Origin of the sequence: Bradyrhizobium tropiciagri (assembly GCF_001189845.1) — a bacterium.
GTDB classification, from domain to species: domain Bacteria; phylum Pseudomonadota; class Alphaproteobacteria; order Rhizobiales; family Xanthobacteraceae; genus Bradyrhizobium; species Bradyrhizobium tropiciagri.
This window is the reverse complement of sequence record NZ_LFLZ01000026.1, coordinates 55659-111514: the sequence shown is the minus strand read 5'-3', so window position 1 is coordinate 111514 and position 55856 is coordinate 55659. Positions and strand designations below refer to the sequence as shown.

General features: G+C 64.7%; 52 protein-coding genes, 1 tRNA gene and 5 pseudogenes (2 of these 58 cut by a window edge). 36 read left to right on the top strand and 22 right to left on the bottom strand.

Features of this window, described 5'->3' with window-relative positions; genetic code table 11:
• The 5 genes from AKN84_RS21595 to AKN84_RS21575 form a co-directional block, all read left to right on the top strand.
• Positions 1-476 carry the 3' portion of a hypothetical protein gene (locus tag AKN84_RS21595; protein ID WP_050422636.1) on the top strand. 121 nt of this gene lie to the left of the window's left edge, so only the last 476 of its 597 coding nucleotides appear in the window; its start codon lies off the left edge, out of view; the stop codon is at positions 474-476.
• Between the two features lie 72 nt (positions 477-548).
• Complete coding sequence (locus AKN84_RS21590) at positions 549-902, top strand: hypothetical protein (protein WP_128971048.1); 354 nt, start codon at positions 549-551, stop codon at positions 900-902.
• Positions 903-1054: 152 nt separating this feature from the next.
• On the top strand, positions 1055-2449 hold the full coding sequence (locus AKN84_RS21585) for a patatin-like phospholipase family protein (protein WP_244485362.1): 1395 nt from the start codon (positions 1055-1057) through the stop codon (positions 2447-2449).
• A 118-nt stretch (positions 2450-2567) separates the two neighbouring features.
• Positions 2568-4055: an Asp-tRNA(Asn)/Glu-tRNA(Gln) amidotransferase subunit GatB gene (gene gatB / locus AKN84_RS21580; protein ID WP_050422634.1), complete on the top strand. Its 1488-nt coding sequence runs from the start codon at positions 2568-2570 to the stop codon at positions 4053-4055.
• Between the two features lie 1463 nt (positions 4056-5518).
• Positions 5519-5785, top strand: a complete 267-nt coding sequence (locus AKN84_RS21575) for a hypothetical protein (RefSeq protein WP_050422633.1) — start codon at positions 5519-5521, stop codon at positions 5783-5785.
• Between the two features lie 104 nt (positions 5786-5889).
• On the opposite strand, the gene AKN84_RS21570 is transcribed toward AKN84_RS21575, so the two are convergent.
• The 4 genes from AKN84_RS21570 to AKN84_RS21555 all read right to left on the bottom strand — a co-directional run bounded on the left by AKN84_RS21570 (position 5890) and on the right by AKN84_RS21555 (position 9229).
• The gene (locus AKN84_RS21570; protein WP_050422632.1) at positions 5890-6654 is read right to left on the bottom strand and encodes a sulfite exporter TauE/SafE family protein; all 765 of its coding nucleotides are present in this window, start codon (positions 6652-6654) and stop codon (positions 5890-5892) included.
• Between the two features lie 73 nt (positions 6655-6727).
• Positions 6728-7438: a helix-turn-helix transcriptional regulator gene (locus tag AKN84_RS21565; protein WP_128971047.1), complete on the bottom strand. Its 711-nt coding sequence runs from the start codon at positions 7436-7438 to the stop codon at positions 6728-6730.
• 25 nt (positions 7439-7463) lie between these two features.
• Positions 7464-8726 carry an MFS transporter gene (locus AKN84_RS21560; protein ID WP_244485360.1) on the bottom strand — a complete coding sequence of 421 codons (1263 nt, stop codon included), beginning with the start codon at positions 8724-8726 and terminating at the stop codon, positions 7464-7466.
• Positions 8723-9229: a PaaI family thioesterase gene (locus AKN84_RS21555; RefSeq protein ID WP_050422630.1), complete on the bottom strand. Its 507-nt coding sequence runs from the start codon at positions 9227-9229 to the stop codon at positions 8723-8725. The genes AKN84_RS21560 and AKN84_RS21555 overlap by 4 nt, the downstream gene beginning before the upstream one ends.
• Before the next feature lie 206 nt (positions 9230-9435).
• Between AKN84_RS21555 and gcvA the strand changes: the two genes are divergently transcribed.
• On the top strand, positions 9436-10338 hold the full coding sequence (gcvA, locus tag AKN84_RS21550; protein ID WP_050422629.1) for a transcriptional regulator GcvA: 903 nt from the start codon (positions 9436-9438) through the stop codon (positions 10336-10338).
• A gap of 14 nt (positions 10339-10352) precedes the next feature.
• Here the strand turns inward: gcvA and AKN84_RS21545 are convergent, their stop codons facing one another.
• The gene (locus tag AKN84_RS21545) at positions 10353-11126 is read right to left on the bottom strand and encodes an AraC family transcriptional regulator (RefSeq protein ID WP_244485358.1); all 774 of its coding nucleotides are present in this window, start codon (positions 11124-11126) and stop codon (positions 10353-10355) included.
• A gap of 111 nt (positions 11127-11237) precedes the next feature.
• On the opposite strand from AKN84_RS21545, the gene AKN84_RS21540 reads away from it, so the two are divergent.
• From AKN84_RS21540 to AKN84_RS21535, 3 genes are all read left to right on the top strand, one after another.
• The gene (locus tag AKN84_RS21540; RefSeq protein ID WP_050422627.1) at positions 11238-12146 is read left to right on the top strand and encodes a DMT family transporter; all 909 of its coding nucleotides are present in this window, start codon (positions 11238-11240) and stop codon (positions 12144-12146) included.
• 106 nt (positions 12147-12252) lie between these two features.
• The gene (locus AKN84_RS45810; RefSeq protein ID WP_244485356.1) at positions 12253-12492 is read left to right on the top strand and encodes a hypothetical protein; all 240 of its coding nucleotides are present in this window, start codon (positions 12253-12255) and stop codon (positions 12490-12492) included.
• A gap of 137 nt (positions 12493-12629) precedes the next feature.
• Positions 12630-12854, top strand: coding sequence for a hypothetical protein (locus tag AKN84_RS21535; protein WP_050422626.1), 225 nt, complete (start codon positions 12630-12632; stop codon positions 12852-12854).
• A 49-nt stretch (positions 12855-12903) separates the two neighbouring features.
• On the opposite strand, the gene AKN84_RS21530 is transcribed toward AKN84_RS21535, so the two are convergent.
• The 5 genes from AKN84_RS21530 to AKN84_RS21510 all read right to left on the bottom strand — a co-directional run bounded on the left by AKN84_RS21530 (position 12904) and on the right by AKN84_RS21510 (position 17724).
• On the bottom strand, positions 12904-13185 hold the full coding sequence (locus AKN84_RS21530) for a hypothetical protein (protein ID WP_050422625.1): 282 nt from the start codon (positions 13183-13185) through the stop codon (positions 12904-12906).
• Positions 13186-13340: 155 nt separating this feature from the next.
• On the bottom strand, positions 13341-14021 hold the full coding sequence (locus tag AKN84_RS21525; RefSeq protein WP_050422624.1) for a hypothetical protein: 681 nt from the start codon (positions 14019-14021) through the stop codon (positions 13341-13343).
• 394 nt (positions 14022-14415) lie between these two features.
• Positions 14416-14700 (bottom strand): hypothetical protein, encoded by a 285-nt coding sequence (locus AKN84_RS21520; RefSeq protein ID WP_050422623.1) that lies wholly within the window; start codon positions 14698-14700, stop codon positions 14416-14418.
• 198 nt (positions 14701-14898) lie between these two features.
• Positions 14899-14991, bottom strand: a tRNA-Ser gene (locus tag AKN84_RS21515).
• 249 nt (positions 14992-15240) lie between these two features.
• Complete coding sequence (locus AKN84_RS21510) at positions 15241-17724, bottom strand: lytic transglycosylase domain-containing protein (protein WP_050422648.1); 2484 nt, start codon at positions 17722-17724, stop codon at positions 15241-15243.
• A gap of 382 nt (positions 17725-18106) precedes the next feature.
• Between AKN84_RS21510 and dapA the strand changes: the two genes are divergently transcribed.
• From dapA to AKN84_RS21490, 4 genes and pseudogenes are all read left to right on the top strand, one after another.
• On the top strand, positions 18107-18997 hold the full coding sequence (gene dapA / locus AKN84_RS21505; protein ID WP_050422622.1) for a 4-hydroxy-tetrahydrodipicolinate synthase: 891 nt from the start codon (positions 18107-18109) through the stop codon (positions 18995-18997).
• A 60-nt stretch (positions 18998-19057) separates the two neighbouring features.
• Positions 19058-19471, top strand: a complete 414-nt coding sequence (gene mscL / locus AKN84_RS21500) for a large conductance mechanosensitive channel protein MscL (RefSeq protein ID WP_050422621.1) — start codon at positions 19058-19060, stop codon at positions 19469-19471.
• 1 nt (position 19472) lies between these two features.
• Positions 19473-19946 carry an SsrA-binding protein SmpB gene (gene smpB, locus AKN84_RS21495; protein ID WP_050422619.1) on the top strand — a complete coding sequence of 158 codons (474 nt, stop codon included), beginning with the start codon at positions 19473-19475 and terminating at the stop codon, positions 19944-19946.
• 42 nt (positions 19947-19988) lie between these two features.
• A pseudogene (locus tag AKN84_RS21490) lies at positions 19989-20569 on the top strand (peroxiredoxin).
• A gap of 200 nt (positions 20570-20769) precedes the next feature.
• On the opposite strand, the gene AKN84_RS21485 reads toward AKN84_RS21490, so the two are convergent.
• Positions 20770-21429: a uracil-DNA glycosylase gene (locus AKN84_RS21485; protein ID WP_050422618.1), complete on the bottom strand. Its 660-nt coding sequence runs from the start codon at positions 21427-21429 to the stop codon at positions 20770-20772.
• Positions 21410-22051 (bottom strand): LabA-like NYN domain-containing protein, encoded by a 642-nt coding sequence (locus AKN84_RS21480; protein ID WP_050422617.1) that lies wholly within the window; start codon positions 22049-22051, stop codon positions 21410-21412. The genes AKN84_RS21485 and AKN84_RS21480 overlap by 20 nt, the downstream gene beginning before the upstream one ends.
• A gap of 360 nt (positions 22052-22411) precedes the next feature.
• On the opposite strand from AKN84_RS21480, the gene rpoZ reads away from it, so the two are divergent.
• From rpoZ to AKN84_RS21420, 12 genes and pseudogenes are all read left to right on the top strand, one after another.
• Positions 22412-22804 (top strand): DNA-directed RNA polymerase subunit omega, encoded by a 393-nt coding sequence (gene rpoZ / locus AKN84_RS21475; protein WP_016844003.1) that lies wholly within the window; start codon positions 22412-22414, stop codon positions 22802-22804.
• A 218-nt stretch (positions 22805-23022) separates the two neighbouring features.
• Positions 23023-25314, top strand: a complete 2292-nt coding sequence (locus AKN84_RS21470) for a RelA/SpoT family protein (protein WP_050422616.1) — start codon at positions 23023-23025, stop codon at positions 25312-25314.
• A gap of 102 nt (positions 25315-25416) precedes the next feature.
• Positions 25417-26190 carry a pyridoxine 5'-phosphate synthase gene (locus tag AKN84_RS21465; RefSeq protein ID WP_050422615.1) on the top strand — a complete coding sequence of 258 codons (774 nt, stop codon included), beginning with the start codon at positions 25417-25419 and terminating at the stop codon, positions 26188-26190.
• A complete protein-coding gene (gene acpS / locus AKN84_RS21460) occupies positions 26187-26603 on the top strand; it encodes a holo-ACP synthase (protein WP_050422614.1) in 417 nt (138 codons plus the stop codon). Before AKN84_RS21465 ends, acpS begins: the two co-directional genes overlap by 4 nt.
• A gap of 284 nt (positions 26604-26887) precedes the next feature.
• Positions 26888-27648: pseudogene (gene lepB / locus AKN84_RS21455) on the top strand (signal peptidase I).
• Complete coding sequence (gene rnc / locus AKN84_RS21450) at positions 27645-28466, top strand: ribonuclease III (protein ID WP_050422613.1); 822 nt, start codon at positions 27645-27647, stop codon at positions 28464-28466. Before lepB ends, rnc begins: the two are co-directional and overlap by 4 nt.
• The gene (gene era, locus AKN84_RS21445; protein WP_050422612.1) at positions 28459-29382 is read left to right on the top strand and encodes a GTPase Era; all 924 of its coding nucleotides are present in this window, start codon (positions 28459-28461) and stop codon (positions 29380-29382) included. The genes rnc and era overlap by 8 nt, the downstream gene beginning before the upstream one ends.
• A 14-nt stretch (positions 29383-29396) precedes the next feature.
• Positions 29397-29777: a cyclin family protein gene (locus AKN84_RS21440; protein ID WP_050422611.1), complete on the top strand. Its 381-nt coding sequence runs from the start codon at positions 29397-29399 to the stop codon at positions 29775-29777.
• 67 nt (positions 29778-29844) lie between these two features.
• Complete coding sequence (recO, locus tag AKN84_RS21435; RefSeq protein ID WP_050422610.1) at positions 29845-30594, top strand: DNA repair protein RecO; 750 nt, start codon at positions 29845-29847, stop codon at positions 30592-30594.
• 72 nt (positions 30595-30666) lie between these two features.
• Positions 30667-32922: a DNA topoisomerase IV subunit A gene (parC, locus tag AKN84_RS21430; protein ID WP_050422609.1), complete on the top strand. Its 2256-nt coding sequence runs from the start codon at positions 30667-30669 to the stop codon at positions 32920-32922.
• A gap of 122 nt (positions 32923-33044) precedes the next feature.
• Positions 33045-34022, top strand: coding sequence for a cation diffusion facilitator family transporter (locus AKN84_RS21425; RefSeq protein WP_050422608.1), 978 nt, complete (start codon positions 33045-33047; stop codon positions 34020-34022).
• 152 nt (positions 34023-34174) lie between these two features.
• Entirely contained in the window at positions 34175-34978 is an 804-nt protein-coding gene (locus AKN84_RS21420) for an N-acyl homoserine lactonase family protein (protein ID WP_050422647.1), read from the top strand.
• Here AKN84_RS21420 and AKN84_RS21415 read toward each other — a convergent pair.
• Positions 34969-35787: a helix-turn-helix domain-containing protein gene (locus tag AKN84_RS21415; RefSeq protein ID WP_050422607.1), complete on the bottom strand. Its 819-nt coding sequence runs from the start codon at positions 35785-35787 to the stop codon at positions 34969-34971. The two genes, AKN84_RS21420 and AKN84_RS21415, sit on opposite strands and share 10 nt — an antisense overlap.
• Before the next feature lie 79 nt (positions 35788-35866).
• Here AKN84_RS21415 and AKN84_RS21410 point away from each other — a divergent pair, with 79 nt between their 5' ends.
• The gene (locus AKN84_RS21410) at positions 35867-36745 is read left to right on the top strand and encodes a DMT family transporter (RefSeq protein ID WP_050422606.1); all 879 of its coding nucleotides are present in this window, start codon (positions 35867-35869) and stop codon (positions 36743-36745) included.
• On the opposite strand, the gene AKN84_RS21405 is transcribed toward AKN84_RS21410, so the two are convergent.
• Positions 36746-36937, bottom strand: a complete 192-nt coding sequence (locus tag AKN84_RS21405; RefSeq protein ID WP_050422646.1) for a hypothetical protein — start codon at positions 36935-36937, stop codon at positions 36746-36748. It abuts the gene before it with no gap.
• A gap of 176 nt (positions 36938-37113) precedes the next feature.
• On the opposite strand from AKN84_RS21405, the gene AKN84_RS21400 reads away from it, so the two are divergent.
• The gene (locus AKN84_RS21400; RefSeq protein WP_050422605.1) at positions 37114-38367 is read left to right on the top strand and encodes an adenylate/guanylate cyclase domain-containing protein; all 1254 of its coding nucleotides are present in this window, start codon (positions 37114-37116) and stop codon (positions 38365-38367) included.
• A gap of 115 nt (positions 38368-38482) precedes the next feature.
• On the opposite strand, the pseudogene AKN84_RS21395 reads toward AKN84_RS21400, so the two are convergent.
• From AKN84_RS21395 to AKN84_RS21380, 4 genes and pseudogenes are all read right to left on the bottom strand, one after another.
• Positions 38483-39723 (bottom strand): annotated as a pseudogene (locus tag AKN84_RS21395) (MFS transporter).
• Positions 39724-39857: 134 nt separating this feature from the next.
• Positions 39858-41606, bottom strand: a complete 1749-nt coding sequence (locus tag AKN84_RS21390) for a flotillin family protein (RefSeq protein ID WP_050422604.1) — start codon at positions 41604-41606, stop codon at positions 39858-39860.
• Between the two features lie 3 nt (positions 41607-41609).
• Positions 41610-42269, bottom strand: coding sequence for an OB-fold-containig protein (locus AKN84_RS21385; protein WP_050422603.1), 660 nt, complete (start codon positions 42267-42269; stop codon positions 41610-41612).
• A complete protein-coding gene (locus AKN84_RS21380; protein WP_050422602.1) occupies positions 42266-43396 on the bottom strand; it encodes a PspA/IM30 family protein in 1131 nt (376 codons plus the stop codon). The genes AKN84_RS21385 and AKN84_RS21380 overlap by 4 nt, the downstream gene beginning before the upstream one ends.
• Positions 43397-43517: 121 nt before the next feature.
• Between AKN84_RS21380 and AKN84_RS21375 the strand changes: the two genes are divergently transcribed.
• A complete protein-coding gene (locus AKN84_RS21375; RefSeq protein ID WP_050422601.1) occupies positions 43518-44891 on the top strand; it encodes an Nramp family divalent metal transporter in 1374 nt (457 codons plus the stop codon).
• 8 nt (positions 44892-44899) lie between these two features.
• Here AKN84_RS21375 and AKN84_RS21370 read toward each other — a convergent pair whose 3' ends face one another.
• Positions 44900-45676 (bottom strand): arginyltransferase, encoded by a 777-nt coding sequence (locus AKN84_RS21370; protein ID WP_050422600.1) that lies wholly within the window; start codon positions 45674-45676, stop codon positions 44900-44902.
• Between the two features lie 86 nt (positions 45677-45762).
• Positions 45763-46320: an RDD family protein gene (locus tag AKN84_RS21365; RefSeq protein WP_050422599.1), complete on the bottom strand. Its 558-nt coding sequence runs from the start codon at positions 46318-46320 to the stop codon at positions 45763-45765.
• Positions 46321-46487: 167 nt separating this feature from the next.
• On the opposite strand from AKN84_RS21365, the gene AKN84_RS21360 reads away from it, so the two are divergent.
• Positions 46488-47129 carry a DUF6151 family protein gene (locus AKN84_RS21360; RefSeq protein WP_050422598.1) on the top strand — a complete coding sequence of 214 codons (642 nt, stop codon included), beginning with the start codon at positions 46488-46490 and terminating at the stop codon, positions 47127-47129.
• Between the two features lies 1 nt (position 47130).
• Here AKN84_RS21360 and hemB read toward each other — a convergent pair whose 3' ends face one another.
• Positions 47131-48195, bottom strand: a complete 1065-nt coding sequence (hemB, locus tag AKN84_RS21355; protein WP_050422597.1) for a porphobilinogen synthase — start codon at positions 48193-48195, stop codon at positions 47131-47133.
• A 185-nt stretch (positions 48196-48380) separates the two neighbouring features.
• Here hemB and AKN84_RS21350 point away from each other — a divergent pair, with 185 nt between their 5' ends.
• The 6 genes and pseudogenes from AKN84_RS21350 to AKN84_RS21325 all read left to right on the top strand — a co-directional run bounded on the left by AKN84_RS21350 (position 48381) and on the right by AKN84_RS21325 (position 51722).
• Positions 48381-48842 (top strand): DUF6163 family protein, encoded by a 462-nt coding sequence (locus AKN84_RS21350; RefSeq protein ID WP_050422596.1) that lies wholly within the window; start codon positions 48381-48383, stop codon positions 48840-48842.
• Positions 48843-49507: 665 nt separating this feature from the next.
• Positions 49508-50026, top strand: a complete 519-nt coding sequence (ldtR, locus tag AKN84_RS21345) for a transcriptional regulator LdtR (protein WP_028333857.1) — start codon at positions 49508-49510, stop codon at positions 50024-50026.
• Positions 50027-50227: 201 nt separating this feature from the next.
• Positions 50228-50458: a hypothetical protein gene (locus AKN84_RS21340; RefSeq protein WP_050422594.1), complete on the top strand. Its 231-nt coding sequence runs from the start codon at positions 50228-50230 to the stop codon at positions 50456-50458.
• 20 nt (positions 50459-50478) lie between these two features.
• On the top strand, positions 50479-50700 hold the full coding sequence (locus AKN84_RS21335) for a hypothetical protein (protein ID WP_050422593.1): 222 nt from the start codon (positions 50479-50481) through the stop codon (positions 50698-50700).
• 370 nt (positions 50701-51070) lie between these two features.
• A pseudogene (locus tag AKN84_RS21330) lies at positions 51071-51277 on the top strand (tripartite tricarboxylate transporter permease); the annotation flags it as partial.
• A gap of 148 nt (positions 51278-51425) precedes the next feature.
• Positions 51426-51722 carry a hypothetical protein gene (locus tag AKN84_RS21325; protein ID WP_050422591.1) on the top strand — a complete coding sequence of 99 codons (297 nt, stop codon included), beginning with the start codon at positions 51426-51428 and terminating at the stop codon, positions 51720-51722.
• A 220-nt stretch (positions 51723-51942) separates the two neighbouring features.
• Here AKN84_RS21325 and AKN84_RS21320 read toward each other — a convergent pair whose 3' ends face one another.
• Positions 51943-54210 carry a TonB-dependent siderophore receptor gene (locus AKN84_RS21320; protein ID WP_050422590.1) on the bottom strand — a complete coding sequence of 756 codons (2268 nt, stop codon included), beginning with the start codon at positions 54208-54210 and terminating at the stop codon, positions 51943-51945.
• Positions 54211-54841: 631 nt separating this feature from the next.
• On the opposite strand from AKN84_RS21320, the pseudogene glyA reads away from it, so the two are divergent.
• Positions 54842-55856 (top strand): annotated as a pseudogene (glyA, locus tag AKN84_RS21315) (serine hydroxymethyltransferase) (it continues 286 nt past the right edge of the window).

Genomic DNA, 55856 nt, shown 5'->3' with positions numbered 1-55856 from the left:
CCGATCCGGACACTTTCCTTGTGCAGAACTATGGCACCACCTGGTACAGGAACGTCGCCGCTGGCGTGCCGAATTACATCTATTGCCGCGCCACCAATCTTTTCAACGCCGCGCAGACCGGCGCGCTGTATCTCTATTATGCGCCGGGCGGTGTGCTGAGCGATATCAGCACCTGGCGCAACAATCGAATTCCCACCGCTATTCCGGGGCAAGACCACCTCAAGCTCGATGCGCGCGAGCCGGGTGCGGTGGTGGTCGGCGACACCGCCTTCAAATGGACCCCGGACCAAGCCGGTCAGTATTGCCTGATCGCGCAGATCACGACGGCCGAGCATCCCGATCCGCTGCCGCCATCGTTCGGATCGACCGACGACTATGTGCGATGGCTGATCGGCAATCCCGCCGTCACTTGGCGCAATGTCACCGTAGTCGGCGGCGGCTGGCCGATCCAGTACGTGCAAGGCTTCACCTTTTAGAACCTCGATGGCCCGCGCATCTACGCCTTCATGGTCAGCGCGACCGGCCTGCCGGACATGAGCAGAGTGATCATGGCCAGCGCGACGCCGGGGCCGAGCCCGCCGATCTATGTGGAAGGGCAGGTCACACAGCCGCCGAACTTTTCGCTGACCTGCGTCTCGGCATTGCCTGCCAAATTCTCGACGACGCTGCGTGTCGACGTGCTGCTGTCGACCGGTTTGCCACAATCCGCGAATGTCGAAGTGACGCTGGATGCCTTCGTTGCCGTGGGCGCGCAGAACACCGGCTATCTCAGGTCGTTTGCCCGATCGGCCGCCGAATTGAACATCAACGCACCGGATTTGGACCCCGGACGCAACTTCGTCCGGGCCGGCCGCTACACGGTGCAGACCATGACACAGGAGGGGCTGCTGCCGGGGACCTGATCTGGTTGGTCGCCGGATCGCCAATTTGCTTGGCCGGCGGCACCCGGTCACCGTTTGTCGCATTAACCGTGTTTCGGCCGCCATGCCGCCGCCCAGATTGACCGTGATAGGCTGGTGGAACCGGACGGGGGCCAGTGGCAAAGAGAGTATTCGTGCGTGGGTCGGGCATAGGGGGATGGCTGTCAGCGCTGCTGGTGGCCGTGGTGGGAGCGAGCCTTGCCGGCTGCGCCTCCGTCTACAATCTGCCCGGCAATGTGCCGCTCGGTGCCGCGCTCGCCGACAACAGCAGCGCCCGCGACTATCCGACCTATGAAGATGACCTGTTGCTCGCGCTGTCGTTCTCCGGCGGCGGCACGCGCGCGGCGGCGTTTTCGTACGGCGTGCTCGAAGAGCTCGACCGGGTGCACTCCAATGCCGCCGGCAGCAAGACGCTGCTCGATCGCGTCGATTTCGTCTCCGGCGTCTCCGGCGGATCGGTTACCGCCGCTTATTTCGGATTGAAGCGGCGCGCGGCGCTCGCCGATTTCCGCGAACGCTTCCTGCTGCGCAATGCCGAGGAGGGACTGAAGACCAGGATCTCGCTCGGCAATATCGGGCGCGCGCTGGGCGGCGGCGTCAACGACAGCCAGTTCACCGATTGGCTCGACCAGAATCTGTTCGACGGCGCGCGGTTCGAGGCATTGCCCGACGACCGCCGGCCGCGGGTGTGGATCAACGCCTCCGACATCTACAACCGCACGCCGTTCGTGTTCGGCAAGGCCTCGTTCGACGCACTTTGCAGCGATATCCGCTCCTATCGCGTCGCCGAAGCGGTGGCGGCGTCGGCCGCGGTGCCGCTGGCATTTGCCCCGATCGTGCTGCAAACTATCCCGGCGGCTGCGCCGCGCCGCTGCCGATGGTACGATCGGGTGCGCAACGATCCGAACGCGCAACCTTTGCTGCGCTCCTACGCCGAGGCCCAGGCGCGCTACCGCGACGGCTCGATGCGCTACGTCAAGCTGCTCGATGGCGGGCTCGTCGACAATTACGGGCTGTCGGCGCTCAGCATCGGTCTGCTGGCCGCACAGCGTCCTTACGAGCCGCTCGACGAGCGACAGGCGGCCAAGCTGAAGCGCATCCTGTTCCTGGTGGTCGATGCCGGCCGCGGCGTCTCCGGTGATTTCGTGCAGACGCTCGAAGGACCGAACGGCGTCGAGCTGGTATCGGCGGCGGCCGACACCGCAATCGATTCCAGCGTGCGTTCGAGCTACGCGGCCTTCACCGCGCTCGCCGGCGACTGGTCGGGCAAGCTGAAGCGCTGGCGCTGCGGCCTGTCGGCGGCGGACCGGAGCCGGCTCGGCGTCGGCGCCGGCTGGAAGTGCGGTGACGTCGCGATCTATGTCGAGCGGCTCGGCTTCGACCGGCTGGGACCGGAACGCGCCGGTATCCTGAACGCCATCCCGACGCGGCTGTCGCTGCCGCCGGAGCAGGTCGACCAGCTGATTGCGGGCGGCGCGGACGCGCTGCGCTCGAGCAAGGCCTACCAGCAGTTCCGGCGCGGGCTCTGATCCGCGCCTCAATGCGTAGCTAGGGGCGGCAAGGGGACAGCACGGCGGCTTGACTGGCGCGGTCGGTTGCGCGAAGCCCAATCCATACATGATATCATCTATCCGGAAACCGAGATCCATGACCGTAGCTGCCGCCCCGCATAGACTGATCAAGAGCGCCACCGGCGATTGGGAGGTCGTGATCGGCATGGAGGTCCATGCCCAGGTCACCTCGAACTCAAAGCTGTTCTCCGGCGCGTCGACCGCGTTCGGCGGTGAGCCCAACTCCCACGTCTCGTTGGTCGATGCCGCGATGCCGGGCATGCTGCCTGTCATCAACGAGGAGTGCGTCCGCCAGGCGGTGCTCACCGGCCTCGGGCTGAATGCGAAGATCAACCTGCGCTCGGTGTTCGACCGCAAGAACTATTTCTATCCGGACTCGCCGCAGGGCTACCAGATCAGCCAGTACAAGTCGCCGATCGTGGGCGAGGGCGAGGTGTCGCTCGAGCTCGACGGCGGCCGTAGCGTCACGATCGGGATCGAGCGGCTGCATCTGGAACAGGACGCCGGCAAGCTGCTGCACGATCAGTCGCCGACGATGTCCTATGTCGACCTCAACCGCTGCGGCGTCGCGCTGATGGAGATCGTCTCCAAGCCCGACATCCGCGATGCCGAGCAGGCCAAGGCCTACGTCACCAAGCTGCGCTCGATCCTGCGCTACCTCGGCACCTGCGACGGTGACATGGAGAAGGGCAATCTGCGCGCCGACGTCAACGTCTCGGTGCGCCGCTACGGCGAGACCGCGTTCGGCACCCGCTGTGAAATCAAGAACATGAACTCGGTCAACTTCATCGGCCAGGCAATCGAGTACGAGGCGCGGCGTCAGATCGAGATCATTGAGGACGGCGGCACCATCGACCAGGAGACCCGGCTGTTCGATCCGAACAAGGGCGAGACCCGTTCGATGCGCTCCAAGGAAGAGGCGCACGACTACCGTTACTTCCCGGATCCCGATCTCCTGCCGCTCGAGTTCAGCCAGGCCTTCGTCGACGGCCTCAAGGCGCAGCTGCCGGAACTGCCCGATCAGAAGCGGTCCCGTTTTATTACGGGCTTTGGCCTGTCGCCCTATGATGCGAGCGTGCTGGTCGCCGAGCGCGAGAGCGCGGAGTTCTACGAGACGGTGCTTTCGGGTCTCGCCGACAAGGCGCGCGATGGCAAGCTCGCCGCCAACTGGGTGATCAACGAGCTGTTCGGCCGGCTGAACAAGGAGAGCGTTGCGATCGCTGCCTCGCCGGTGTCGGCACAGCAACTCGCCGCGATCGTCGATCTGATCGGCGAGGGAACGATTTCCGGTAAGATCGCCAAGGACTTGTTCGAGATCGTCTGGCAGGAGGGCGGTGATCCGCGCGCACTCGTCGAGACGCGCGGCATGAAGCAGGTCACCGACCTCGGCGCGATCGAGAAGGTGGTCGACGACATCATCGCGGCCAATCCCGACAAGGTCGAGCAGGCCAAGGCGAAGCCGCAACTGGTCGGCTGGTTCGTCGGTCAGGTGATGAAGTCGTCGGGCGGCAAGGCGAACCCGCAAGCGGTCAACGACCTCCTGAAGTCGAAGCTCGGCATCTGACGAACAGGACAATGATGTTGTCCTTGGCGCATGATCCAACCGGATCATGCTCCCGCGCGATCACCTTTGGTGTCGTCGCGCGCGCGTGAACGCGGCGTGATCCCAGCTCACAGCCTCCCTCGACGGTCGCACTGACGACCTCGGCGCCGAATCGGCGAAGCTGCGATTCGTTCGCGAAACCGGCTCGGATGACCGCAAACGAGGCAAAAGCGGTCTTTCCCACGAAAATTTTTTCGTTGCCAAAAATTACGACTCGGCGTCGGCAACGCGCCGCTTTTCGTCGTCGCTCGCGACTCAGCGCAACGACGATCGCGCTTCGACTGCTTCAATGCGAATTCAAGAAAAGACTACAATACAAGGCATTTCCTGCAACGTTGACAAATGCCGATGTCGGCCGCTGTTGCATTTCTTGCATCGTCGCGCGAATGCATCGTCGATTTGAAACGCGGCGCGCGCTGTGCGCACTGCCATCGCTGCGTCAACACTTCCTTAAGCGGGACACTGTTTTTTTCGGTCTGTTGGTGTATTCGGGAAGTAGTGCATATCGATTCCCGAGTGCACGCAGCGAAGTAAGAGCCATCTCACATACTGGAGGGCAACATGGCTAAGAAGGCAAAGAAGGCGAAGAAGGTTAAGAAGGCGAAGAGCGCAGTGAAGAAGACTGCGAAGAAGACCCGCAAGGTCGCCAAGAAGAAGTAAGCCTCTCGCCTTTGAGAGGATTGCCGGCGGCTTGACGCCGGCACGTCGCGAGAGCCAGCGGACGGACTGCTGAGAGGCACATCCCACCCAAGGCTCTGGCTGACGAAAGAGGGTGTCGGCGAGACATCAGGTCAAACGGCTGGATCGAATTTCGGAGAGGGCGACCTTCCCAAAACCGGTCCGGCAGAAGAAACAGAGATTTCTTCGTTCGGTGCGGAGCCCGCTTGGTTCCGCAATTTCACCGGCGAGAATGCCGAGCTGAAATCTGGTCCTGACGTGTTCGCCGACCCCCTCGTTCCGGCGGCCCGCGCAGTCCGCGCCCGGCGCCACTTTTCCCCATCCCAGTTCTGGATTGACGTTGGGCCTGACGGCCTCGCGTCGCTTTTGTGTGCGCGCGGTCCGTGGATCGTCCGCCGGACCCGGCGCCCCTCCGTGAATTTCGAGACTGATCGCCGGCGAGGGCCGGCCGGCAGGCGCGGCCATTGTCCGCGATGGTTATCGTTGTCCGAAATACCAGGGTAAACCGGCGTTCACGAATCGAAGGAAGTGCCTGCGGCACACGCACTTCTGCGATTTCGCGCAGCGCCCCCGGCCGCGCCGGTTTACATCCCGTTCATCGCGATACTTAAACCGCTCTTCAAATTTGATGGGCCATGATCTTCCCAACAAGCCGGCAAACGGCGAGCGAATAACAGGACGTTTGAACAGTGGACGGGGGCCGCGCTCGGGGGAGGGCGGCCAACAACAAAAGGGGAATGACGACAATGTTTCAGGGGGTCATCGATCGGGAAAGCGCTGTCCCAGTTGCTGCGACCGCAATCCAGGACGTGCTGTTCGAGCGCGGCATGTATTGGGCAAGCGGCCGCTCCGGCGTGGTCAACCTCGTCGCGGCGCACAAATGGTTCAACCTGGCGGCGCTCAAGGGACGTACCGACGCGATCGCGCACCGCCGCGAAGTCGCCGAGCAGATGTCCGACGTCGAGATCGCGGCTGCCCAGCGCGAAGCCCGCGCCTGGATGACGACGCATTAGGTTTCGTTTGGCGCGTTTTCCTTACGCGAACCGGTCACCGCTTCGCTCGAAAACGCTCCAGCTCAACAGCTATCGAGCCGGGAGCTTCGGCTCCCTCGCTCCATCTAGAGCCAGTATCGCGCGGCGTAGATTACGGTCATCACCGCTCCGGCCACAATGACGAACCGGCGGACCACGGGCGCGGGAAGAACCCGGATCAGGTAACCTCCTGCATAGCCGCCGGCCATGGCGCCGAGCAGCATCGCCAACGTCTCCGGCCAGCGCACCGCTCCCTCTACGATGAAGATCAGTGTGGCGGCGAGCGACACGCAGGTCGCGAGCAGGTTCTTCAATGCCTTGATCGCCCTGATGTCGTTGGGCTCGGTGACCGACAGCACCCCGGTCAGGATGACGCCGAGCCCGGCGCCGAAGAACCCTCCATAGACACACGCCAGTCCCACGGCGGCACTGCTCGCGCCGGCCGACGGCAAGGTCGCGGTCTTGTGCTGCCCGATGGTCAAGCGCTGGATCTGCGGCGCGAAGCCAAACAACAGCGTCGCGAAGCCGATCAGGGCCGGCACCGGCAGCACGAACAGCCGCTCGGGAAGCAGCAGCAGGACGCCGGCGCCGATTGCGCCGCCGAGCGTCGAGACGAGGACGAAGCTGATCGTACGCCGCGTCGGCGGCGGCAGCTTGCCGCGATCGGCGAGCGCTGCGATCAGATGCCCCGGCGAGATCGCCACAGCATTCGACGCGTTGGCGATGACGGCGGGCAGGCCAGCCGCGAGCATCGCCGCAAACGTGATCAGCGTCGCGCCGCCCGCCAGGGCGTTGATGATGCCTCCCGCGATACCGGCGGCGAGCAGCAGAAGACTTGTCTGGATATCCATGCGTCACCCAATTCGTGGGTGAGCAGGCTAGCGGGTGGAGCCGCGGCGCGTCTGGAACGCCTGTGACGTCGCCTCAGTCACGCCAATAGACGCCCGGCGTCGTGCCAAAGGTGCGGCGGAACAGCCGGGTGAGGTGGCTCTGGTCGGAGAAGCCCGCATCGACTGCGATCGGTTCGCCGGCGCGCAGCAATTGCCGCGCAAGGTTGAGCCGGGCGAGCAGGCGGAACGCATGCGGCGCGACGCCGAGCTCGCGCCTCGCCATGCGGCTGAACCCTTCGCGGCTTCGTCCCAAGCTTGCGGCAACTGCGCCGATCGGCTCGAGGCTCTCCGTCAGGGCGGCGCCGAGCCTCGACCGGTCGGTGCGTCCGGTCGAGGGAGACGGCGCACGCGACAGGATGTCGCCCGCGATCTTGAGGATGTGCTCGGGCGAGATCTCGTCGACGCGCTGCCAGCGAGCCCCGAAGCTGACGAGCTGGAGCGATGAGCAGGCACGGCTCGCCGGAACATAGGCGTTCAGGCAAACCGTCTGCTGGTCCGGCGTCGGCATCGGCGCATGCAGCATCCCTGCCGGGATCAGCGCGGCATGGCCGGCAGGCACGGTGATGGTCCCACCATCGATGCGAAAGCTGCGCGACCCCGACAGCACCAGCACGAGCTGGCTCTCGTCATGGAAGTGCGGCCGGAGGCCGAGCGAACCGGCACCGCGCCACCATGCCAGCTCGACGATGTCGTCACGGTCGGCTCGCCGATAAGTCCAGGCATTGGTCATGGCGAAGCGTAGCACTGACGGCGCCGACCGTCATGAAGCGTCATGGCCGCGCGACCGAGGCGATCGGCGAGGCCGTTCGCATCGTCGCGACAGCGATCAGGGCCGCGACGAGGTTGGCGGCTGCGCTGATCGCGACCGGGATGACGTAGCTGTGGCTGATGTCGAACGCGAAGCCGGCGGCGCTCGGTCCCAGCAGCGTCCCGAACGCGACGCTGGTGTAGAGGATGCCGATGATGCCGCCGACATTGCGGCCGCCGAAATGGTCGGTGACCACGGCGGGCAGGATCGCCACCCAGCCGCCATAGAACACGCCGAACAGCAGCGCGAAGACTGCGAGCGACCAGAAGCTGCCGGCGATCGCCCAGATCGCCAGCGAGACCGCCATGCCGAGATGCATCGCGACCAGGAACGCATCGCGACCGACGCGATCGGCGATGCCGCCGAGGAAGAACCGGCCGGCGGTGCTGCCGACGCCGATCATGCCGAGCAGCAGCACGGCAAGCGTCGGCGCCACCTGATGATCGACCGCAAACGGCACCAGATGCACGAAGGGCACGAACACCCCGAATGCGCTGATCAGGCAGGCCGCATAGAGTCCGGCGAAGCGGGCGGTCCGCACCGCGCCGCGGATCGAGACGCCCTGGCGGAGCGGCGCACTGGAGACTGCCTCCAACGGATCGCCGTCCGGTCCGGTGCCGTAGCGGCGCGGGTCGTCGGCGATCAGCAGTGATGCGCCGATCCCGGCGACGACGGCAACGACGCCGAGCACCACGTAGGCATCGCGCCAGCCGAGGCTCGTGATCAGCCAGGTCGCGAGCGGCGGCATCACCAGCGTCCCGACGCCGATTCCGCTGACTGCGAGGCCCGATGCAAAACCACGCCGCCTGACGAACCAGCGTTGCACGGCGCCGAGCGTCGGGACATAGGCGCAACCGACGCCGGCGCCGATCCCGATGCTGTAGGCGGCATAGACCTGAAGGATGGTCTGCGCCTGTCCCGCCAGCACCATGCCGAGACCGACCAGCGCCATTCCGACGCCAGCAAGCCTGCGCGCGCCCCAGCGATCGGCAAGCGGGCCGGAGACGATCCCGAGACCGAAATACAGGAAGCCCGCGAACGAAAACACCAGCGAGACCGAGCCGCGCGAGGCGCCGAACTCGCGCTGCAAGGACTCGACAAAGGACGAGAAGGTGTAGGCGCTCCCGAAACCGATGAAGGTCACGATGAACGCCGCAGCGACGACCACCCAGCCATAGAACGGCTTTGCTCTCTGATATCCGGCGTGCATGACGGCGTCCCTCATGTTCGTTCTCCCTGTGTCGCGCGGTCGCCGGCCTTGGCAGGCGGATAGAGCAGCATCTGCGTGCAGCGAAACAGCGCGATGGTCCTGCCGGTCGCCTCGCTCGTGATCTCCGCGTCCCACACCTGGGTGGTGCGGCCGGCATGAACGAGGCGCGCCTCGCAGCTCACGCCGCCTTCGCGCGCGGCGCCGATGAAATTCGTTTTCAACTCGCCGGTCGCGAAGCCAATGGCGCCGTCCGGCAAGGAGGCGAGACAGCCGAACCCGCATGCGGTGTCAGCCAGGGCGACGATGCTTGCGCCGTGCAACAGCCCGTGCGGCGAGAAGTGCTTCTCTGCGATCTCGAAGCGGCCGCTGATGTGGCCGCGTCGGGCTTCGAGCCATTGCAAGTCCAGCAGGCCGGGCAGGCTGCCGGCTTGCGATGCGTTGATGCGATCGACGATTTGGTTGGGATGCCCGTCCGCAGCGACCTCGTGCTGAGCGAGTCTATGTGTGGCCTCAATCATGTCTTGGTTCCATCAGTCCTGACTTCAGCAAGGAGCTGAAAGCCGCCCGCGGACGCCGGAAATAAAGATTAGATAATCTAATCTTATTGGTTCGGCTTTCTCTGCGTTGACGCGGCTTCCAGCATTAAGATAGGCTGATAGAGCGCCCGGATAACCGGATTGGCAAACCAGATTTGCTGCGCAATGAAGATTAGAAAATCTAAATCATGGAAAACCGGCTTCCGCCCTTGAACGCGCTCAAGGCGTTCGAATCCGCCGCCCGCCATCTCTCGGTGAAGCTCGCGGCCGAGGAGCTGTACGTGACGCCGGGCGCGGTCAGCCAGATGCTCAAGACGCTGGAGGCCCATCTCGGCGTCAAGCTGTTCGAGCGGGTGCCGCGCGGCATCTATCTCACCGACGCCGGACGCGACTATCTGCCGTCGATCCGCAATGCATTCCGCCAGATCGCGGAGGCGTCGCGCCGCGTCGCTGCATCTGTTGATGTCGGCACGCTGACGGTCAGCGTCACGCCGTTCTTTGCGTCGGCCTGGCTGGTGCCGCGCATGGCGTCGTTCCAGAACACGCATCCCGAGATCGATCTGCAGATCGTCACCAGCAACACGCTGGTCGATTTCTCGCGCAGCGGCATCGACGTCGCGGTGCGCCATGGCCTTGGCCGTTATCCGGGGCTGCGCAGCGACCGCGTCGTCACGGTCGAGATGGTGGCGGTCGCAGCGCCTTCGCTGGTCGCGCGTCTCGGGCGGCCGGCATCTCCCGGCGAACTCGCGGGCTGGCCGCAGGTGCATGATGCCGATCGCAAGGGATGGAGCCTGTGGTTTCAGGCCAACGGCATCGCGGAGGTTCGCGCGCCGCGCGGACCCTCGTTAGACGACAGCGGCCTGCTGCTGAAGGCCGTGCTGACCGGGCAGGGCGCAGGGCTGCTGCCGGCGGCGATGGTCGCCAACGAGATCGAGAACGGCGAGCTGATCCAGCTGCTCGAGACCGCGCATCTGGAGGAGTTCGCGTATTATCTCGTCTGCCCCGACAACAGGCAGGGGCTTCCGAAGATCGCGGCGTTCAGGGAGTGGATATTGGGACCGCTCGCCCAGTCAGTACCTGCGGAGCGCTAATCCGCCACGACTGCCTATCGGTAGAACGCGCTGGGCGTCGCGCCAAAATGCTTGCGAAACATCGCGGTGAAGGCGCTCTGGCTGGTATAGCCGGCATCGAGCGCGACATCGACCACCCGCGCGCCGCGCGCAAGCCGTTCGAGCGCGAACAGCAGGCGTGCCTGCTGGCGCCATTCGCCGAACGTCATGCCCGTCTCCCGGGCGAACAGCCGATGGATCGTCTTTGACGTCAGCTTCAGCCGGCGCGCCCACTGCTCGGCGGTCGAGGTGTTATCGGGGCGAGCCAGCAGCGCCGCGCAGATCCGTGCGAGCCGTTGGTCGCGCGGCATCGGCAGATGCAGCGGCAGCACGTCGATTTCGCGCAGCTGGTCGAGCAGCACGCGCATCAGGCGCTCGTCTGAGGTAGCGGGCTCATAGTCCAGCGGTACGCGCATCGCGGCGACGAACAATTCGCGCAGCAGCGGCGAGACCGTGAACACGCAGCTGGTCCGCGGCAGATTGGGCGCCGCGGCGGCATCGACGAACACGGTGCGGATCTTGACCGCGCCGCACATGCGCACCTCGTGTTCGAGATCGGCAACCAGCCACACCGCGCGATTGGGCGGCACCACCCAGGTGCCCTCGGCGCAACGCACGATCATCACGCCCTCGATCGCGTAGAGCAGCTGGCCGCGCGGATGCGCATGCAGGCCGGTCGACGCGCCGCTCGGATAGTCGATCTCCATCGCTGCCATCGGCCGCGCCGTGGCGTGATAGTCGAGGTGTCGTGTAATCAGTTCGTCCAACACGTCTTAATCTTGCATGTCCCAATTTCGCTAGGTGAGGTCATTCTAGCGTGAGACGGACGCCGACGCGACAGGTAGATGCTGGTGCCTTCTTCACCAACGCGCTGCCAGGTCATGCTCAAGCAGAAAGCCGCACTTCTCTATCCTTTCGTTGCCATCGTGCTGTGGGCCGGCAACGTCATCGTCTCCCGTCTCTCGGCGCACACGATCGGCCCGCAGGCGATCACCTTCTATCGCCTGCTGGTCGCAGTGCTCCTGATGTCGCCGTTCGTGGCGCGCGCCGCCTTGCGCAATCGCCGCGCGATCTGGCTGCATCTCGGGCCGCTCGCGATCCTCGGTTTCCTCGCGATGTGCCTGTTCCAGAGCCTGTCGTATCTGGCGGCCGAGACCACGACCGCAACCAACATGGCCGTCTTCACCGCGCTGACGCCGCTCTTGACCGTCGCGCTGAGTGCCGCGTTGCTCGGCGAGCAGCCGACGCTTGGCATGATCTGCGGCGCGCCTCTGTCGTTTGCGGGCCTCGTCTATCTCGTCAGTGGCGGTGACTCGTCGTCACTGTTGCACAACGGTGTGCACGCGGGCGACGCCCTGATGCTGCTCGCCGCGATCGTCTATGCGCTGTACGGCGTGCTGCTGAAGCGCTGGAATCTGCCGATCACCGGATGGCAGTCGACCTACATGCAGGCGCTGTGCGCGCTGGCAGTGATGTTTCCTGCATTCCTCGCGACGCCGGCGCCGCTGCGCCAGGTCAACGCTGAAACGTGGCCGCTGATCGTCTATGCCGGCGCGCTGGCCTCGGTGGTGCTGCCGTTCCTGTGGATCCGCGGTGTCGCACAGCTCGGCCCGAACCGCTGCGCGATCTTCATGAATCTGCTGCCGGTGCTGACCGCCGCGGCCGCGATCGTGATGCTGGGCGAGCCGGTCAGGTCATTCCACGTCATCGGCGGCGGCCTTGCGCTGCTCGGTGTCGCCTGCGCGCAGGCGTTTCCCCGACCGCTGAACACCGCGCGCGAGGCTCGATAGGCCGTCGTGCCTTGCTGATCTCGTGGTTTTGATCACATGTGAAAGGCCGGGCCAGAATAGAGCGCTGTGGCCCGCGATCACTTGTTCGCTCAAACGGAGTGATGCCATGCGCGCTGCCTTACGAATGCCGTTACGTATTTCCCTGGCCTTGACGCTACCCCTTGTTATCCTGTGCAGTGCGGCCGCCGACGCCGCAACTGCGCATCACCGGCGCGTGCGACAGCATCTCATCTTCCGTCCAACTGAACCGGTCGTCGCTCCGGACCGTTACGTCTATCCAGGCTTCGGGCCGATCCCGCCGGGCGAGAACAGGAATCTCGATCCATCGACCCGCGGCAGCGGCTGACGTCGCCCACCGCTGCGCCGACGCACGCAGCCATATGCCTGAGTGACCCGCCTCACATCAATTGCGGAACAGGCCTGCGAGAGTCCTGCCAGGGTGATGCAATGGTGCGTCGGCCCAATTGTGGAGGAGGGTAAATCATGCGTTCGATTACACTGAGCTTCGCCGTTGCAACTGCGATTGCTCTGTTCACGTTCGGTCAGTCGGCCTCTGCCGCCCCGATCGGGGCAGTCGTGAAGGCGTGTGACAGAACCGCGGGCTGTAACTACAGCCTCAACAAGGCCGGAGACCTGTCGGGTTGTTCCTCGAAGGCCTGCTTCTACTGCCCGAATGACGGCAAGCGCCAGTGCTTCCCGGTGCAGTAAGCAGACGGGGGCTCGCTCCCGGCGGGCCCCTTTGCTTCTCACGGATCGGCTATGCTGCGTCGGTGACCAGCCTGTGTTGATATCTCTCGGTGACACGCTTCTCGAGCGTGGCGATGGTTCCCTTGAGATTGGCGTACCGCTCATTGAGCGACCTTGCCAGGATCGGGTACCTGGCGTCCGACCGGTCACGAATCCCCGCGCGCGCCTCTTCGGTCGCGATGTCGGCTTCGATCTGCTGGCAGACCACGACAAGATCGGACAGCATCTTGCTGATCGTCGACTCTCGTCCGTCGCGTCCGCGAGCTGTCTCAAAACGATGGTGCATGTTCATGTGCGTGCTCCGAATGTCTGAGTTCGGCACACCGAGAACCGCCGGCGCCGAACTATTCATGGATGCGTCGCAAATAGCCTGCCAGTCGCGGGTCCGTAACAATACGGTCGGGGTGGTCTGGCGCGGGGGGCGACAGCCTGATGGGTCCCGCGAGACTAGTCTCGCCGCCACGCCGGAATGCAGGCGCTGAGCGTGACGCGCTTGTAGTCGCGGGCGGTATCCTGATCGCCGGCTTGTTCGGCAAACCTGACCGCGGCTTCCATGTCTTGAGCGGCGGACGCGCCGTCGCAGAACAGGCTGTGAATTTCAGCCCGGTATCGATAGGCCCTGTAGTTCATCGGGTTGTACGAAAGCGCCAGATTGTAGTTGTTTTGCTCCTCGGTGGCGACACGGCGCGCTTCATCCGATTGGCTGTTGAAGTTGGTGAGGCGATTGAGCGACTGGAGTGAGCCGAGCTCCAAATAACGCAGAGACATCGCGCCAAGACTTGCAGGAAGTGCGTCGCCCGACGAAGAAGGCTGCTCCGCCACGGTGTTCGCGCGTTCGATTTCGATCTTTTTGTACTTTATGGCGTTGTCGTAGTCCCGCAGGCTCTGGAACGTGCTCGATATCTCGCCGTTGATCGGCGCAAGATAGGCGGTCGAGAGCCGTCGATCGCTCAGCAGGTTGAGGCATGCCCGTATCTTTGCCTGCGGAGGCAACACATCGCGACATTCCTTGTCAACTACGCGCCACTCGTCCCGCGAATGCACCGTCGGCGGCGGCTGCGCAGCCGGCAGAACGAGAACCAGTGCGAAGCAGATCGCTGACCTGAGACCGCGGCTTGAGCCATCCATCCTGGTTCTTCGCCTTCAGCCCGATCTCGCTAGCTGGCGGTTGCTTCGTGCGGGCTTCCTGATCATTTGATGCCAAATAATCCTGCCGAGGGGAAGCCTACTGCCATCTCGGCCCTCGCTCTCGCCGGCTGAGGTCAGCGCGGCGACACCAGCCGCTACGATCAGCTCAGGCGCTCAGGGGTCGCAGATCGACCACGCTGCCGCCGACGCAGTTCACAGACGGACTCAAAGATGAGGCCGTTCGAGACTGGGAAAAGACCGAACGGCCCCAGCCGGCCCGTAGGACCAAAAATGGAAGAAATGGGTCGGCGCTCCAGCTACGGAGCTGCCGGGCACATGGTTTCACCGGCCAATCTGCACCGAGCAACGTTCCCTGAAGGGATGAGGCCGCTTGCTATGAGCGCGCAGGGTCGGCTTGACGACAGGTCGTCAAGACAAACGCCGCCTTGCTGCATTGCCACTCGCTGCCGAGCGCAGCGCTTGAGACCGGCCGCGGCGCAGCAACGATCGCCAGCACAGCAATCATGCCGGCCAGCGAAGTGGCAATGACGAGCCTGCCTGCTTTGGATACGAAGCGCTGCCCCAGCCAGGGACTCAAGTCGGCGGAGCGGCGAAGCTGGGCGTTACGCAAAACCTGGTCGAGATCCTGGAATTGAATGCCATCGTCGTCGTGCTGCATGGCCTTACCCCGGAAATGTTCAGGTGAAGAAAACAATGCAGGGAGGTTGAGCGCGGTTTGTTTCGCGCTCGCTTCGAGGTGCCGGAAATGATGTTTCGTTCACGTGGAGGTGACTGCCGGTTCACACCGGGCGGGCCGAAGCCCGAATGTCTCCACGGAGATACTTGGCGGCCATCGATGGACAGCCGGTTGTGGGGCTGGCGGAGAGGGAGGGATTCGAACCCTCGATACAGCTTGAGACCGTATGACGCTTTAGCAAAGCGTTGCCTTCAGCCACTCGGCCACCTCTCCAATGGCGCCGATATGCCCGACTGGGCGCTGAGCCGCAAGCGGCAGATTCAGATTGCGACAACGTGATTTGGCGGCAGCTCGGCCGCCGGCCGCCTCGGAGCGGGCGCAGAGCCTTTATACAGCGCAGCGACCTGGAGGCGTGAGGCCGATTGAATGAAAGAAATGCAAATTATAACAATGAGTTATGACAATTTATGTAAAGCTTGAGCACGGCCGGTCCCAAGGCTGTTGAAAACCGGCAGCGCCGGCTCACTCCACGCTGGCGCCGCGGCGCAGGTCGGCCTCGATCTGCAATTTGGTGCCGCCGCCGAAGCGGGCGCGGTAGACCTGCAGGTTCTCCATGATGCGCTGGACGTAGTTCCGCGTCTCCGAGAACGGAATCAGCTCGACCCAGTCGACCGCGTCGACCTTGGGATCGCGCGGGTCGCCATAACGCTCGATCCACTTCTTCACGCTGCCGCGGCCGGCATTGTAGGCGGCGAAGGTCAGGATGTAGGAGCCGCGATAGTCCTCGAGCAGGCCGCCGAGCTCGGCCGCGCCAAGCATCGCATTGTAGACCGGGTCGGCCTTCATCCGGTTGAGATCGAAGCCGATGCCGGCCCGCTTGCAGACATAGCGTCCGGCGTCCGGCGTCACCTGCATCAGGCCATAGGCCTGCGCCGGCGACACCACCGCCGGATTGAACGCGCTCTCCTGGCGCGCGATCGCGTAGACGACGCTCTGCTCGACCTCCGGCCCGACCTGGCGGAACGACGGGATGCCATTCACCGGATAGGCATAGTGATCGAACGGCAGTCCGCGGTTGAGGGCGGACTTGCCCATCAGCAGCATGCCGCGGGCATCGCCATGGCGTGCGGTGAGCTCGCCAAGACCGGCCAGCGCTTCCGGATCGCCGTTGTCGCCCATGTCGCCGAAGATCGGGATTGCGAGCTCGCGCGCGTCGATTTCGTAGAGCAGCCCGACCGCCCGCACGATCTCCAGCCGATCGGCGCCGCGGCCCCGCGGCGCGCTGTTCAGCTCGATCTGCGGCAGGCCGAGTTTTGCGCGCGCGAGCTGGCCGTAATAGCTGGTGGATTGCTCGGCGGCGCGTGCATAGGCCGCGCGCGCCTCCTGGCCGCGGCCGGCGGCTTCCGCGGCGCGGCCCTGCCAATAGCCGGCACGCGCCAGCGCCGTCGGGTTGGCGCTGCCGACGCCGATCCGCGCGAAATGCTGGGAGGCGAGGGCGGGATCGTTGAGGAAGCGCAGCGCGATCCAGCCCGAGGTGAATTCCTGCTCGGTCTTGTAGATGTCGCGGGCCGGCAGCGCCGCGTCGCGCGCGATCAGATAGGCGGTGCGAAACTCGTTGACGTCGATCATCTTGCGCGCCAGCAGGCGGCGCTCGACCCACCATTCGTCGGCATTGTAGAGCCGAGCGGCGTCCTTCGGCGCGCTCAGCATCAGCCGCGCGGCCTCGGTGAACTTCTCCTCGCGGCGGAGCAGCTGGATCTTGGCGAACAGATAGCCGGTGTCGCCGGACAGTTCGCTCGGCACCGCTTCCAGCAGCGCGCGCAGGTTCGAGCCCTTGCGGTTGGCGGCGATGCGCGCCTTGGCGAGCGCCAGGTAGCCGGAGCCAAGCCGCTTGGCCTCGCGGATGCCGGCAGCCTCGTTGTCGGTGCCGTAGAGCATCGTGTCCATGCGCGCCTTGTGGTCGGCGGCGGTCAGGAACGAGCCGAACATTTCGAGCGCGGTGGTCTCGGTCTCTTCGCTCATCCCGTCATTGCGCCAGGCTTCGCGGACCAGGCGCTCGGCATTGCCGCGGTCGCCGCGTCCGATCATCACCTTGGCGAGCGCGAGCCGGCCCTTGGCGGAAACCGGCGATTCATTCTGGAACCAGGCCCAGACCGCGGAGTCGTCGCGATGGTCGTCCCACAGCGAGGCCTCGATGCGGCGGCGCAGGAAGGTCTGCGAGGGCCAGCTCGGATTGGCGTCGAGGAAGGAGCGGTAGCGCTCGACCGAGGCGCCATTGTCCTCGCTGCGCAGGATCAGCCATTCCGCAAGCTTGCGCGCGACCGGATCGGAGATCGACGCCTCGGCCTCGGTCGCATCAGAGGGCCTGCGCTTGCGCAGCAGCTCGACGACACTGGCGAGCGCTTCCTTGTCCGACTGCGAGGTCGACGATGTCGCGGCCACGGCCGCAGGCAGCACCGGCTTGCGCGCGATCGGCGCGGCATGCTGGCGGGTTGCCGGAACCAGCGCGGGGGCGGGCACCGATCTGCTCGAGACAGTACCTGTTGCCGCCGGCGAGGTGTGTTTTGAAGTCGTGGACGTGGTGGTCCTCGGTTCGGCGGACTTCGGAGCTGTTGTCTTGTGCGCCTCGGTCTTGGCAGCCTCAGATTTGGGAGGGACGGCCTTGGTTCCGTCAGTCTTGGCCGTGCCGGACTTGGAAGCGGCGGTCTTGGCAGCATCGGTCTTGGCAGCGTCGGTCTTGGCCGTGCTGTGCTTGGTCTCGCCGCTCTTGGTTTCGCTGCTCTTGGCTTCGCTGCTCTTGGTCGCGGCTGGCTTGGAAGCCGCCGCCGCCGGCTTCGAAGTCGAGGTCTTGGGAGTGGTGCTCTTGGAAGCCGCAGTCTTCGGCGCGGCAGGCTTCGCAGCACTGGATTTGGAAGCCGTGTCCTGGGCAGCCGGCTTTGCGGTTGGAACATCTTCGGCGGCCCGGGCGTCGGGCGTGATGGCGGCAAGGCCGACAACGAGCGCCAAGCTCGTCGCCAGCGCCGTCGACCGCAATGTGCCTGCGCGAACGGAACGGATCACAGAAGTCCTCTGCGGCCCCGAATCATCTGGTCGTTTGGGCCATGGGTTCTTATTTGATTGAAAACGTAGACAAAATACTAAGAAGCCTGCCGGTGCGGCTGTTTGCGCCAGCACAAAGGCAAAATCGCGGCTGGAAGCGGTTTCGCGCGCCGCAGATTACCGTTGGGAATAGGTACGGTACGGCCCTTTCGCCTGTCGGCCAGACCCGATATGAATTGCCTTTCATGGCGTTTCGCATCAACCGGGTGCCGGTTGCACGGACGTAAAGCACGACAACAACAAGGGTCCGTCGACCTAGCCTTTAGCCTGAAGCGTTTGGAGGAAGTCCATGGCAGCCAAGACAAAATTCCGGGGATCATTCACTGCCTTGGTGACGCCCTTCAAAAACGGCTCGGTCGATGAGGCGGCGTTCCGCGGCCTCGTGAACTGGCAGATCGCCGAGGGCACGCACGGCCTGGTGCCGGTCGGCACGACCGGTGAGAGCCCGACGCTGAGCCATGATGAGCACAAGCGGGTGGTCGAGTGGTGCATCGAGGAAGCCAAGGGCCGGGTGCCGGTGATCGCCGGCGCCGGCTCGAATTCGACCAAGGAGGCGATCGAGCTCGCCGAGCACGCCGAGAAGGCCGGCGCCAACGCGGTGCTGATCGTGACCCCGTACTACAACAAGCCGACCCAGGAAGGCATGTATCAGCACTTCAAGGCGATCAACGATGCGATCGGCATTCCGATCATCATCTACAACATTCCGCCGCGCTCGGTGATCGACATGTCGGTCGACACCATGAAGCGGCTGTTCGAGCTGAAGAACATCGCCGGCGTCAAGGACGCGACCGCCAGCATGGTGCGGGTCTCGCAGCAGCGCGCCGCGATGGGCGAGGACTTCAACCAGCTGTCCGGCGAGGACGCGACCATCATCGGCTACATGGCGCATGGCGGCCATGGCTGCATTTCGGTGACCTCGAACGTCGCGCCGCGGCTGTGCTCCGAGTTCCAGACCGCCTGGCAGAAGGGCGACGTCGCCACCGCGCTCAAGATCCACGACAAGCTGATGCCGCTGCATACCAACCTGTTCATCGAGAGCAATCCGGCGCCGGTGAAATATGCGATGTCGCTGCTCGGCAAGCTCGACGAGAAGCTGCGTCTGCCGATGGTACCGGTTGCTGAATCCACCCGCCAGGCCGTCCGCAGCGCCATGGTGCATGCCGGCCTGATCAACTGAACCGGGGCCTGTACTGCCGTGAATAATGCCGTGCGCAGTGTCGAGCAGAAGGGGATGGGAATGCTGAAGGAATTCCGCGATTTCGCCATGAAGGGCAATGTCGTCGACCTCGCCGTCGCCGTCATCATCGGCGCGGCCTTCGGCGCGATCGTCACCTCGCTGGTCGGCGACATCATCATGCCCATCGTCGGCATGATTGGCGGCCTCGACTTCTCCAATTACTTCATCCCGCTTGCCAAGAACGTGACTGCCACCAATCTGGCCGATGCCAAGAAGCAGGGAGCGGTGCTGGCTTACGGCAATTTCATCACGCTGATCGTGAATTTCGTCATCGTCGCCTTCGTGCTGTTCATCGTGATCCGCCTGATGAGCCAGTTCAAGCGCAAGGATGAGGCCAAACCGGCCGAGCCGCCGAAGCCGTCCGACGAAGTCGTGCTGCTGACGGAAATCCGCGACCTCCTCAAGAAGAGCTAAAGTGGCCGAGAAGAACGAACGCCCGATCAAGGTTGTCGCCGAAAACCGAAAGGCCCGCTTCAACTACGCAATCGAGGACACCATCGAGGCCGGCATTTCGCTGACCGGCACCGAGGTGAAGTCAATTCGCAGCGGCAAGAGCACGATCGCGGAATCCTATGCGGATTCCAAGAACGGCGAGCTGTGGCTGATCAACGCCAACATCCCTGAATATCTGCAGGCCAACCGCTTCAACCACGAGCCGAAGCGGCCGCGAAAACTGCTGTTGCATCGCAAGCAGATCAACAAGCTGCTCGGCGCGGTCGACCGCGAGGGCATGACGCTCATTCCACTAAAACTGTACTTCAACGAGCGCGGCCGTGCCAAACTGCTGCTCGCGGTTGCCAAGGGCAAGAAGCTGCACGACAAGCGCGAGAGTGAGAAGAAGCGCGACTGGAGCCGCGAAAAGGGCCGCCTGATGCGGGCGCGGGGATAGCGCGCCGTCATTTTGCGATGACGGCGGATGGGAGATGGGCCGATGAGCCAGAGCAGCCTCACCGACGTCGACTGGAGCAAGATCCCGGCGCCCACCGATGATGGCGGCGCGGCGCACCTGACTGGCATGACGATCCCGCCGGTGACCTTGCGGGCCACCAACGACACGTCCGTGACGCTGTCGGCGCTCAAGGGCCGCACCGTGGTGTTTGCCTATCCGCGAACCGGCGAGCCCGGCAAGATTGGGCTGGTCGACGATTGGGACATGATCCCCGGCGCCCGCGGCTGTACGCCGCAGACCTGCGCCTTCCGCGACCTGTTCGCCGAGCTGAAGGCGGCCGGCGCCGCAGAAGTGTTCGGGCTGTCGACGCAAAGCAATGCCTACCAGACCGAGATGGCGTCGCGCCTGCACCTGCCGTTCCCGGTGCTGTCGGACGAAGCTCTGGAACTGACGCACACGCTGAGATTGCGACGATGTCGGTCGCAGGCCTGACGCTGATCAAGCGGCTGGCGCTTGTGATCGACGATGCGCGCATCACGCACGTGTTCTATCCGGTGTTCCCGCCTGACCGGAACGCGGGCGATGTGCTGGAATGGCTGAAGGACAATCCGCGCAACGACTAGCTAGCGCAGCCGTCGCAGGGGACTGCCAAGATATCGAAAACAACCCCATGCAAAGGAGCCGGCGGCGGCCGGCATTCGACCAGGCAACTTGACACGTCGGGCAACTCAGGAATATTTTCTATTATTCCGAAGTTGGCGGGTGTCCCATGGCGTTTGCGGGCTTCGGATAGCGGTTCGCAAAGCGGATACCGGAAAGGGCGCTAGCCCAGTTCCTTGCGCACCGTCGCGAAGACCTTGCGGAACATCTCGGTCGTCAGCACACCGGTGTTCGTGTTGTAGCGCGAGCAATGGTAGCTGTCGTAGAGCTTGTACTTGCCGACGCTATGCACGGCGCCATGCACAAACGGCGCTGCGGCCAGACGAACCCCCAATGCTTTCAGGGTTGATTCGTGGGCGATGCGCCCGAGCAGCACGATGGCCCGTACCTTCGGCATCGCAGCGATGGTGGCGCTGAGGAACTGCCGGCAGGTGTTGATCTCGGCCGACAGCGGCTTGTTCTGCGGCGGCACGCAGCGCACCGCGTTGCTGATCCGGCTGTCGACCAGCGTCATGCCGTCGTCCGGCCGCGCCTGGTAGACGCCGCTGGCAAAGCCATATTCGAGCAGGGTGGCGTAGAGCAGGTCACCGGCATAGTCGCCGGTGAAGGGCCGGCCGGTGCGGTTGGCGCCCTGCATGCCCGGCGCGAGCCCGACGATCAACAGCCGCGCATTCGGGTCGCCGAAGGATTCCACCGGCGAGTTGAACCAGTCCGGGTGGAGTTTGCGCGCCTCTGCGCGAAAGTCGGCCAGCCTGACGCAGAGCTGACAGTTGCTGTCGGGACGCTGAGATGCGGCGACGAGGCTACTCGTCGAAATCGTCATCGGCTCCCCGTGGGGCCATGGTGGTCGCGCGCTGCAGGAACTGCGGGGAGTGATGACGCGGTTCGCGGGGTTCGCGCGGGGCCGGGCGTTCCGACGGATCGCGGCCAAGCTTGGATTGCAGCTCGACGAGGTCGGTGAAGACGTCGGCCTGGCGGCGCAGCTCGTCGGCGATCATCGGCGGCTGGCTGGCAATGGTGGAGATGACGGTGACGCGAACGCCGCGGCGCTGCACGGCCTCGACCAGCGAGCGGAAGTCACCGTCGCCGGAAAACAGAATCATCTGGTCGATGTGCTCGGCAAGTTCCATGGCATCGACCGCGAGCTCGATGTCCATGTTGCCCTTCACCTTGCGGCGGCCGCTGGCGTCGATGAATTCCTTGGTCGCCTTGGTGACGACGGTGTAGCCGTTGTAGTCGAGCCAATCGATCAGCGGACGGATCGACGAATACTCCTGATCCTCGATGATCGCCGTGTAGTAGAACGCGCGAAGCAGCGTGCCGCGACTCTGGAATTCCTTCAGAAGGCGCTTGTAGTCGATGTCGAAGCCCAGCGTTTTTGCGGTGGCGTAAAGATTCGCTCCGTCGATGAAGAGCGCGATCTTGTTGGAAACAGGTGACGACATCAAAGTGTTCTCGCGTGGTTGTTAGTGTTCTTAGCGCGGCGGTGATCAACCGCGCGCAATTTCCGGCGTTGCTGCCTAAAGTTCAGTGAATCTTTCCCCACGACAGTCACCACCGCAATTATGGTGAGGCGAGGGCAAAAAGCCTAGACCTTTGACATTGCAATGAAGAGATTTACTTGTCTGGGACAGCAACCTAGCCATGTCGTCAGACGCTCCGGCCCTTCTGGCCCCGGCAGACCGGGTTATCAGAGCCTGTTGGGAAGGCAAATCACAAATTTTACCTTGCGAAGCGGGGGCTAGCCCTATAACTAACCCTCATAACCTACATGTTCGGTCCCTTTTACCACGGAGCGCCTCGAGATGGCTCGCGTCACCGTCGAAGATTGCATTGATAAGGTCGACAATCGTTTCGACCTCGTCCTGTTGGCTGCGCATCGCGCCCGGATGATCTCGTCGGGATCGCAACTCACGGTTGATCGCGACAATGACAAGAACCCGGTCGTGTCGCTGCGCGAGATCGCCGATTCGACGATCTCGCCCGAAGATCTGAAGGAGGAACTGGTACACTCCCTGCAGAAGTTCGTCGAGGTGGACGAGCCCGAGCCGGACACTGTGCCGCTGATCGGTTCCGCTGGTGCCAGCGTCGACGCCGACGACACCGAGGTCGCGGTCGAGCGCATGACCGAGGAAGAACTGCTGAAGGGCCTCGAGGGCCTCGCGCCCCCGGAAGAGCAGCCCGAGGAAGACGAGTAAGCTCGTCCTTCAGCTCCCGGTTTCGAACCGATTTGAAAAAGGCCCGGACATTGCTCCGGGCCTTTGCTTTTGTTGACAATTTTGCTGTTACGGTGCGTCCTATGCGGGCGCGGGAAATTGAATGGTTCCAGGGCCCGTGCGGGGTGCAGCTTCGTTCGAAAGCGCACTAGATTGAGGAAGAAGGGACGTTAGGGTCCCGCGCGAGAGGCAGCGAGTTCATGGCGTATCGACGCCGCAGTTCCATCCAGATGCAGGCTGCAACCGAAACGGTCGCGGTGGCGCCGGCGTCGTCCGCGGCGGAGAGGCCGGTCAAGCCGCGGACGCGCATGATGCGACAATATGACCTCGTCGAACGCGTCCGTTCCTATAACCCCGACACCAACGAGGACCTGCTCAACCGCGCCTATGTCTACGCCATGAAGGCGCACGGCACGCAGACGCGTGCCTCCGGCGATCCCTATTTCTCGCACCCGCTCGAGGTCGCCGCGATCCTCACCAATCTCAAGCTCGACGACGCCACGATCGTGGCGGCACTGCTGCACGACACGATCGAGGACACCGAGGCGACGCGGGCCGAGATCGACCATGTGTTCGGCCACGAGATCGGCGCGCTGGTCGAGGGCCTGACCAAGTTGAAACGGCTGGAACTGGTGTCGCGCGAGGCCAAGCAGGCCGAGAATCTGCGCAAGCTGCTGCTTGCGATCGCCGACGATGTCCGGGTGCTGCTGATCAAGCTCGCCGATCGCCTGCACAACATGCGCACGCTGGAATTCGTGCCGCCGGCCTCGCGCCGCCGCATCGCCGAGGAGACGCTGGATATCTATGCGCCGCTGGCCGGCCGCATGGGTATGCAGGAGATGCGCGGGGAACTGGAGGACCTGTCGTTCTTCGTGCTCGATCCCGAGGCCTATGCGGTGGTCAAGCAGCGGCTCGATTCACTGGCCGAGCGCAACCGCAATTTGATCGGCGAAATCGAAACCCAGCTCTCCAAGAACCTGCAGAAGAACGGCATCACGGCGCGGGTGTTCGGCCGCCGCAAGCAGCCGTTTTCGATCTGGACCAAGATGGAGCGCAAGTCGGTCGGCTTCGAGCAACTGTCCGACATCTACGGCTTCCGCGTCATCCTCGACGATGTCGGCGCCTGCTACCGCGCGCTCGGCATCGTCCACACCACCTGGCCGGTCGTGCCGGGCCGCTTCAAGGACTACATCTCGACCCCGAAGCAGAACGACTACCGGTCGATCCACACCACGGTGATCGGTCCGGGCAAGCAGCGCGTCGAGCTGCAGATCCGCACCGAGGAGATGAACCAGATCGCCGAGTTCGGCATCGCCGCGCATGCCTTCTACAAGGAGGGGGCAGGCTCGCCGCATGAGCGGCTGAAGCACGAGTCCAACGCCTTCGCCTGGCTGCGCCACACCATCGGCATCCTCTCGGAAAGCTCCAATCCGGAGGAATTCCTCGAGCATACCAAGCTCGAGCTGTTCCACGACCAGGTGTTCTGCTTCACGCCGAAGGGCAAATTGATCGCGCTGCCGCGCAACGCCAACGTGATCGATTTCGCCTATGCCGTGCACACCGGCGTCGGCAACAGCGCGGTCGGCTGCAAGATCAACGGCAAGTTCGCGCCGCTGTCGTCCGAGCTGCAAAACGGCGACGAGGTCGAGGTGCTGACCTCGAAGGCGCAGTCGGCGCCGCCGTCGGCCTGGGAGGCGCTTGCCCGAACCGGCAAGGCGCGCGCCGCGATCCGGCGTGCCACCCGCGATGCGGTGCGCGACCAGTATGCTGGCCTCGGCCGCCGCATCGTCGACCGCCTGTTTGCCCGCGCCAAGATCGAATATGCCGACGACAAGCTGAAGGGCGCGTTGCCGCGGCTCGCGCGCACCTCGATCGAGGAGGTGATGGCCTCGGTCGGGCGCGGCGAGATCAAGGCCTCCGACGTCGCGCGTGCGATGTATCCCGACTACAAGGAAGAGCGACTGGTGCGCTACGGCGCCAAGAAGAGCCTCACCGCGAAGCTCAAGACGCAGAACCCGCCGCATCCGGCCCGCGCCACCTCGGTGATCCCGGTGCGCGGCATCAATTCCGACCTGCCGGTGAAGTTCGCGCCGAATGGCGGCGCGGTGCCGGGTGACCGCATCGTCGGCATCGTCACGCCGGGCGAGGGGATCACGATCTATCCGATCCAGGCGCCGGCGCTGAAGGATTTCGAGGAGGAGCCTGAGCGCTGGCTCGACGTGCGCTGGGATATCGACGAGACCATGCCGCAGCGCTTTCCGGCGCGCATTCTGGTCCACAATGTCAACGAGCCCGGCAGCCTTGCCCAGATCGCGACCGTGATCGCAGAGCACGACGGCAATATCGACAACATCCACATGTCGCGCCAATCGCCCGATTTCACGGAGCTGACCATCGACCTTGAGGTCTATGACCTCAAGCATCTCAGCGCTATCATTGCGCAGTTGCGCGCCAAGGCCGTCGTCGCACGGGTCGAGCGCGTCAATGGCTGAATTGTCGTCGTTGCCGGGCTTGACCCGGCAACCCATCTTTTGAAGAGGATGGATGCGCGGGTCAGGTCCGCGCATGACGGCTTAAACTTGCAGGTCAGGGAAATGTCAAAGGCTCCTCCGCTCCGTCTCGGTATCAATGTCGATCACGTCGCGACTCTGCGCAATGCGCGGGGCGGGGCGCGGCCCGATCCGGTGCGGCTGGCGCTTGCCGCGATCGCGGCCGGCGCCGACGGCATCACCGCGCATCTGCGCGAGGATCGCCGTCACATCCGCGACGAGGACATGGCGCGGCTCAAGGCCGAGATCTCCAAGCCGCTGAATTTCGAGATGGCGGCGACCGACGACATGCTGCGGATCTCGCTCGCCACCAAGCCGCACGCGGTCTGCCTGGTGCCGGAACGGCGCCAGGAGCTCACCACCGAAGGCGGCCTCGACGTGGTCGGCCAGCACAATGCGCTGGCTCCGTTCATCGCGCGGCTCAGCGATGCCGGCATCCGGGTGTCGCTGTTCATCGCCGCCGATCCCAGGCAGATCGAGATGGCCGCCAAGCTGAAGGCGCCGGTGATCGAGATCCACACCGGCGGCTGGTGCGATGCGGTGGTCGACGGCCACAAGGACAAGGCGGAGGCCGAGTGGAAGCGCATCGTCGCCGGCGCGAGGCTCGCGCAGGCGGCGGGGCTCGAGGTCCATGCCGGTCACGGGCTCGACTATGAGACCGCGGAGACGATTTCCGCGCTGCCCGAAATCCGCGAGCTCAACATCGGCTATTTCATGATGGGCGAGGCGCTGTTCGTCGGCATCGCCGAGACGGTGCGCGAGATGCGCGCGGCGATGGACCGCGGCCGCGCCAAGGCCCAGGGTGTGGCCGGCGCATGATCATCGGCATCGGCTCCGACCTGATCGACATCACCCGGATCGCGAAGGTGATCGAGCGGCACGGCGAGCGATTCCTCGATCGCATCTTCACCGACGCCGAACGCGCCAAGGCGCTGCGCCGCGCCAACAGCGAGAAGATGGTGGTCGCAACCTACGCCAAGCGCTTCGCCGCCAAGGAGGCCTGCTCCAAGGCGCTCGGCACCGGTATCCGGCGCGGGGTGTGGTGGAAGGACATGGGGGTGGTGAACCTGCCGGGAGGGCGGCCGTCGATGAAGCTGACCGGCGGCGCGCTGGCCCGGCTGCAGGAACTGACGCCCGAGGGCATGCAGGCGCAGATCGACCTGTCGATCACGGACGATTGGCCGCTGGCGCAGGCCTTCGTCATAATTTCGGCGGTTGCCCCGGCCAGATGAGCGCGCGGCGCCGGAATTTGCCGGAAAACTTCAGCAAACTAAAAAATCATTGACATTTCAATGAATTGCGAAGTTTTGAGGCGGCGATTGATTGCGCCCCTGCGAACAACCGTCTAAAACGCCGCAGGGTATATCGAGCGAGACGCGGATTTCGGGTTTACGCCGGAATTTGCCCTCAAGATCAGAATCAAGGCCATTTTCCTCACGCGGGGGGCGAACGCCTCGCGTGGAGAGAACGTTCTGCCACCGCGTGGGCATCAGGGCCCGCGGGAATTGGGAAAGCAATGAGCGCGACCACCGGGACCAAATCTGAGAGCGGCTTGGGCGAGACCATCCGCGTCGTCATCCATGCCCTTCTGATCGCGCTCGTCATCCGCACTTTCCTGTTCCAGCCGTTCAACATCCCCTCGGGGTCGATGAAGGCGACGCTGCTGGTCGGCGACTATCTGTTCGTCTCGAAATATTCGTACGGCTACAGCCACTATTCGATCCCGTTCTCGCCGAACATTTTCTCGGGCCGCATCTTCGGATCGGAACCGAACCGCGGCGACATCGTGGTGTTTCGCCTGCCGCGGGATGACTCCACCGACTACATCAAGCGCGTCATCGGCCTCCCGGGCGACCGCATCGAGGTCCGCAACGGGCTGCTCTACATCAACGATGAGCCGATCAAGCGCGAGCGGCTGAGCGATTTCATCGGCGAGGATCCCTGCGGCTCGGCGGATGCCACCGCCCGGGTCAAGCGCTGGAAAGAAACGCTGCCGAACGGCGTCAGCTATGAGTCGCTGGACTGCACCGACAACAGCTACATGGACAACACCATCGTCTACACCGTTCCGCCCGGGCATTTCTTCATGATGGGCGACAACCGCGACAACTCCACCGACAGCCGCTTCCTGTCGCAGGTCGGCTACGTGCCGTTCGAGAACATCATCGGGCGCGCCAGATGATCTTCTTCTCGATCGCCGAGGGTGAGCAGGCCTGGATGGTCTGGCGCTGGCCGTTCGCGGTGCGGTGGAATCGCCTATTCTCCATCGTGCGATGAACGACGACACCGCAGCCATCAACGATCAAGCGCCGACCGGCGAGCCGAGCCAGACGCCTGCCGCCGAAAGCACGGCCGCGCCGAAGAAGCGGCGCAGCAAGGCTGCCAAGGCGGCTGAAGAGAAGGCGGCGATCGCCGGCACCGAGGCGCGTATCGGCTATACGTTCTCGGATGCCGCGCTGCTGACCACTGCGTTCACCCACGTGTCCGCGCTGAAGCCCGCTACCCGCAACCGCGCCGACAGCTACCAGCGGCTGGAATTCCTCGGCGACCATGTGCTCGGGCTGATCGTGTCGGACATGCTGTTCCGGGCGTTCCCGAAGGCCGACGAGGGCGAATTGTCGAAGCGGCTCGCCGACCTCGTGCGCAAGGAGAGCTGCGCCGATGTCGCCAAGTCGCTCGGGCTGCTCGAGGACATCAAGCTCGGCATGGTGAAGGCGGTCGAGGGCGCACGGCTGCGCAAGTCCGTGCTCGGCGACATCTGCGAGGCGGTGATCGGGGCGATCTTCCTCGACGGCGGCTACGAGGCCGCGCGCCAGTTCGTCGAGCGCAACTGGACCGAGCGCATGCACAAGCTGCGCCGGCCGTTGCGCGATCCCAAGACCGTGTTGCAGGAATGGGCGCAGGGCAAGGGATTGCCGACGCCGGTCTATCGCGAGGTCGAACGCACCGGCCCGCACCATGATCCGCAATTCCGCGTTGCGGTCGACCTGCCGGGCCTCGCCTCAGCCGAGGGCCTCGGCGGCAACAAGCGCGCGGCAGAGAAGGCAGCAGCATCCGCGATGATCGAGCGTGAAGGCGTCGGCACCAATGACTGACGAAGCCAAGGGGCAGGGGGACGCGACGCGCTGTGGCTTCGTCGCGCTGATCGGTGCGCCCAATGTCGGCAAGTCGACGCTGGTCAACGCGCTGGTGGGCTCCAAGGTCACCATCGTGTCGCGCAAGGTGCAGACCACCCGTGCGCTGATCCGCGGCATCGTGATCGAAGGCAACGCGCAGATCATCCTGGTCGATACGCCCGGCATCTTCGCGCCGCGGCGCCGGCTCGACCGCGCCATGGTGTCGACCGCCTGGAGCGGCGCCCATGATGCCGACCTCGTCTGTGTGCTGCTCGATGCCAAGTCGGGTATCGACGAGGAGGCCAATGCGATCCTGGCCAAGCTCGAAACCGTCGCGCATCCGAAGATCCTGGTGCTCAACAAGGTCGACCTGGTTCAGCGCGAGAAGCTGTTGGCGCTGGCGCAGGCCGCCAACGAGCGGATGCGCTTCGAGCACACCTTCATGATCTCGGCGCTGTCGGGCGACGGCGTCGACGATTTGCGCCAGGCGCTGGCGAAGATGGTGCCCGCGGGACCGTTCCTCTATCCCGAGGACCAGATGTCGGATGCGCCGATGCGGCATCTGGCGGCCGAGATCACCCGCGAGAAGATCTACAGCCATCTGCATCAGGAATTGCCGTACCAGTCGACGGTCGAGACCGACAGCTGGACCGACCGCAAGGACAAGTCGATCCGCATCGAGCAGACGATCTTCGTCGAGCGCGAGAGCCAGCGCAAGATCGTGCTCGGCAAGGGCGGCGCCACCATCAAGTCGATTGGTGCACAGGCGCGCGCCGAGATCGCCGAGATCATGGGCGTGCCGGTGCATCTGTTCCTGTTCGTCAAGGTGCGCGAGAACTGGGGCGACGATCCCGACCGCTACAAGGAAATGGGACTGGACTTCCCCAAGGAATAAGAACCGGCGTCGCAATGAACGTGCCCAGAAATGTGCTGTGGTTTGAGGTGCTGCTCTATCTGTCGCTGACGCTCGATGCGTTGTCGGTGGCATTCCAGGACCGCACGCCGACCTTCGAGAGAACCGAGCAGATCATCACGGGCGAGACCCTGACGGCCGGCTGCATGATCCTGCTGCTGGTGTATTTCGTCCGGCTCGCCGCGCAGCACCGCAAGAACTGGCCGCGCTGGGTGCTGGCCGCGATGCTGGTGATATCGGTGCTGTCGCTGGTACAGGTGATCGGCGACAAGGGCCTGGAGCTCGACAGCGCCATCGAGGTGGTGTCGTGCATCCTGACCGCGGCCGGGCTGTATTATTCCTTCACCGGCGACGCGCAGGGCTGGTTCAACGCGTAGTGAGTTCGATGGCGATGTCGGCGGATTACGCTGCGCTAATCCGCTCTACAGTGCTACGCTTGCGACCATGGAATGGACCGACGAAGGCATCGTGTTGGGCGTGCGGCGGCATGGCGAATCCTCCGCCATCGTCGAGCTCTTGACGCGCGAGCACGGCCGCCATCTTGGCCTCGTGCGCGGCGGCGCCAGCTCGCGGATGCGGCCGCTGCTGCAACCCGGTAACAGCGTCACCGCGGTGTGGCGGGCGCGGCTCGACGAGCATCTCGGCATGTATGCGCTGGAAGGCACCCGGCTGCGCGCGGCGACGCTGCTCGCCTCGTCGCACGCCGTCTATGGCGTGACCCATCTGGCGGCGCTGGCCCGGCTGCTGCCGGAGCGCGATCCGCATGAAGACATCTACGAGATGCTGCGGGGGACGCTCGACGATTTCGACGACACTGGCGTTGCCGCCGTGCACCTGATCCGGTTTGAGCTCGCGATGCTGACCGAGCTCGGCTTCGGGCTCGACCTCGAGAACTGTGCGGCCACCGGGGAGACCACCGACCTGGTCTACGTGTCGCCGAAATCCGGCGGCGCCGTGTCCCGGGCCGCGGGCGAGCCGTGGCGCGACCGGCTGTTGCCGTTGCCGGCGTTCCTGCGCGAAGGCGAGGGCGGCGCCAACAGCTGGTCGGACCAGGACCTGCGCGACGGCTTTGCCATCACCGGCCTGTTCCTGCTCCGCCACGTGCTGGAGCCCCGCGGCCAGGGTCATTCCGACGCCCGCGACGGATTTATCAACGCTGTCACCAGGCGGCGGAGCCGAACGGCGGTTCCGTAAGGCCGATTCGGGTCCTAAATTCCCGCTGATTCGCGGCTTGCCCGATTCACCGCCAAGGTTTAACGCCTCCCCATGGGAAAACGTCAGATACCGCCGGAAAAGCCGGCCGAAATTCACGAGGTGCCGCTGCGTGACGCGCTCGAGGAGCGCTATCTCGCCTATGCGCTCTCGACCATCATGCATCGTGCACTGCCGGACGCCCGCGACGGGCTGAAGCCGGTGCACCGCCGCATCCTCTATGGCATGGACCTGCTCGGGCTCGACCCGCGCGCGGCATTCAAGAAGTCGGCCAAGATCGTCGGCGACGTGATGGGCTCGTTCCATCCGCACGGCGACCAGGCGATCTACGACGCCATGGTACGCCTGGCGCAGGATTTCTCCTCGCGCTACCCGCTGGTCGACGGCCAGGGCAATTTCGGCAATATCGACGGCGATAATCCGGCCGCCTACCGCTACACCGAAGCGCGCATGACCGAGGTCGCGCGGCTCCTGCTCGACGGCATCGACGAGGACGGCGTCGAGTTCCGCCTGAATTACGACGGCCAGTCGAAAGAGCCGGTCGTGCTGCCCGGCGGCTTTCCGAACCTGCTCGCCAACGGCGCGCAGGGCATCGCAGTCGGCATGGCGACCTCGATCCCGCCACACAACGCGGCCGAGCTCTGTGATGCCGCCCTGCACCTGATCGAGAAGCCCGACGCCAAGTCGAAGGCGCTTTTGAAATGGGTCAAGGGGCCGGACTTCCCGACCGGCGGCATCGTCGTCGATTCCAAGGAAGCGATCATCGAGGCCTACACCACGGGCCGCGGCTCGTTCCGCACCCGTTCGCGCTGGATGCAGGAGGAGGGCGCGCGCGGCACCTGGGTGGTCGTGGTCACCGAGATTCCGTGGCTGGTGCAGAAGTCGCGGATCGTCGAGAAGATCGCCGAGCTGATCAACGAGAAGAAGCTGCCGCTGGTCGCCGACGTCCGCGACGAGTCGGCCGAGGATGTGCGGCTCGTGATCGAGCCGAAATCGCGCACCGTCGATCCTGCGCTGATGATGGAGTCGCTGTTCCGGCTGACCGAGCTGGAAAGCAAGATCTCGCTGAATCTGAACGTGCTGATCAAGGGCCGGATTCCGAAGGTGGTCGGCCTCGCCGAATGCCTGCGCGAATGGCTCGACCATCTGCGCGACGTGCTGGTCCGCCGCTCCAATTTCCGCAAGACGCAGATCGAGCACCGCCTGGAAGTGCTGGGTGGCCACCTCGTCGCCTATCTGAACCTCGACAAGGTGATCAAGATCATCCGCACCGAGGACGAGCCGAAGCCGGTCCTGATCAAGACCTTCAAGCTCACCGAGATCCAGGCCGAGGCCATCCTCAACATGCGGCTGCGCAATTTGCGCCGCCTGGAGGAGATGGAGATCCGCACCGAGGACAAGGATCTTCGCAAGGAGCTGAAGGGCATCGAGGGGTTGCTCGGCTCCGAGACCGAGCAATGGGCCAAGGTCGGCGAGCAGGTGCGCAAGGTCCGCGACATCTTCGGACCCAAGACGCCGCTCGGCAAGCGCCGCACCACCTTCGCCGATGCGCCCGAGCATGACCTCGCCGCGATCGAGGAAGCCCTCGTCGAGCGCGAGCCGTGCACCGTCGTGATCTCCGAGAAGGGCTGGGTGCGGACGCTGAAGGGGCATGTCGAGGATCTCTCGGGGCTCGCCTTCAAGACCGACGACAAGCTCGAGCACTCGTTCTTTGCCGAGACCACCTCGAAGCTGCTGCTGTTCGCCACCAACGGCAAGTTCTACTCGCTCGATGTCGCAAAGCTGCCCGGCGGCCGCGGCCACGGCGAGCCGATCCGCATGTTCATCGACCTCGAGCAGGACGCCGCGATCATCTCGCTGTTCGTCAACAAGGGCGAGCGCAAGTTCCTGATCGCGAGCAGCGAGGGCCAGGGCTTCGTCGTCAAGGAAGAGGACTGCGTCGGCAATACCCGCAAGGGCAAGCAGGTGCTCAATGTCGAGATGCCGAACGAGGCCCGCGCGATCACGACCGTGAACGGCGACACCGTCGCGGTGATCGGCACCAACCACAAGATGGTGCTGTTCGGCCTCGACCAGGTGCCGGAGATGGCGCGCGGCCGCGGCGTGCGGCTGCAGAAATACACCAGTTCGGAGCTGTCGGATGTTGCGGTGTTCGACTCCAAGACCGGCCTGACCTGGAAGGACTCCGCCGGCCGCGAGCACAGCATGACCATGAAGGAACTGGCCGACTGGCGCGGCAACCGCGCCGACGCCGGCCGGCTCGCCCATGGCCTGCCGAAGTCGAACAAGTTCAATCGCGGCGTGGAGTAGTGGAATTGTAGCCCGGATTGCGTTTCGCTCAATCCGGGCTACGCTTACGAACAGCGCGGTGTGATAGTATCCACATTTCACCGCGCTATAACCGTCGCCAACGATCACGGGCGACGGTTGCCATGGCGCACAATCACGACCACGACCATGACCACGGCGGTCATTCTCACGGGCACTCGCACGGCGGACACTCCCGCGCGGGACACTCCCATGCCGGGCACAGCCATGCGCCCGCCAGTTTCGGCACGGCGTTCGCGATCGGCGCGTCGCTCAACACCGCCTTCGTCATCGCGGAGCTGATCTTCGGCTATTCCGCCAACTCGCTCGCCCTTGTCTCCGACGCCGTTCACAATCTCTCCGACGTCATCGCGCTGCTGCTGGCCTGGGGCGGGGCGTGGCTCGCCGGCAGGCACCCGACCGACACCCACACCTATGGCTACCGCCGTGCCTCGATCCTGGCGGCGCTGTTCAACGCCGGGCTGCTCCTGATCGCGGTCGGCGGCATCGCGGTCGAGGCGATCAACCGCTTCCGCGAGCCTGCGGAGGTCGCGAGCTGGACCGTGGTCTGGGTCGCGGCGCTCGGCATCCTGATCAATGGCGGCACCGCGCTGTTGTTCATGCGCGGCCGCGACAGCGACCTCAACGTCCGCGGCGCCTATCTGCACATGGCGGCGGATGCCGGCGTCTCGTTCGGCGTCGTGATCGCCGCGCTCTTGATCATGGCGACCGGCTGGCAGTGGCTCGATCCGGCGATCAGCCTCATCATCGCTGTGGTCGTGCTGCTGAGCGGCTGGGAGCTTGCCCGCGACAGCGTCAACCTCGCGCTTGACGCGGTGCCGAGGGGCATCGATCTCAAGCAGGTGCGGGACTATCTCGCGGCGCTCGAGGGCGTCAGCGAGGTGCACGACCTGCACATCTGGGCGATGAGCACCAGCGAGACCGCGTTGACCGCGCATCTGGTGCGGCCCGGCGGACATGACGATATCTTCCTGCATCGCGTCTGCGGCGAGCTTTCGGAGCGGTTCAGCATCCACCACGCGACGCTGCAGGTCGAGATCAGCAGCGAGACCTGTCGGCTGGCGCCGGCGGAGATGGTCTAGCCGGCGCCTTGCGCACTCGCATTCAATTGATCGGTCGGGCCCGTCTCCGTGTCTTCCACGATCGGCGACAAGACGGCACATTGCGACCGCGCGCTTTGAAGTAACGGGCTCGATCGGTGGAGGGCAACGTGAAGAAGGCTATCGGTCTTGCAATGTTGCTCTGGATCGCCGGCGCGGCGCCGCAGGCGGGTGCCCAGCCGGCGAAATCAGGCGTCGAGCGGCTCTATATCCTCAATTGCGGCGAGGGCGTTGCCGGCGACATTTCGCGCTGGTCGCCCGGCGTCAATGAAGGCAAGTCGATGGACTTCGTCGACAATTGCTATCTCATCAAGCACGCCCAGGGCTGGTTCCTGTGGGACACCGGCATTCCCGACGCGGTGGCTGCGATGCCGAACGGCCTTGCGCCCGCCGATCCCAAGGCGATCACCTGGCGGCGGCCGAAGACGCTCGCCGCGCAGCTCGACCAGCTCGGCGTGAAGCCGTCGGACATCAAGGCAATGGCCGTCTCGCACACCCATCCCGACCACATCGGCAATGTCGAACTGTTCGCCGCTGCGATGCTGTATGTGCAGAAGGCCGAGTACGAATGGCCCGGCGTCAACAACGCGCCGCGCTTCAAGCCCGAGCATCCCGTCACCAAGCTCGATGGCGACCGCGACGTGTTCGGCGACGGCAGCATCACCATTCTCACGACCCCGGGCCACACGCCCGGCCACCAGTCGCTGCTGGTGAAGCTGCCGAAGACCGGCGCGGTTGTGCTGACCGGCGATGCCGTTCACTTCAGGGATAATTGGGACAATCGACGCGTACCGAGCTTGAACGCCAGCAAGGAGCAGACGCTGGCCTCGATGCAGAAGATCGCCGACACGCTGACGAAAGAGAAGGCGCAGCTCTGGATCAACCACGACAAGGCGCAGCGCGAAGGGCTGAAGATGTCGCCGGAGTTTTACGACTGAGCCGCCTTGGGACCGCGCGCCTTCGACCAGCCTCGAAAAATCTGCGCAGTCTCTTCGTCCATCGGAAAGAAACTCTCGATCCGCAGCTCCTGCAACGTGACGTCCTGCGGCGTCCCCAGCGTTGCGATGGTCGTGAACAGCTGCAGGCGGACGTCGCCCTTGCGGAACAGCAACGGCAGCACGGGTCCCGACGCAGGTTCTGCTGGCGGCGCGGCCAACGCCGCCTCGACGCCGTCATAGGCCAGCAGGCGCTTCAGCAAATCAGCCGTCGCTGACGTGCCGTCGCTCGCGGCATCGGCTTCGATGCTTCGGACGAAGTAGCCGGCGACCTCGGTCCAGTTGGTGAGATAGGGCCGCAGCACGCCGGGTGCGACCAGTGCGTCGGCGAGATTGACCGCCGTGCCGGGCGACAGCGGCCCGACCAGGAATTCCACCAGCTGCGCGGCACCGGCATTCGCAAGCAGCAGATTCCAGTGCCGGTCGACCACGACCGCCGGAAAGGGCTCCTGCTGAGCCAATATGAAATCGAGCGCGTAACGGACCCGTGCGAGCTCAGGCGCGGCGAGATCGGTTTGCCGCCACACCGGTGCGAAGCCCGCCGCGACCAATAGCGCGTTCTGCTGCCGCAGCGGCACATCGAGCGCCGCGGCAAGCCGGATCACCATGTCGCGGCTCGGTGCCGCGCGGCCGAGCTCGAGGAAGCTCAGATGGCGCTGCGAGATATCCGCGCGCCCGGCGAGCTCGAGTTGCGAGTGGCCCTTGCGCTGCCGCCACCAGCGCAGACTGGCTGCAAAATCGCGCTGTGACATGAGTACCTGTCAGGTAGTTGCCGAAACGATCTCGCCGGGCAAGATGCCACAAGCGGGCACGAAGCGCATGGGGAGCAGGATGGGCGAGTGGATTGGCGTTGTGATTGCACTGGTGTCGAGCTGCCTAGGCGGCACGGCGGCGGCGATCACGCGTTACCTAGCGGGCAATGCCGACCCGATCACGCTTGCGATCCTGCGGTGGGCGATTGGTTTCCTCTGCGTGCTTCCCGTTGCGGTCCTGCTCGGGGCGAAGTGGCCGCGGCGCGAGGATTGGCTGGCGGTCGCGGCGCTCGGCATCGCCTTCTTCGGCGTGTTCTTCGTGCTCTACAACATCGCGATGTCCTACACGACGGCGGCGCGCGCCAGCCTGGCGCTGGCGACGTTGCCGCTCTCCACCATGGTGGTCGGCGCCGTGCTCGGCATCGAGCCGCTGACGCTGCGCAAATCGGCCGGGGTCTCGATTGCGGTGCTCGGCGTCGCCGCCGCGTTCGCATCCGGGCTGTCGGCGGCGCCAGCGGGGGCATGGCGCGGCGAGTTGATCATGGCCGCCGCGGTCCTCTGCATGGCGTTCTACAACGTGCTGTCGCGACCGTTCATCCGCCGCTCCAGCGCGCTCGGCTTCCTTGCCGTCGGCATGGGGGCGGGGGCGTCTGTGCTCGTGGCGGTCGGGGCGTTCACCGGCAGCCTGGCGACGCTGCGCGAATTCGGCACGTCGCAGTGGATCGCCGGGCTCTATCTCGGAATTGCCGGCGGCGCGCTGGCCTTCATCCTGTGGGTGATGGCGCTCGAGCGGGCCTCACCGACCCGTGTCGCCAACACCATGACGGTCAATCCGATCGCGGCCGGGCTTTTGGCGAAGCAACTGGTCGGCGAGCCGATCACGGTCAGCCTGGTCGCCGGTCTGATCGCGGTCTGCGCCGGAATCTGGATCGCGACGTCGGAGGCCAAGCCGGCCTGATCAGCTGTGCGGGGTGGACGGCGCGGTCACCGGCGGGGCGGGAACATGTTTCGGCTTCAGCGTGCCGGCATAGAACGACAGGGCGTAGACCAGGATGATGCCGGCCAGATAGACCCCATAGGATTGCGGCGGGGTGATCGCCCATTTCATGAGGCGTCGGATCGGATTTTGCGGGCCGGCAGTGTTGTCCATGCGTTCCTTGTGCGCGAAGCCAGGGGCAAAGGGAAGTGGATTCGCCGGCTCCAGCGGCGCTGTTCCCTTGTGAAATGATGCGGCCGGGCGGCCTTGCAATGCCGCATTGGCGTCCGCATCTGTCACGCGACGACCAGCCCTTCCTCCCGCACCAATTGCCCGGCATAATCCAACGTATGGAACTGACGCCCCGTTTGCGCCTCATGAATTGGCTGGTCCGCCAGGGTCTGACCGGCCTGCCGGAAAACGACCTGCTGCGCGGCTTCTGCGAGCGCTGCCGGGCCGCCGGCATGCCGCTGTCGCGGGCCATCGTCTTCATCGATACCCTGCATCCGATCTTCGAGGGGCGCGGCTTCCGCTGGAACGATGGCGAGAGCAACGAGGCCGACATCTTCGAATACGGCTCGACCAGCACCGGCGAGGCCAACCAGAACTGGCGGCGGTCGGCGTTCCATCACATGCTCGAAAACGGCCATGACGAGATGGTCATCGATCTCGCTGGGCCGCACGATTTCTCGATGATCGGCGACCTCGCCGAGAAGGGCCACAAGCATTTCGCCGCCTTCGTGCACCGCTTCGGCGAGGCCGGCACGATCGGCGAGATGGACTGCTTCTATTCCTACTACACCACCCGGCATTCGGACGGTTTCGGTGAGAACCATATGGCGTCGCTGCGTGACCTGGTGCCGGTGCTCGGGCTCGCGATCAAATCGGCCGCGCAGGTCGAGATCGCCCGCACGCTCGGACGGGTCTATCTCGGCCGCGAGACGGCGGAGCAGGTGCTGCGCGGGCGCATGCAGCGCGGCATCACCGAGAAGATCAAGGCCGTGCTGTGGTACTCCGACGTGCGCGGCTCGACCGCGATCAGCGAGCGCATCGGCCCCGACGAGATCATTCCGTTCCTCAACGATTACGCCCAGGCCTCGATCGACGCGATCCATGACGCCGGCGGCGAGGTGCTGAAGTTGATCGGCGACGGCGTGCTGGCGATGTTCACCGGCGAAAACCTGGCGGGTGCCAAGCGCGCGGCGCTGCGGGCCGAGCACAAATTCCGTGGCAACATGGATGCGTTGAACGAGCGCCGCGCTGCCGATGGACAGCCGACGACGACGGCCTATGTCGGCCTTCATGTCGGTGAAGTGTTTTACGGCAATATCGGCAGCGAGGACCGGCTGGACTTCACGGTGGTCGGGCCCGCCGTCAACGAGGTCAGCCGGATCGCCTCGATGTGCGCCTCGGTCGACCGCGAATTGCTGACCTCGACCGCCTTCCGCGCCGGGCTCGATGCCGCCGGCCGCAACTACCTGGTCTCCACCGGCCGCTTCGTGTTGCGCAGCATCGGCCATGCCCAGGATCTCTACACGCTGGATCCGGCCGTTGCTGGCGACGAGGTGGTCGGCGGAAAATATGAGCGGTATCTGGCGAGCTAGGCTCTCTCACCGTCATTGCGCTCACCGTCATTGCGAGCGAAGCGAAGCAATCCATTTTACCGCATGCGGAGACGTGGATTGCTTCGTCGCTGTCGCTCCTCGCAATGACAATCGTTCAGCACCGCGCCGGCTCGCCGACCATGTCGGGTTGCCGGGTCAGCGACACCGCGGGCGACAGCAGGATCACCAGCGCCTGGGCGGCGAAGATCGCGGCGGCGAGGTACAGGCAGGCTTCGGCGCCGTAAAAGCCACCGACGATGGCGCCGAGCGCGGAGCCGAGCGGGCGGGCGCCATAGCTCATGATGTTGATCGCCGAGACGCGGCCGAGCAGCGAGGGCGGCGTCACCGACTGCCTGAGCGTGGTGGTCGAGATCACCCAGAGGATCGGGCCGACGCCGAGCAGGAAGAAGCCGAGGCCCGCGAGCAGCGGGGTCGCGATCCAGGTCGTCAGCGCCATCACCAGCGAGGCGACAAGGCCGGTGACCGGGCCGAGCCCGATTACGGTGCCGAATGCCAGCCGCTTCATCACCCGGGTTGCGAACAGCGCGCCGACCACCATGCCGACCCCGTACATCGCAAGCGTCGTGCCGACACCGGTGGCGCTGAGCCCGAGGTGGCGCACCGCATAGGGCACGAACACGGCGAGCAGCAGGAAGGATGCGGTGTTGAAGATGAACTGGGTGATGAACACAGGCCGCAGCAAGGCGTGATGCATCACGAAGGCCGCGCCTTCCTTGATGTCCTGCAACGGATGACGGCGCGGAGCGGGCGCGCGCGCGGCTCGTAGAGGCCGGCAAGCAGCACGACCGCGATCGCCGACAGCGCCGCGGCGAAGCCGAACGCTGGCGCGGCGCCGACCCAGCCGACCAGCACGCCGCCGAGCGCGGGTCCGCTGGCGAAAGCGACGGTGCGGGCGAGCTCGATGCGGGCGTTGGCGGCCGGCAATTGCTGCGACGTCACCAGCGACGGGACCAAAGCGGGCGCAGCGACGCTATAGGCAACCGTGCCGCAGACTGCGATGAAGCCGAGCAAGGCGAGCAACGGCAAAGTCATCGCGCCGAGCCAGAGCAACAGCAGGATCGCGGCAAGCGCCGCCGCGCGCAGCGCCTCGGAGCCGGCCATCACCCAGCGCCGCGATACGCGGTCGGCAAGCAGGCCGGCCGGAATCGCAAACAGGATGAAGGGCAGCGTCAGCGCGGTCTGCAGCAGGCCGGTCTGGCCTTCGCCGACGCCGAGCACCAGCACGGCGACGATGGGCGCGGCCGCAAGCGCGATTTGTTCGGCCGATTGCGCGGCGAGGTTGGACCAGGCCAGGCGATTGAAGGTGCTTGGCAGGCGAGGCGTATCGGCGGACATGGCAGAATCCCTGGAAAATTCGACTGCCTTGAGTGTGTGGTTGGAAGACGTCCGATCCCACCCGTTTCCCGACAACGCAAAAAAGGCCCGCCGGGAGAGGCGGGCCTTGTCGCTGATATCAAAGCGCGGTCACGTCATTGCGGCGGGGCTGCGAGCTGGCCGGTGATGGTGCCGGACAATGTGGCCGGTCGGGCATCCTCGCCATTCGCAGGGTCCGCGCGGGCCTCGGCCTTGCGCTGCGCCAGCGCGCTGGTCAGGCTGGTGAGGGCGTCCGATCCTGCCGGGAAGCCGGCCTCCGAGAGGATCTTGTCGATCATCGGCTTGAATGCCGAGACCGACAGCAACTGCGCGGCGAGCCCGTCGCCGAGCCCGAGACCGCCATTGCCATTGGCATGGCCGTTGGCGCCGCCGCGGCCGAGCATGCTGCCGGTGTCGAAGATCCGGATATCGGAGATCTTCTCGATCGGCTTCACCGCCTCGGCGAGCGCACTCGGGATCACGTTGATCCGGGCGAGGTTGAGATCGTAGTCGATCATCTCGGCGCTGAGCTTGTTGCGCGCCTCCGCCTTCATGGTCGCGACCTCCGCCTCGGCCTGGCCGAGCGCCTTGACGCCGGCGGCGCGGGTGGTGGCGGCGGCCGCGTCGGCCTTGGCAAGCACATTGGTGGCTTCCGCCTTGTTGGCGGCGGCCTGGCGCTCCGCCTCGGCCATGACCGTGATCGGCATCGCGTCGGTCTCGGCCGCCTTGCGCGCCGCGATCACGTTGATGATCTTGTCGCGTTCGGCGATTTCGGTGGCGCGGGCGGTGGTGACCTTTTCCTCGGCCGCGATCGCAACCGCGCGCGCGGTCTCGGCGATGGTCTGGGCTTCCGACTGCTCCTTGCTCTTGGCCGCGACCGCGATCGCGCTCTCCTGCGCTACGATCTGTAGGTCGCGCTCCATCTCGGTGTTGCGGCGCTTGACCGCGAGATCGGCTTCGATCTTGCGGGTGTCGCGGGCCTGGTTGGCCTCGGTCTGCTTGTTGGCGACCGCAAGCTCCTGCTGGATGCGGTACTCGGCCTCGTTCTGCAACGCGGTCTGTTCGACCTGCGCGGTCTGCGCGCGCATCGCCGCGGTCTTGTTGGCGATGTCGCGCTGCTGGGCGAGCTCGGCTTCGCGCTTGGTGCTTTCGATCGTCAGCGTGGTCTGCCGCGCCACCAGGTCCTGCTGGGCGATATTGACCTCGGTGGTGCGGACGATCTGGTTGCGCTCCTGCTCGCGCTCCTTGGTGATCTTGGTCAGCGTGGTGAGACCGTGCGCATCGAAGAAATTGCTCGGGTTGAAGTGCTTGATGTCGCTCTGGTCGAGCCGCGTCAGCGACACCGATTCGAGTTCGAGGCCGTTGTTCTGGATGTCGGCGCCGACCGCGTCCTGCACCGCCTTGACGAAGGTCGCGCGCTGCTCCTGCAATTCCTCGAGGTTCATGGTCGCGGCGACCGAGCGCAGGCCGTCGACGAATTTTGCTTCCACCAGCTCGCGCAGCTCGGCCGCGTCATTGGTGCGGTTGCCGAGCGTCTGCGCGGCGAGGGCGATCGACGAACTATCGGGTTTGACGCGGAGGTAGAACTCGGCGCCGATGTCGACGCGCATGCGGTCCTTGGTGATCAGCGAGTCCGGTCCGCCGCGCGCGACCTCGAGCCGCAAGGTCTTCAAATTCACCGCGGCGGTGGAGTGGAAGATCGGCAGCACCAGCGAGCCGCCGTCGAGCACCACTTTCTGGCCGCCGAGGCCGGTGCGGACATAGGCCTCATCGCGCGTCGAGCGCTTGTAGAGTTTTGCGAACAGCAGACCGATAACGAGAATGGCAAGGACGCCAATAACGACGGGTATAGCAAGTTCCCACATGTGTTATGCCCTGTTGGAAGATTGTTGTTCGACGAGATCGGAGGGAGCGGCAATCGCGATGAAGCCTTTGGCGTCGCGATCGACCAGCAACACGCTGGCGCCGACCGGCAATGCCTCGGACTCGGCGCTGGCACGCGCCGACACGGTGTGCCAGTTGCCGAAGACATCCTTGAGACGAACCCGGCCCGGCAGGCCCTGATCGAGCGGGCCGACCGACACGGTTGCGACCTTGCCGACAAAGTCGCTGTCATTGACCGCATAGCTCTCGTCGCGGGGAATGATGAGGGCGAGGCCGCGGCTGGTATTTCTGATCACGGGGAGGCTGCCGGCGGCGGCAACCACCGCAGCGATGGAAACCGGGATGGCGGTGCCCACGGCATGCGCCAGTCCCTGAAGCAGAAAGCCTCCGATCGAGAATATGCCAAGTATCAGGATGATCAGGATCAGGAGGGGAAGCCGCCCGGCGTTGATCCAGAGAAACAGGCCACTGAGAGCATTGTGGCTCTCGGCCTCGACCGCGAACTCCTTGCCGATGAGTTCGCTGATCGAAAGTCCGACCATGGTGGTCAGCAGCTCGATACCGCCAAGTGCCACCATGATCGCAGCCGCGACCGCAAAGGGCCGTACGTCGGGGGCGAGCAGGATGTCGCCAACTGCACTCATTTTTCTGACTTGATCCTTTCAAGCCGCGCCGCGATTTCCTTTTCGCGGTGCAGGCGATCGAGTTCGTCAAGCTCCTTGTCGCCGAGCACGCTGGAAGCGGGAACACCGGTGACCCGGGCGATCGCCGCCATGGCGCGTTCAGCACTCAATGTATTGGTCGTCGATGGGCCCCGGCTGGTTTCGTCCTTGGCCTCGCGGATCAGACTTTGTTCGAGATCGGCCAATCGCGCTTCCGCCTCGCGGCGCGCACCGAGCATGGCTTGCAGCGCCTTGGTCTGCTCATCGATTTCGAGCTCGATGAAATCCATCGCGCGTTCCAGCGCGATCACCTGCGACTCCAGGTCAATTTGTCGCGCGACGCCGGCGCGCGCGAGATCTTCGCGATTTTCCGCAAGTGCGAGACGGATCTTCTCGTTCAGCCCAGCGGTTTCGGTATCCAGTTCTTCGCGGCGCCGCTTCAAACGGAATTCTTCGGCGCGCGACTTGCCGAGCGCATAGCGCGCTTCGTCGGCGCCGGCGTCGATCTCGCGGATCGCCTGCTTGACCAGCGCCACCTTGTTGTTGTTCTCGACGTTGTCGATGGTCCGGCTCGCGATGGCGGCAAGAAGCCGGCCCATGCGCGCAAGGATGCCTTCGTGAAGCATGGTCTTCTCCTCCGGTTGTGCTGATTTCGATTTGACGGCGATGTGGATTTCGTAGCCGCGTCCATCCGAGATCAAATGCGCCGGGAAGGGGCTTTCCCAGCCCGAGACATATCCCGGCACGTCGAACGGCACCAAGACGCGTCCGCTGACAGTGCTAATGGTCAGTGAAGTTGGACCCTTGATCGCAAACAACTTGTCGTCGAGCGGTATCCGGCGGACGGCGGCGCCTGCGATGTAGTTGGCGCGGTCGCGCAGGCCGAGCGTCACGAGGCGCGCTGGCAGGCCGGTCTCCTTGCGGATCCGCTCATAGGCCTGGGCGTGCAGCGAGACGAGGTTGGCGCCGACGGGAGCGACCTCAGCGAGGATCGCCATCATCCGGTCATAGGCCGCAAAGGTCGCCTCGATCGCCTCGATGCCCGACAGGTCGGGGGCGAGGGCGTAGCGCAGCGTTGCGGTCGGCGTCTCGACAGGCAACTTGATCATGCTCTTAACGTAAAGCACTTCCTCAGTGCTTTACAAGATCGGCGGCCGGTATCATTTCCGTGATCCCAGATGCAGTTGCAAATGAGTTGCAATAACGGGAGAGATCGGCCATCCTGCCGGTATGGACGCTCGAGCTCCTGAAATGTCTTCCGTTTCCGTTCCCGACGCCATGCCGGGCGGCTGGCGGGGCGATGCCGGACACGCGCGCAGCCTGCCGGAGGTGAATGCGACCGTCGCGGTGCCGAGCACAGGCGTGTGGTGGCGCCGGCTGCTGGCCTTTGCCGGCCCGGGCTATCTGGTCTCGGTCGGCTACATGGACCCCGGCAACTGGGCCACCGATCTCGCCGGCGGATCGAAGTTTGGCTACACGCTGCTGTCGGTCATCCTGCTCTCGAACCTGATGGCGATCCTGCTGCAGGCGCTCAGCGCGCGGCTTGGCATCGCCACCGACCGCGATCTGGCGCAAGCCTGCCGCGCGACCTATTCGCGGCCGGTGAACTTGCTGCTGTGGCTCACCTGCGAGGCCGCGATCATCGCCTGCGACCTCGCCGAGGTGATCGGCACCGCGATCGCGCTGAACCTGTTGTTCGGCATTCCGCTGATCGGCGGTGCGCTGCTGGCAGCGCTCGATGCGTTCCTGCTGCTGCTCCTGATGAACCGCGGCTTCCGCTTCCTCGAAGCCTTCGTGATCGCGCTGCTGATCGTCATCGCGGTCTGCTTCGTGGTGCAGATCGCCGCGGCTGCGCCGCCGATCGCCGGCGTGCTCGGCGGCTTCATGCCGTCGCGCGAGATCGTTACCAATCCGGAGATGCTCTACATCGCGATCGGCATCATCGGCGCCACCGTGATGCCGCATAACCTCTATCTGCATTCCTCGATCGTGCAGACCCGCGCCTATCCGCGCACCGAGGCGGGCCGGCGCGACGCGATCAAATGGGCGACGACGGATTCCACCATCGCGCTGATGCTGGCGCTGTTCGTCAATGCCGCGATCCTGGTGCTGGCGGCCGCGACCTTCCACAAGAGCGGCCATTCCGATGTCGCCGAGATCGATCAGGCGTTCGAGCTGCTGTCGCCGCTGCTCGGGCTCGGCATCGCCTCGACGCTGTTTGCGGTGGCGCTATTGGCCTCCGGTCTCAACTCGACTGTGACGGCGACGCTGGCCGGCCAGATCGTGATGCAGGGCTTTCTCGACCTCAAGCTGCCCGACTGGCTGCAGCGGCTGGTGACGCGCGGCATCGCGATCGTCCCGGTGATCGTGGTCGCGGCGCTGTATGGCGAGAGCGGCACCGCGCAGCTCTTGGTGTTCAGCCAGGTCGTGCTGTCGATGCAGCTGCCGTTCGCGGTGATCCCGCTGGTGCGCTTCGTGTCCGACAAGCGCAAGATGGGCGCGTTCGCGATTTCAATGCCGGTTGCGGTGGCGGCGTGGATCGTCGCCGGCCTGATCGTGATCCTGAATGTGAAGCTGTTGATCGATACGATCTTCGGGACCTAGCCCGTCCGCTAGTCCTGCGGCTCGGCCAGCCCTTCGCCTGACGCGTCGACGCGCAGCCAGCCCGACGGCGCGAGCCGCTGCTGCGGCAGGAAGCGGCCCTTGTAGTCCATCTTCTTGGAGCCCTCGATCCAGTAGCCGAGATAGACGTAAGGCAGGCCCTGCCGGCGGGCGCGGGCGATGTGGTCGAGGATCATGAAGGTGCCGAGCGAGCGGGCCTCCAGCCCCGGCTCGAAGAAGGAATAGACCATCGACAGCCCGTCGCTGAGCACGTCGGTCAGCGCCACCGCCATCAGCTCGTCGCCGCGGCCGGTGATGGCGCTGTCGGCGTTGCGCTTGCGGTATTCGATGATCCGGGTCTCGACATGGCTGTCCTCGACCATCATCGCGTAGTCCAGCACGGTCATGTCGGCCATGCCGCCGTTGCGGTGGCGGCGGTCGAGATAGGCCCGGAACACCGAATATTGCTCCGAGGTCGGCACCGCGGTGCGCTGCTCGCCGATGATGTCGGCGTTGCGGGCCAGGACTTTGCGGAAATTGCGGGAGGGGCGGAATTCGTTGGCGATGACCCGGACCGAGACGCAGGCCCGGCACTGGTCGCAGGCCGGGCGGTAGGCGATCGACTGGCTGCGCCGGAAGCCGCCATGGGTCAGCAAGTCGTTGAGATCGCCCGCTTTGTCGCCGACCAGGTGCGTGAAAACCTTCCGCTCGTGCCGGCCCGGCAGATAAGGGCAGGGTGAGGGCGCCGTCAGATAGAACTGGGGGGTATCACGCGAGTGCTGGGTCACGTCGGATCGTCGGGCTCCACAAACAATACAGGCAGCCGAGTTAGCATCGCCCCCCGGAGGCTAACGGTCAATTGGTTTAGGCGGGCCTAATAGGAGGCCCGCGCGGCCGGAGATACCTGGGTCCGGACCGAGCTGTTGATAATGACGGTTCCGAGGATGATGTCATGCAACAGCCGGCGGCGGCCGTTGAGCAGGCCGACCAGCAGCACCAGCGGCGACAGGAACGAGATCGTCACCCAGAACAGCACCGCGTGGGTGGCGCCGAGCACGAAATAGCCGCGCGCGCCGTACCAGGTACGCAGCTCCAGATCCATCATGCGCATGCCGATGGTGGCCGAGTGCTGGCCGCCGATCGAGGCGCCGTAATAGACGATGGCCCAGACGATCGACGCCGGCGACACCAGCCAGAACAGCGCCCAGCCGAGGCCGAGCGTGACCAGGCCGAACACGGCAATGAAGATCACGGCGAGAATCACCGGCACCGACAGCACGAAGAGGTCGATCAGGAACGCAAACACCCGCCGCGTCAGCACGCCGCGGAACAGTTCCGGCTGCATCAACGGATCGAACGCATGCGGGGGAACGCCGCCGTCGTTGCGCCAGGCTTCATTGCGCCAAGCACCACCGTCACTGCCGTAAGACATGACCAACCTCCGATGAAACTCCCGCGCAGGACATGGGAACAGGAGGGGCCCCTGCCAAGTCTGCGCGAACATTAACTAGCCGAAATATTCCGGCGATTCGGCGGCCAAGGCGGTCGCGGAACGTGTATGTTGCGTCCGGCAAGCCGAGAGGAACCCAAGAGGAACCTATGAGCACACGGATCGGGCTGCGCTGCAGGTGCGGAGGGGTTTTCGGTGTCGTCTCGAACCCGTCGCCCCAATCGGCCAATCGTGTGACCTGTTACTGCGACGACTGCCAGGCGTTCATGCACCAGCTCGGCCGCGCCGATCTGCTCGATGCACATGGCGGCACCGACATCGTCCAGGTCGCGCCGTCCTCGCTCAGTTTCCTGCAGGGCCAGGACAAGATCGCGGGCGTGCGGCTGACGCCGAAGGGGCTGTTCCGCTGGCACACGACGTGCTGCAACACGCCGGTCGGCAATACGCTGACGCCGTCGGTCCCGTTCGTCGGAATTGTCGCGCAGGCGTTCGACGGCGGCGCGCCGCGCGCCGATGAAGCGTTCGGCAAGCCGATCGGCGCGATCCAAGGGAAATACGCGGTCGGCGAGGCGCCGAAGGGCTCGACCGGATTGAACCTGGCGCTGATCGCGCGCGCCGTCGGCAAGGTGCTGGGCTGGCGCCTGCGCGGAAAGGCGTGGCCGCATCCATTCTTCAGGCGCGAGACCGGTGAGCCGATCTATCCGCTCACCGTGCTGTCGCAGCAGCAGCGCGACGCACTGCGTCCGCTGTGTGGCCCGCATCCGGCGGCGCCGGCCGCGAGCCGGACCTAGCTCAAGTCTCGGCCTTGATCTTCTCGGCGGCCCTCGGCGCGAAATAGGTCAGGATGCCGTCGGCGCCGGCGCGCTTGAAGCCGACCAGGCTTTCCATCATCGCGCGCTCGCCGTCGATCCAGCCATTGGCGGCGGCGCCCGCGATCATCGCGTATTCGCCGGACACCTGGTACACGAAGGTCGGCATCGCGAAATGGTCCTTCACGCGGCGCACGATGTCGAGATAGGGCATGCCGGGCTTCACCATCACCATGTCGGCGCCCTCGGCGATGTCGAGCTCGACCTCGCGCAGCGCCTCATCGGAATTGGCGCTGTCCATCTGATAGGTGCGCTTGTCGCCGGTTAGCGTTTTGGCCGAGCCGATCGCGTCGCGGAACGGGCCGTAGAACGCGGAGGCGTATTTCGCCGCGTACGACATGATCTGCACGTCGCCGAAGCCGTTGTCGTCGAGTGCCTCGCGGATCGCGCCGATGCGGCCGTCCATCATGTCCGACGGCGCGATCACGTCGCAGCCGGCCTCGGCCTGGGTCAGCGCCTGCTTGACCAGCACCGCGACGGTCTCGTCGTTGAGGATCTTGCCATCCTCGATCAGCCCGTCATGGCCGTGGCTGGTGAAGGGATCGAGCGCGACGTCGCAGAGCACGCCGATATCGGGAAACTCCTGCTTGATGGCGCGCACCGCCTGGCAGACCAGGTTGTCGGGATTGAGCGCCTCCGAGCCTTGCTCGTCGCGCAGCGCCGGCTCGGTGAAGGGAAACAGCGCGATGCAGGGGATGTTGAGTTTTGCGGCACGCTCGGCGTCGCGGACGATCTGGTCGACGGTGAGCCGGTCGACGCCGGGCATCGAGGCCACCGGGGTGCGGGTGTTGTGGCCATCAACCACGAACATCGGCCAGATCAGGTCGTCGGTCGTCAGCACGTTCTCGCGCACCAGCCGGCGCGCCCATTCGGACTTGCGGTTGCGGCGCATCCGGATCGCAAGGTCGAGCGAGGGGGAGGCGAGGGCATCCGTCTGGCGCCGCGGCGTGTCGCGCAATTCGATCGGGCGCCCGAATTTGATCGCCATGTCTTGTTCTCCTCGACGGACGGCTGATTTGGACCTGATATAGGTCCGGTTCTAGCACCTCACAGGGGTGCCGTCATTGCGCCGGAAGCGCCCTTGATTTGCCGCAACGGCAATTGATTTTGGGACCCCGGCGGGCCAAGACTGCGCCATGAACCCCATTTTGCAGCCGCCATGCGGCGATTCGGATGTCTGACACCTCTGCACGCGATCAGGCGCGGGACAACGCCATCTCGGTCAGCGCGATCTCGTCCGACCGGATCGAGCCGGATGATAATGCGTGGACGCGGCGCCTCGTCATCTTCCTGCGCATCATGGCCGTCGTCTCGGTCGCCAAGGGGCTCTATCACTGGGCCCAGGTGACGGGCTTCGTCGGCGGCGAGGAGGAGGCCTTCGAGAACCAGTCGATGGCCTGGCAGACCGCCACGATCTATTTCGCCGTCATCGAGCTCGTCGCCGCCGTCGGGCTCTGGCTCGCGACGCCCTGGGGCGCCGTGGTCTGGCTGACCACCGTGGTGTCCATGGCGGTCATCGAGCTGATGTTTCCGGGCATCTATGGCGGCAGCCTCACCGTGGTCGGGCTCGAGGCCGTGATGCTCGCCGCCTATCTCGCGCTGGCCTGGATGTCGGCGCGCGAACGCCCGCCATAGGCCCGCGTGCGGGGACGGCCTGATGCACTGTTGCCCGGGCGCGACAGCGCGATGAATAGCTGACGGCGGCTGTCGATATCTGGCAGTCGTGCGCGCAACGAGAAGACAGCTTCGCTGGTTCTGCTAGGTGGATGCCGACAGATCGCATCCCTTTCGAGGCGCCCCGTTTCCGGAGCATCTCCACGGGACCTGCCGTCGGGATCCATTTCACCGGATCTTGGTGCGTGTGCCGGCCGGCTTTGCGCGGGCCGACGGCGGAACCGGTCTGGCCGCGGTAACGAATGAGAGCCGCTTGCGCGCATCGCGTGCGTCCCGCCGCGATGCACTCCGATAAAATTTTCAAAGAATTTTCTGGTAACCGATCGGTCACCGTAAAGGGTTCCCTCACACTCGTTACGCCGTCGTTTCGAATTCAAACGATGCTGTTTCCGAATGTGACAGGGGAGGCAGACGAAGCGTGAACAAAGGGTCTGCCACCGTCAATGAAAAGTTGCGAAAAGCCTTTGATCCATGGGCTTAATCCACGATTCACTGTCTTAAATTCATGATCTCTTTATTCTCTTATTTAAGCGGATATTCAAACGGCCCCCTTACGTTGGACCTATCAGGCGGGACACAAGTTTCGTCGAATAAAGTCGATAAAAACGACAAACAGGGGAAGTGTCATGATGAAAGCCGTTGCGACAACGGCGGCGGATGCCGCTGATCGCGCTACCGGTCAAGCTCCGGTGCAGCCGCTCTATCTCGAAGCCCTGACTTTGGTGGAGCGGCTGCATCGCCGGCTCCTCGACGTCATCAAGGACGAATTCGATCGTCGCGGCCGCGCCGACATCAACTCGGTGCAGGCACTGCTCCTGTACAATATCGGTGACAAGGAACTGACCGCCGGCGAGCTGCGCACCCGCGGCTACTATCTCGGCTCCAACGTCTCCTACAATCTGAAGAAGCTGGTCGAGCTCGGCTTCCTCGATCATCAGCGCTCGCGCGTCGATCGCCGCTCGGTCCGCATCCGTCTGACCCCGCAGGGCCAGGAAGTGCGCCGCATCGTCGATGCGCTCTATCAGAAGCACGTCAAGACGGTGGAGCAGGTCGGCGGCATCTCGAACGAGGAGTTCGCGAGCCTCAACAAGTCGCTGCATCGCCTCGAGCGCTTCTGGACCGACCAGATCCTGTATCGCCTCTGAGCCTTCCTCTCTTCGCCTGATGGCCAAGCCGGCCGCCTAGAAGACCGGCAGCCTCCTCCAGTCCAACCTTGCTTCAACCAACGCATCGGTCATGCCCGGCCGATGCGTTTTTCATGCTGCACCTGCGAAAATAAATGGGTCCCGCCGAGGAACCATGGCGTTGCCCGCGCTTTATCCTGTCTCCCAACGGAGAAGCAGGACATGCTGGTCGAGCGCGAGATCGAGGTGCTGAATGTCGAGGTCGTCGGTGACGCCTACGCGATCGCCTCGAACTATCTGCGCAAATCCGGCGCCATTCCTGACACTTTCGCCACCAATGAGCGCCTGCTCGGCATCATCGTGAAGCTGTTCCAGCGAGGTGAGCTGAACCGGCTCCGCCTCGCCAACAAGGCGATCGCGAAGTTCGAGGCCGAGACGCTGGTGGTCGTCTGAGCGTCAACCCGGAGACTTCAATGGAAGCCGCGATCGATCGGATCATGCAGACGTATGATCTGCTGCTCAACCGCACGTCCGCAGCAAGCGACGAGGCGCGCGCGAAAGTGACAGAGTACGTGCAAACGCTGTTCGATGCGGGCGAGCGCGACACGCATCGGCTCACCGTGTGCGGCCTGACCTATCTGCGCCAGCTCGACGGCAGCACCGACCACGTGAAGGCCGGGTATACCGGGCTGTAGGGGCGGCCTGTTCGCAGGCTATCTCCGCGTCATTGCGAGGAGCGAAGCGACGAAGCAATCCATGGTCCCGCATGCGCGGCGCCAAGGATTGCTTCGCTTCGCTCGCAATGACGAGTGGATCGTTCGATTTAACTGTCAAACAACTCGTTCGGTGTCATCACCCGCGAAAGCGAAGGCGGGTGATCCAGTATTCCAGAGACCGCGGTGCTTGAGCCGAGAGGCCGCGGTGTACTGGATCGCCCGGTCCCGTCTACGCCAAGGCTTCGACGAGGCCATGAGTGCCTGGCACGCCGAAGCTTTAGCGGAGGCGGCGAGCCGGGCGATGGCACCGGAGAGTAGGGGAGCACGCGGGTCTTTCCGCGCGTCGTCCCTGGTGCTCAATCTGCCGCTCGTGGGCTTGTGGGTGCGGCTGCTCGCGATTCCGCAGTCGTGGCTCTATGCCGGCATGCTGGTGTTCGCCACCACGGGCACGATCGCGGCAAAGCCGTCGGTCGTCGAACTCTCGACGCTGGCGGCATTCGGCGTCATGGGTGTCCTGATGCGGCGGTTCGATTTCCCGATCGTGCCGGTCGTGCTCAGGCGATTCAAGGCCAACGACGACGAGGCCGCGGCTCGACACTGCCAAACATTCGTGTGATCCGGAAATATCCGGACCGCAGTCCCGGTCTTCCGTTCTGCAACGTACATGCCTCGCCCGCGCGAGGCTCAATCAAGGCGGCTGAACAGTGAAGATCAGATACCTCCTGGCGGCGCTCCTGCTGCTGCCAACGCTCGAGACCGAAGTTCTCATGCCCCAAGCCATGGCTCACGTGCGAGCCGACAAGAGCAGCCATCTCGCGCGTGTCGGCGCACAACCGATCATCGGCAGTCGATGGCAGGGATACGAGATCGTCGGGCGTCAGATCGCGGCGCCACCATGGAGTGCGGCCTGCACGAACGATCTTGGATCGCAACAATGCGACGAGCCGATGTGGGTCTATGGAAGCCGCGACTATGTCGCGCAATTCAAGAATGCCTTCTGACGTCGACCCGCGCTCGGCGGCAGCGGGAGGCCCCGGCATGTAAAAGGCCCGCTCCGGGGCTCGCATTTCGGAGCGGGCCAGTCTGGGCGCGGCAAAGCGTTGCCGCGGCGCGAACCTACCGCGACATGCTGACACCACGCTGACGGCGGTGAAAAAAGGAGAGGCGGCCGAACGCCGCCTCTCGATGATAGTTTTGTGAACGAAATGGTTCGCTGCGCGCTCACCATTTGTAGGCGAGGCTTGCCGTGATGCGCCGGCGATCGCCGTAGTAGCAGGAGCTGATCGTGGCGCAGCTCGCGACGTAGATCTTGTCCGTCACGTTCACGACATTGAGCGCCGCGCGCCAGTTGTTGTCCCATTCATAGTGCAAGGCGAGGTCGCCGAGCACGACCCCCGGAACGCGCGCGGTGTTCGCGGTGTCGGCAAAGGACGAGCCGACATAGCGCACGCCGCCGCCGAAGCCGAAGCCCGTGAGCGGACCCTCGCGGAAGGTGTAGTCGGTCCAGACCGACGCGAGCTCTCGGGGCGTGTTGGTCGGCACGGTGCCGATCAGCGCGGGATTGGGGTCCTTGCTGACGAACAGCTCGTAATTGGTGTAGCTCGCCACCAACTTGAAATCCCGCGTGATGTTCGCGACCGCCTCGAGCTCGACGCCGCGCGAGGTGACCTCGCCATTCTGGGTCTGGAACAGGGTGTTGTTCGGATCTGTGGTCAGCGCGTTCTTGCGCTTGAGATCGAAATACGCGACGCCGAACCGCGCGTTGAGCCCGGCCGGCTCGTACTTGACGCCGACCTCGGTCTGCTCGGAGGTTTCCGGCAGCAGCAGCTGGCCGGCGGCATTGGTGCCGATCACCGGATTGTAGCCGGTCATATAGGAAACGTAGGGCGCAACGCCGCTGTCGAAATTGTAGATCGCGCCGACACGGCCGGAGAACTTGCTGTCGTCGCGGCCCTGCGAGGCGCCGATCCGGTTGTTGCTGGTGAGATCGACCCAGTCCTGGCGCCCCGACAACACCACCGTCAGGCGGTCGAGCTTGACCTGATCCTGCAGATAGAGTCCGGCCATGCCCTGGGTCAGATAGGCGTTCTGATAGAGCGCGCCGCTGAACGGCAGGTTGTTGCCATAGACCGGATTGAGCACGTTGAGGTTCGTGCCCGCGCCAAAGCCCTGGCGGTCGTCGATGCCGTAATATTTCAGATCGACGCCGACCAGCGCCGTGTGCTGCAACGCGCCGGTCGCAAAGCGATATTCGAGCTGATTGTCGAGGTTGAGTTGCGTGGCGATGCCGCGGGTGTAGAAATTTCCGCGGGTGATATCGGCGGCGGCCGGCGTCGTCGCGTAGCCGAGCCCGTAGAGGCCGGCGTAATAGACGTCGACATGCGCCATGCGCGCGTTCTGGCGGAAGTCGACGTTGTCGGTGACGCTCTTCTGGAACTGGTAGCCGACCATCTCCTGGTCGCGACGGAACTGGTCGACGCTTGGATCGCCGGCGAACAGGCTGGTCGGAATCCGGCCGAACGGCGCGTTGGTGACGGTGCCGACATAGGGCAGGAAGTTCAGCGCGCGGGTGTTGCTGTGCGAGGCCATGCCGAACACGGTGAGGCTGGTGTCGGCATCGGGCCGCCAGGTCACCGACGGGGCGAAGAAGAAATTGTTGTCGTAGACATAGTCGGTCTGGGTGCCGCCGCCCTGGGCCTGGCCGACGAGGCGATACTGCACCTGGCCGCCGCCGGGCTGCGCCGTCGCGCCGCCGATGTCGAACTGGGTATAGGCGTTGCCGAAATTGTTGACGCCGGTCTCGATGTAGCGAATGGGCTCGGCCGTCGGCAACTTGCTCACCGCGTTGACGAGGCCGCCCGGCGCCGAGCCGCCGTACAGGATGCCGGACGGACCGCGCAGCACCTCGACGCGCTCGAGATTGAAGGGCTGCAGCTTCCAGCTCGCATAGGAAGTGTAGAACAGCTGCAGGCCGTCGAGGAACAGCGACTCGTTCTGCGCGGGGAAGCCGCGGATCAGGAACCAGTCATTGCGGAAATCGGCGCCGAAGGTACCGCCGACGACGCCCGGCGTGTAGCGCAGCACCTCGTCGAACTTGCTGACGATCTTCTGGTCGCGGATCTGCTCGGCGCTGATGACCGTCACCGATTGCGGCGTCTGGATGATCGGCGTGCTGGTCTTGGTGCCAACAGCGCTCTGCCGCGCCAGATAGCCGGTGACCGGACCGTTGGCGCGCTCGTGTCCGCCGCCTGCGCCGGCAGCTTGCTGTGCTGCTTGCGGCTGTGCTCCCACCGGGGCGACTGTGGCGCGGCGCGAGGCGCTACGCGCGCGCGGGGTCCGTTGCGAGGGCGCCGCTTGCCGGTGCGATGGCGCATCGACCGTCACCGAAGGCAATTGCGTCTGCGCGAACGCCTTGTCCGCAGCAGCAACCGAAAGCACCACCAACGCCGAAGCAGCAAACCGCTGCGGCCGAATCCATCCGTCCGTCATTCAACGCCCCCGAAGAGAATTTTCTCCGGCGTCGTTATCACGGTGATTTTCGTAAACAGCCCGCGCGCGGTTAGAAGCTATCGAAGCCGAGCGCAAAGCGTGCGGGTGTGACTGAGAGACAACGGAGTACGTCGCGCAATTGCACTCATCGCGTGAGACGTTTGAATCGATCCAGTGTTGAACGATTCAAGAATCGAACGATTCAAAATTCGCCCCGCGAGAGATCGTCTCGTGACGCGATGCATCGCGATCGAACGTGTGATGATCGGGCGCATCGCAAGCTGCGTGGTTCTGTTCTTGCGAAGTGAGGGAGGAGGCGTACATCTCGTCACCGATCCCGCGGGGCGCGACCGGGAAGGGGCCCGCCACGTTCCATTCGACGGCCGCCGCTTGCTACACCGGCCGGCTGGAACCCGGGCCTGCTGCGTCCGGGATCGGGACCGCAGGGCCGGCTCCCGGCCGGCTGGCAATCCCCGCCATCCCCACCATATCTGGCATAATTGACCGCCGGGGACCGCAACCGCTTGGCCATTTTGGGGCGATGTGATAACGCTCTGAAACCAGCTTCGACCGCCACTCGTGACCGTCCGCATCCTGTGTAAGGGCTTGCGGCGGTGGAGATATTTCGCCGATGACCTCATCCCCCAAGACCACTTCCGCGCCCGATTCCTTCTTCACGGCGACCCTCGCCGAGGCCGATCCCGAGATCGCCGCCGCGATCAAGGGCGAGCTCGGCCGGCAGCGCCATGAGATCGAGCTGATCGCCTCCGAGAACATCGTCAGCCGCGCCGTGCTGGAGGCGCAGGGCTCGGTGATGACCAACAAATACGCGGAAGGTTATCCGGGCGCGCGCTACTACGGCGGTTGCGAGTGGGTCGACGTTGCCGAGAACCTCGCGATCGAGCGCGCCAAGAAGCTGTTCGGCGCCGGCTTCGCCAACGTGCAGCCGAACTCCGGCAGCCAGATGAACCAGGCGGTGTTTCTGGCGCTGCTGCAGCCCGGCGACACCTTCATGGGTCTGGACCTCGCCGCCGGCGGCCATCTCACCCACGGCTCGCCGGTCAACATGTCCGGCAAGTGGTTCAAGGCCGCACACTACACCGTGCGCCGCGAGGACCAGATCATCGACATGGACGAGGTCCAGAAGCAGGCCGAGCAGGTCAAGCCGAAACTGATCATCGCCGGCGGCTCGGCCTATTCGCGTGCCTGGGACTTCAAGCGCTTCCGCGAGATCGCCGACTCGGTCGGTGCGTATCTCCTGGTCGACATGGCGCATTTCGCTGGCCTCGTCGCCGGCGGCGTGCATGCCTCGCCGGTGCCGCACGCCCACGTCACCACTACCACCACGCACAAGTCGCTGCGCGGTCCGCGCGGGGGCCTGATCCTCACCAATGACGAGACGCTCGCCAAGAAGCTGAACTCGGCGATCTTCCCGGGCCTGCAGGGTGGCCCGCTGATGCACGTCATTGCGGCCAAGGCCGTCGCATTCGCCGAGGCGCTGCGGCCGGACTTCAAGGTCTACGCCAAGAACGTGGTCGAGAACGCCAAGCGCTGGCGGAGACGCTGCGCGGCCACGGCCTCGACATCGTCTCCGGCGGCACCGACAACCATCTGATGCTGGTCGACCTCAGGCCGAAGGGACTGAA

Coding starts and splice junctions, on each gene's coding strand:
- AKN84_RS21590 (WP_128971048.1), top strand. CDS start 549: ATGGCCAGCGCGACGCCGGGGCCGAGCCCGCCGATCTATGTGGAAGGG.
- gatB (WP_050422634.1), top strand. CDS start 2,568: ATGACCGTAGCTGCCGCCCCGCATAGACTGATCAAGAGCGCCACCGGC.
- AKN84_RS21575 (WP_050422633.1), top strand. CDS start 5,519: ATGTTTCAGGGGGTCATCGATCGGGAAAGCGCTGTCCCAGTTGCTGCG.
- AKN84_RS21570 (WP_050422632.1), bottom strand. CDS start 6,654: ATGGATATCCAGACAAGTCTTCTGCTGCTCGCCGCCGGTATCGCGGGA.
- AKN84_RS21560 (WP_244485360.1), bottom strand. CDS start 8,726: ATGAGGGACGCCGTCATGCACGCCGGATATCAGAGAGCAAAGCCGTTC.
- AKN84_RS21555 (WP_050422630.1), bottom strand. CDS start 9,229: ATGATTGAGGCCACACATAGACTCGCTCAGCACGAGGTCGCTGCGGAC.
- gcvA (WP_050422629.1), top strand. CDS start 9,436: ATGGAAAACCGGCTTCCGCCCTTGAACGCGCTCAAGGCGTTCGAATCC.
- AKN84_RS21540 (WP_050422627.1), top strand. CDS start 11,238: ATGCTCAAGCAGAAAGCCGCACTTCTCTATCCTTTCGTTGCCATCGTG.
- AKN84_RS45810 (WP_244485356.1), top strand. CDS start 12,253: ATGCGCGCTGCCTTACGAATGCCGTTACGTATTTCCCTGGCCTTGACG.
- AKN84_RS21535 (WP_050422626.1), top strand. CDS start 12,630: ATGCGTTCGATTACACTGAGCTTCGCCGTTGCAACTGCGATTGCTCTG.
- AKN84_RS21530 (WP_050422625.1), bottom strand. CDS start 13,185: ATGAACATGCACCATCGTTTTGAGACAGCTCGCGGACGCGACGGACGA.
- AKN84_RS21525 (WP_050422624.1), bottom strand. CDS start 14,021: ATGGATGGCTCAAGCCGCGGTCTCAGGTCAGCGATCTGCTTCGCACTG.
- AKN84_RS21520 (WP_050422623.1), bottom strand. CDS start 14,700: ATGCAGCACGACGACGATGGCATTCAATTCCAGGATCTCGACCAGGTT.
- dapA (WP_050422622.1), top strand. CDS start 18,107: ATGGCAGCCAAGACAAAATTCCGGGGATCATTCACTGCCTTGGTGACG.
- mscL (WP_050422621.1), top strand. CDS start 19,058: ATGCTGAAGGAATTCCGCGATTTCGCCATGAAGGGCAATGTCGTCGAC.
- AKN84_RS21485 (WP_050422618.1), bottom strand. CDS start 21,429: ATGACGATTTCGACGAGTAGCCTCGTCGCCGCATCTCAGCGTCCCGAC.
- AKN84_RS21480 (WP_050422617.1), bottom strand. CDS start 22,051: ATGTCGTCACCTGTTTCCAACAAGATCGCGCTCTTCATCGACGGAGCG.
- rpoZ (WP_016844003.1), top strand. CDS start 22,412: ATGGCTCGCGTCACCGTCGAAGATTGCATTGATAAGGTCGACAATCGT.
- AKN84_RS21470 (WP_050422616.1), top strand. CDS start 23,023: ATGGCGTATCGACGCCGCAGTTCCATCCAGATGCAGGCTGCAACCGAA.
- AKN84_RS21465 (WP_050422615.1), top strand. CDS start 25,417: ATGTCAAAGGCTCCTCCGCTCCGTCTCGGTATCAATGTCGATCACGTC.
- acpS (WP_050422614.1), top strand. CDS start 26,187: ATGATCATCGGCATCGGCTCCGACCTGATCGACATCACCCGGATCGCG.
- rnc (WP_050422613.1), top strand. CDS start 27,645: ATGAACGACGACACCGCAGCCATCAACGATCAAGCGCCGACCGGCGAG.
- era (WP_050422612.1), top strand. CDS start 28,459: ATGACTGACGAAGCCAAGGGGCAGGGGGACGCGACGCGCTGTGGCTTC.
- AKN84_RS21440 (WP_050422611.1), top strand. CDS start 29,397: ATGAACGTGCCCAGAAATGTGCTGTGGTTTGAGGTGCTGCTCTATCTG.
- recO (WP_050422610.1), top strand. CDS start 29,845: ATGGAATGGACCGACGAAGGCATCGTGTTGGGCGTGCGGCGGCATGGC.
- parC (WP_050422609.1), top strand. CDS start 30,667: ATGGGAAAACGTCAGATACCGCCGGAAAAGCCGGCCGAAATTCACGAG.
- AKN84_RS21425 (WP_050422608.1), top strand. CDS start 33,045: ATGGCGCACAATCACGACCACGACCATGACCACGGCGGTCATTCTCAC.
- AKN84_RS21420 (WP_050422647.1), top strand. CDS start 34,175: ATGTTGCTCTGGATCGCCGGCGCGGCGCCGCAGGCGGGTGCCCAGCCG.
- AKN84_RS21415 (WP_050422607.1), bottom strand. CDS start 35,787: ATGTCACAGCGCGATTTTGCAGCCAGTCTGCGCTGGTGGCGGCAGCGC.
- AKN84_RS21410 (WP_050422606.1), top strand. CDS start 35,867: ATGGGCGAGTGGATTGGCGTTGTGATTGCACTGGTGTCGAGCTGCCTA.
- AKN84_RS21405 (WP_050422646.1), bottom strand. CDS start 36,937: ATGGACAACACTGCCGGCCCGCAAAATCCGATCCGACGCCTCATGAAA.
- AKN84_RS21400 (WP_050422605.1), top strand. CDS start 37,114: ATGGAACTGACGCCCCGTTTGCGCCTCATGAATTGGCTGGTCCGCCAG.
- AKN84_RS21390 (WP_050422604.1), bottom strand. CDS start 41,606: ATGTGGGAACTTGCTATACCCGTCGTTATTGGCGTCCTTGCCATTCTC.
- AKN84_RS21385 (WP_050422603.1), bottom strand. CDS start 42,269: ATGAGTGCAGTTGGCGACATCCTGCTCGCCCCCGACGTACGGCCCTTT.
- AKN84_RS21380 (WP_050422602.1), bottom strand. CDS start 43,396: ATGATCAAGTTGCCTGTCGAGACGCCGACCGCAACGCTGCGCTACGCC.
- AKN84_RS21375 (WP_050422601.1), top strand. CDS start 43,518: ATGGACGCTCGAGCTCCTGAAATGTCTTCCGTTTCCGTTCCCGACGCC.
- AKN84_RS21365 (WP_050422599.1), bottom strand. CDS start 46,320: ATGTCTTACGGCAGTGACGGTGGTGCTTGGCGCAATGAAGCCTGGCGC.
- AKN84_RS21360 (WP_050422598.1), top strand. CDS start 46,488: ATGAGCACACGGATCGGGCTGCGCTGCAGGTGCGGAGGGGTTTTCGGT.
- hemB (WP_050422597.1), bottom strand. CDS start 48,195: ATGGCGATCAAATTCGGGCGCCCGATCGAATTGCGCGACACGCCGCGG.
- AKN84_RS21350 (WP_050422596.1), top strand. CDS start 48,381: ATGTCTGACACCTCTGCACGCGATCAGGCGCGGGACAACGCCATCTCG.
- ldtR (WP_028333857.1), top strand. CDS start 49,508: ATGATGAAAGCCGTTGCGACAACGGCGGCGGATGCCGCTGATCGCGCT.
- AKN84_RS21340 (WP_050422594.1), top strand. CDS start 50,228: ATGCTGGTCGAGCGCGAGATCGAGGTGCTGAATGTCGAGGTCGTCGGT.
- AKN84_RS21335 (WP_050422593.1), top strand. CDS start 50,479: ATGGAAGCCGCGATCGATCGGATCATGCAGACGTATGATCTGCTGCTC.
- AKN84_RS21320 (WP_050422590.1), bottom strand. CDS start 54,210: ATGACGGACGGATGGATTCGGCCGCAGCGGTTTGCTGCTTCGGCGTTG.